Annotated in this window: 46 protein-coding genes, 4 tRNA genes and 1 pseudogene (2 of these 51 cut by a window edge); 28 read left to right on the top strand and 23 right to left on the bottom strand. The window is 46.7% G+C overall.

What is annotated here, in order from left to right; translation table 11 throughout:
• The 5 genes from rng to G517_RS0103390 form a co-directional block, all read right to left on the bottom strand.
• Positions 1-1,475: the 5' portion of a ribonuclease G gene (rng, locus tag G517_RS0103410; RefSeq protein ID WP_028303236.1), read on the bottom strand. The gene continues 1 nt to the left of window position 1, outside the view; 1,475 of the gene's 1,476 nt are visible here — the first part of the coding sequence; it begins with the start codon at positions 1,473-1,475; the stop codon is cut by the window's left edge — 2 of its three bases fall inside, at positions 1-2.
• Positions 1,476-1,536: 61 nt separating this feature from the next.
• The gene (locus G517_RS0103405; protein ID WP_036590261.1) at positions 1,537-2,136 is read right to left on the bottom strand and encodes a Maf family protein; all 600 of its coding nucleotides are present in this window, start codon (positions 2,134-2,136) and stop codon (positions 1,537-1,539) included.
• Between the two features lie 45 nt (positions 2,137-2,181).
• Complete coding sequence (mreD, locus tag G517_RS0103400; protein ID WP_036590259.1) at positions 2,182-2,646, bottom strand: rod shape-determining protein MreD; 465 nt, start codon at positions 2,644-2,646, stop codon at positions 2,182-2,184.
• A gap of 3 nt (positions 2,647-2,649) precedes the next feature.
• Positions 2,650-3,558, bottom strand: a complete 909-nt coding sequence (mreC, locus tag G517_RS17595) for a rod shape-determining protein MreC (protein ID WP_084632040.1) — start codon at positions 3,556-3,558, stop codon at positions 2,650-2,652.
• 208 nt (positions 3,559-3,766) lie between these two features.
• A complete protein-coding gene (locus G517_RS0103390) occupies positions 3,767-4,807 on the bottom strand; it encodes a rod shape-determining protein (RefSeq protein WP_028303233.1) in 1,041 nt (346 codons plus the stop codon).
• A 302-nt stretch (positions 4,808-5,109) separates the two neighbouring features.
• Here G517_RS0103390 and gatC point away from each other — a divergent pair, with 302 nt between their 5' ends.
• From gatC to proX, 6 genes are all read left to right on the top strand, one after another.
• The gene (gatC, locus tag G517_RS0103380) at positions 5,110-5,397 is read left to right on the top strand and encodes an Asp-tRNA(Asn)/Glu-tRNA(Gln) amidotransferase subunit GatC (protein ID WP_028303232.1); all 288 of its coding nucleotides are present in this window, start codon (positions 5,110-5,112) and stop codon (positions 5,395-5,397) included.
• A 119-nt stretch (positions 5,398-5,516) separates the two neighbouring features.
• Positions 5,517-6,971: an Asp-tRNA(Asn)/Glu-tRNA(Gln) amidotransferase subunit GatA gene (gatA, locus tag G517_RS0103375; RefSeq protein ID WP_028303231.1), complete on the top strand. Its 1,455-nt coding sequence runs from the start codon at positions 5,517-5,519 to the stop codon at positions 6,969-6,971.
• 43 nt (positions 6,972-7,014) lie between these two features.
• On the top strand, positions 7,015-8,475 hold the full coding sequence (gatB, locus tag G517_RS0103370; protein ID WP_028303230.1) for an Asp-tRNA(Asn)/Glu-tRNA(Gln) amidotransferase subunit GatB: 1,461 nt from the start codon (positions 7,015-7,017) through the stop codon (positions 8,473-8,475).
• 478 nt (positions 8,476-8,953) lie between these two features.
• Entirely contained in the window at positions 8,954-10,144 is a 1,191-nt protein-coding gene (proV, locus tag G517_RS0103365; protein WP_028303229.1) for a glycine betaine/L-proline ABC transporter ATP-binding protein ProV, read from the top strand.
• 2 nt (positions 10,145-10,146) lie between these two features.
• Complete coding sequence (gene proW, locus G517_RS0103360; RefSeq protein ID WP_028303228.1) at positions 10,147-11,244, top strand: glycine betaine/L-proline ABC transporter permease ProW; 1,098 nt, start codon at positions 10,147-10,149, stop codon at positions 11,242-11,244.
• A gap of 73 nt (positions 11,245-11,317) precedes the next feature.
• Positions 11,318-12,340, top strand: a complete 1,023-nt coding sequence (gene proX, locus G517_RS0103355) for a glycine betaine/L-proline ABC transporter substrate-binding protein ProX (RefSeq protein ID WP_051205973.1) — start codon at positions 11,318-11,320, stop codon at positions 12,338-12,340.
• Between the two features lie 120 nt (positions 12,341-12,460).
• Here the strand turns inward: proX and G517_RS0103350 are convergent, their stop codons facing one another.
• Together G517_RS0103350 and G517_RS0103345 are read right to left on the bottom strand one after the other, a co-directional pair.
• On the bottom strand, positions 12,461-13,114 hold the full coding sequence (locus G517_RS0103350; protein ID WP_028303226.1) for a peroxiredoxin: 654 nt from the start codon (positions 13,112-13,114) through the stop codon (positions 12,461-12,463).
• A gap of 261 nt (positions 13,115-13,375) precedes the next feature.
• Positions 13,376-14,377: a cytochrome-c peroxidase gene (locus G517_RS0103345; RefSeq protein WP_028303225.1), complete on the bottom strand. Its 1,002-nt coding sequence runs from the start codon at positions 14,375-14,377 to the stop codon at positions 13,376-13,378.
• Between the two features lie 356 nt (positions 14,378-14,733).
• Between G517_RS0103345 and G517_RS0103340 the strand changes: the two genes are divergently transcribed.
• Together G517_RS0103340 and G517_RS0103335 are read left to right on the top strand one after the other, a co-directional pair.
• Positions 14,734-16,083 carry an RsmB/NOP family class I SAM-dependent RNA methyltransferase gene (locus G517_RS0103340; RefSeq protein ID WP_084632039.1) on the top strand — a complete coding sequence of 450 codons (1,350 nt, stop codon included), beginning with the start codon at positions 14,734-14,736 and terminating at the stop codon, positions 16,081-16,083.
• Between the two features lie 25 nt (positions 16,084-16,108).
• Entirely contained in the window at positions 16,109-16,792 is a 684-nt protein-coding gene (locus tag G517_RS0103335) for a DNA-3-methyladenine glycosylase I (protein WP_036590257.1), read from the top strand.
• A gap of 84 nt (positions 16,793-16,876) precedes the next feature.
• Here the strand turns inward: G517_RS0103335 and G517_RS0103330 are convergent, their stop codons facing one another.
• A complete protein-coding gene (locus tag G517_RS0103330) occupies positions 16,877-17,500 on the bottom strand; it encodes a LysE family translocator (protein WP_051205971.1) in 624 nt (207 codons plus the stop codon).
• A 194-nt stretch (positions 17,501-17,694) separates the two neighbouring features.
• Between G517_RS0103330 and ehuR the strand changes: the two genes are divergently transcribed.
• Complete coding sequence (gene ehuR / locus G517_RS0103325) at positions 17,695-19,080, top strand: MocR-like ectoine utilization transcription factor EhuR (RefSeq protein ID WP_028303221.1); 1,386 nt, start codon at positions 17,695-17,697, stop codon at positions 19,078-19,080.
• A gap of 11 nt (positions 19,081-19,091) precedes the next feature.
• Here ehuR and G517_RS0103320 read toward each other — a convergent pair whose 3' ends face one another.
• The 5 genes and pseudogenes from G517_RS0103320 to hemA all read right to left on the bottom strand — a co-directional run bounded on the left by G517_RS0103320 (position 19,092) and on the right by hemA (position 23,894).
• Positions 19,092-19,850: a HesA/MoeB/ThiF family protein gene (locus G517_RS0103320; protein WP_028303220.1), complete on the bottom strand. Its 759-nt coding sequence runs from the start codon at positions 19,848-19,850 to the stop codon at positions 19,092-19,094.
• Positions 19,851-19,865: 15 nt separating this feature from the next.
• A pseudogene (locus G517_RS17590) lies at positions 19,866-20,377 on the bottom strand (winged helix-turn-helix transcriptional regulator).
• A 165-nt stretch (positions 20,378-20,542) separates the two neighbouring features.
• Positions 20,543-21,433, bottom strand: coding sequence for a peptide chain release factor N(5)-glutamine methyltransferase (prmC, locus tag G517_RS0103310; RefSeq protein ID WP_245543184.1), 891 nt, complete (start codon positions 21,431-21,433; stop codon positions 20,543-20,545).
• A 4-nt stretch (positions 21,434-21,437) separates the two neighbouring features.
• Entirely contained in the window at positions 21,438-22,520 is a 1,083-nt protein-coding gene (gene prfA / locus G517_RS0103305) for a peptide chain release factor 1 (RefSeq protein WP_028303218.1), read from the bottom strand.
• A 111-nt stretch (positions 22,521-22,631) separates the two neighbouring features.
• Positions 22,632-23,894: a glutamyl-tRNA reductase gene (gene hemA / locus G517_RS0103300; protein WP_028303217.1), complete on the bottom strand. Its 1,263-nt coding sequence runs from the start codon at positions 23,892-23,894 to the stop codon at positions 22,632-22,634.
• Positions 23,895-24,147: 253 nt separating this feature from the next.
• Between hemA and G517_RS17585 the strand changes: the two genes are divergently transcribed.
• The 13 genes from G517_RS17585 to G517_RS0103235 all read left to right on the top strand — a co-directional run bounded on the left by G517_RS17585 (position 24,148) and on the right by G517_RS0103235 (position 37,743).
• Positions 24,148-27,231, top strand: a complete 3,084-nt coding sequence (locus tag G517_RS17585; RefSeq protein WP_051205969.1) for a transporter substrate-binding domain-containing protein — start codon at positions 24,148-24,150, stop codon at positions 27,229-27,231.
• A gap of 241 nt (positions 27,232-27,472) precedes the next feature.
• Positions 27,473-29,284 carry a tetratricopeptide repeat protein gene (locus G517_RS0103290; protein WP_028303216.1) on the top strand — a complete coding sequence of 604 codons (1,812 nt, stop codon included), beginning with the start codon at positions 27,473-27,475 and terminating at the stop codon, positions 29,282-29,284.
• Between the two features lie 8 nt (positions 29,285-29,292).
• Positions 29,293-29,976, top strand: coding sequence for a lipoprotein insertase outer membrane protein LolB (lolB, locus tag G517_RS0103285; RefSeq protein ID WP_157833139.1), 684 nt, complete (start codon positions 29,293-29,295; stop codon positions 29,974-29,976).
• Positions 29,977-30,059: 83 nt separating this feature from the next.
• A complete protein-coding gene (gene ispE / locus G517_RS0103280) occupies positions 30,060-30,980 on the top strand; it encodes a 4-(cytidine 5'-diphospho)-2-C-methyl-D-erythritol kinase (protein WP_028303214.1) in 921 nt (306 codons plus the stop codon).
• Between the two features lie 13 nt (positions 30,981-30,993).
• Positions 30,994-31,068 (top strand) — tRNA-Gln (locus G517_RS0103275).
• A 98-nt stretch (positions 31,069-31,166) separates the two neighbouring features.
• Positions 31,167-32,111, top strand: coding sequence for a ribose-phosphate pyrophosphokinase (locus G517_RS0103270; RefSeq protein WP_028303213.1), 945 nt, complete (start codon positions 31,167-31,169; stop codon positions 32,109-32,111).
• Between the two features lie 104 nt (positions 32,112-32,215).
• A complete protein-coding gene (locus tag G517_RS0103265) occupies positions 32,216-32,833 on the top strand; it encodes a 50S ribosomal protein L25/general stress protein Ctc (RefSeq protein ID WP_028303212.1) in 618 nt (205 codons plus the stop codon).
• Positions 32,834-32,865: 32 nt separating this feature from the next.
• A complete protein-coding gene (gene pth, locus G517_RS0103260; RefSeq protein WP_028303211.1) occupies positions 32,866-33,456 on the top strand; it encodes an aminoacyl-tRNA hydrolase in 591 nt (196 codons plus the stop codon).
• Between the two features lie 51 nt (positions 33,457-33,507).
• Positions 33,508-34,599: a redox-regulated ATPase YchF gene (ychF, locus tag G517_RS0103255; RefSeq protein WP_028303210.1), complete on the top strand. Its 1,092-nt coding sequence runs from the start codon at positions 33,508-33,510 to the stop codon at positions 34,597-34,599.
• A gap of 71 nt (positions 34,600-34,670) precedes the next feature.
• Positions 34,671-34,747 (top strand) — tRNA-Met (locus tag G517_RS0103250).
• Positions 34,748-34,890: 143 nt separating this feature from the next.
• A tRNA-Met gene (locus tag G517_RS0103245) sits at positions 34,891-34,967 on the top strand.
• Positions 34,968-35,395: 428 nt separating this feature from the next.
• Complete coding sequence (locus tag G517_RS0103240) at positions 35,396-37,549, top strand: CHASE2 domain-containing protein (RefSeq protein WP_211224231.1); 2,154 nt, start codon at positions 35,396-35,398, stop codon at positions 37,547-37,549.
• A gap of 118 nt (positions 37,550-37,667) precedes the next feature.
• Positions 37,668-37,743: transfer RNA gene (locus G517_RS0103235), tRNA-Asn, on the top strand.
• Positions 37,744-37,990: 247 nt separating this feature from the next.
• Here the strand turns inward: G517_RS0103235 and G517_RS0103230 are convergent.
• Positions 37,991-39,289, bottom strand: coding sequence for a M18 family aminopeptidase (locus G517_RS0103230; RefSeq protein ID WP_211224230.1), 1,299 nt, complete (start codon positions 39,287-39,289; stop codon positions 37,991-37,993).
• Positions 39,290-39,740: 451 nt separating this feature from the next.
• On the opposite strand from G517_RS0103230, the gene G517_RS0103225 reads away from it, so the two are divergent.
• Positions 39,741-41,798, top strand: coding sequence for a carboxy terminal-processing peptidase (locus G517_RS0103225; RefSeq protein ID WP_028303207.1), 2,058 nt, complete (start codon positions 39,741-39,743; stop codon positions 41,796-41,798).
• Positions 41,799-41,912: 114 nt separating this feature from the next.
• On the opposite strand, the gene tmpT is transcribed toward G517_RS0103225, so the two are convergent.
• Both tmpT and G517_RS0103215 read right to left on the bottom strand, forming a co-directional pair.
• On the bottom strand, positions 41,913-42,581 hold the full coding sequence (gene tmpT / locus G517_RS17580; protein ID WP_036590250.1) for a thiopurine S-methyltransferase: 669 nt from the start codon (positions 42,579-42,581) through the stop codon (positions 41,913-41,915).
• Positions 42,582-42,696: 115 nt separating this feature from the next.
• On the bottom strand, positions 42,697-43,032 hold the full coding sequence (locus tag G517_RS0103215) for a DUF1820 family protein (protein WP_028303206.1): 336 nt from the start codon (positions 43,030-43,032) through the stop codon (positions 42,697-42,699).
• Positions 43,033-43,251: 219 nt separating this feature from the next.
• Between G517_RS0103215 and miaB the strand changes: the two genes are divergently transcribed.
• From miaB to lnt, 5 genes are all read left to right on the top strand, one after another.
• Positions 43,252-44,595: a tRNA (N6-isopentenyl adenosine(37)-C2)-methylthiotransferase MiaB gene (miaB, locus tag G517_RS0103210; protein WP_028303205.1), complete on the top strand. Its 1,344-nt coding sequence runs from the start codon at positions 43,252-43,254 to the stop codon at positions 44,593-44,595.
• Between the two features lie 129 nt (positions 44,596-44,724).
• The gene (locus G517_RS0103205) at positions 44,725-45,822 is read left to right on the top strand and encodes a PhoH family protein (RefSeq protein ID WP_051205965.1); all 1,098 of its coding nucleotides are present in this window, start codon (positions 44,725-44,727) and stop codon (positions 45,820-45,822) included.
• Positions 45,823-45,825: 3 nt separating this feature from the next.
• Positions 45,826-46,332: an rRNA maturation RNase YbeY gene (gene ybeY, locus G517_RS0103200; protein ID WP_028303203.1), complete on the top strand. Its 507-nt coding sequence runs from the start codon at positions 45,826-45,828 to the stop codon at positions 46,330-46,332.
• Between the two features lie 49 nt (positions 46,333-46,381).
• On the top strand, positions 46,382-47,230 hold the full coding sequence (locus tag G517_RS0103195) for a CorC family transporter (RefSeq protein ID WP_028303202.1): 849 nt from the start codon (positions 46,382-46,384) through the stop codon (positions 47,228-47,230).
• A 229-nt stretch (positions 47,231-47,459) separates the two neighbouring features.
• A complete protein-coding gene (gene lnt, locus G517_RS0103190) occupies positions 47,460-49,052 on the top strand; it encodes an apolipoprotein N-acyltransferase (RefSeq protein WP_051205963.1) in 1,593 nt (530 codons plus the stop codon).
• Positions 49,053-49,431: 379 nt separating this feature from the next.
• On the opposite strand, the gene G517_RS20685 is transcribed toward lnt, so the two are convergent.
• The 7 genes from G517_RS20685 to G517_RS0103155 all read right to left on the bottom strand — a co-directional run.
• On the bottom strand, positions 49,432-49,593 hold the full coding sequence (locus G517_RS20685; protein WP_157833138.1) for a hypothetical protein: 162 nt from the start codon (positions 49,591-49,593) through the stop codon (positions 49,432-49,434).
• Between the two features lie 262 nt (positions 49,594-49,855).
• Positions 49,856-50,635, bottom strand: a complete 780-nt coding sequence (locus G517_RS0103180; protein WP_211224229.1) for an MBL fold metallo-hydrolase — start codon at positions 50,633-50,635, stop codon at positions 49,856-49,858.
• Positions 50,636-50,724: 89 nt separating this feature from the next.
• A complete protein-coding gene (locus G517_RS0103175; protein WP_028303199.1) occupies positions 50,725-51,738 on the bottom strand; it encodes a hypothetical protein in 1,014 nt (337 codons plus the stop codon).
• A 20-nt stretch (positions 51,739-51,758) separates the two neighbouring features.
• Positions 51,759-52,640 (bottom strand): 4-hydroxy-tetrahydrodipicolinate synthase, encoded by an 882-nt coding sequence (gene dapA, locus G517_RS0103170; RefSeq protein ID WP_028303198.1) that lies wholly within the window; start codon positions 52,638-52,640, stop codon positions 51,759-51,761.
• 214 nt (positions 52,641-52,854) lie between these two features.
• The gene (locus tag G517_RS17575) at positions 52,855-53,631 is read right to left on the bottom strand and encodes a M48 family metallopeptidase (RefSeq protein ID WP_036590245.1); all 777 of its coding nucleotides are present in this window, start codon (positions 53,629-53,631) and stop codon (positions 52,855-52,857) included.
• A 29-nt stretch (positions 53,632-53,660) separates the two neighbouring features.
• Positions 53,661-57,017 carry a type I restriction endonuclease subunit R gene (locus G517_RS0103160; protein WP_028303197.1) on the bottom strand — a complete coding sequence of 1,119 codons (3,357 nt, stop codon included), beginning with the start codon at positions 57,015-57,017 and terminating at the stop codon, positions 53,661-53,663.
• 89 nt (positions 57,018-57,106) lie between these two features.
• Positions 57,107-57,671, bottom strand: the 3' portion of a protein-coding gene (locus G517_RS0103155) for a GIY-YIG nuclease family protein (RefSeq protein ID WP_028303196.1). It continues 329 nt past the right edge of the window; 565 of the gene's 894 nt are visible here — the last part of the coding sequence; its start codon lies off the right edge, out of view; it ends in the stop codon at positions 57,107-57,109.

The following is a 57,671-nucleotide window of genomic DNA, read 5'->3' as shown; positions in this document are numbered from 1 at the left end:
TAGAGTAGAACAATGTCGAACTGCTCCTGACCATAGAAGGTTTCCACCTGAAACTTAATCGTTTTCTTGATGAAAAGCTCTAAATCGGCAACACCGGCAGACTCTTCATCCAATAAGCGGTCAACAACCGGTTGAGCCGCTAAGACCAAGTAAGTATCCGAGCCATAAGCTCGCTCTTCACGCAGAATCTCACGGAAAATCTCATAACAAACCGTTTCTGGTGTTTTTAGTGTTCCCCGTGCATCACAGGTTGGACAGGGTTCGCACATTACCTGCTCAAGGCTTTCGCGGGTTCTTTTTCGCGTCATCTGAACCAATCCCAGCTCCGTAACACCAGAAAGCTTAGTCTTGGCGTGATCTCGCTCTAGATTTTTTTCTAACAAACGCAATACTTGACGTTGATGCTCTGGGTCTTCCATATCAATAAAGTCGAGAATAATAATGCCACCCAGATTTCTCAATCGCAGCTGTCGCACAATGGCGGTGGCCGCTTCAAGGTTGGTCTTAAAAATTGTCTCTTCTAAATTGCGATGCCCAACAAAAGCCCCTGTGTTGACATCAATGGTGGTCATCGCCTCCGTTTGATCAACTACTAAATAACCGCCAGACTTCAATTGCACTTTGCGGCCTAGGGCTTTTTGGATCTCATCTTCAACACCGTAAAGATCAAAAATAGGTCGTTCGCCTGGGTAGTACTCAACCTTGCTTTCAAGACTCGGCACGAACTCTTGAACAAACTCTTTCAGCTTGGTGAAATTTTCCCGGGAATCAATTCGGATTTTCTCAATTTCTGGACGAACAAAATCACGCATGGTGCGCATAAAGAGCGGTAGATCTTCATAGATAATGCTTTTGTTCTTCGCGCCCTTACAACGGCGTTCCACCGCTCGCCAGAGACGCAGTAAGAAATGCGTATCGGCTAAGATTTCATCTTCACCAAAGCCCTCAGCGGCGGTACGAATAATAAAGCCACCCTTTCGTTCACTGGCAGACTCTTCATCATCAAGCACGGTGTTTTCTACGATATTACGCAACCGCTCGCGCTCCACGTCATCTTCAATACGCTGAGAGACGCCGGTGTGAGGCGTGTGCGGCATATAAACAAGGTAACGAGAGGGGATAGAAAGATGCGTTGTTAAACGAGCACCTTTTGTACCAATCGGTTCTTTGGTGACTTGGACAATCAGAGACTGGCCTTCGTGCAACAGAGCACTAATACTTTCAACCTCTGTACCGCTTTGCCGATTAGGTGGGGCAACATCAGCGGCATGAATAAAAGCCGCACGCTCTAAACCAATATCAACAAATGCCGCCTGCATACCGGGCAGAACTCGAACCACTTTGCCTTTATAGATATTGCCAACAATACCCCTGCGGCGGGTGCGCTCGATATAAACCTCTTGCAGAACACCATTTTCAACCACAGCGACACGCGTTTCCATCGGTGTGATATTAATTAAAATCTCTTCACTCATCGCTACTCCCTCCCTGCGATAGGAATTGCTATAAATCAGCTCTTTTCACGGTTGACGCTTTTTATGAACGCTCAAGAAGCCGAATTCCAAATTGTTTTAATAGGTCTGCCGTCTCAAATAAAGGCAAACCCACAACATTGCTATAACTACCTGAAACAGAACGCACAAAAACAGCGGCTAATCCCTGAATACCGTAACCGCCAGCCTTATCAAAAGGCTCCCCAGTATCGCAGTAGGCAAAACACTCTGCTTCAGTTAATGATCGAAAAGATACATCCGTCACACTAATAATGGACTGCACACGATCATGCTGACAAACCGCAACCCCGGTCATCACTTGATGAGTCTGGCCAGATAACGCCATCAGCATATCTACAGCATGGCGGGTATTTTTCGGTTTACCTAATATTTTTCCCTTCAGCACGACAGAAGTATCAGAGCCCAGCACAGGTAAATGAGTTCCTGAGCGCTTTTGACCGGCTGCTGCTTTCTGCTCAGCTAAGCGCAACACGTAAGACGGTGCCGACTCTCCCGGCATCACGGTCTCATCCAAATCAACGGGATACAGCAAACAGCTCAAGCCTATTTGCTCCAACAGCGCCCGACGGCGAGGGGAGGCCGAAGCCAGGCATAGATCATAGGAGATATCGTTATTTTGCATCGTGTTAGACACTTTTTTGTAATAGTAATAGTCTTGTGACAGGTATCACTTAATCTGGAATCGGCGGCGTATGGTACGCATAGCAATAAAGAACCACGGCCAAAGTAACGTACTGGCCACCGCAGGCAATAAAAATGCAACGGTATCAGCGGAGACACTGGTCAAATTCTGCACCCATTGAGAAATCATCAAACTGATGCCAATTAAAATCCCCACCATCATCGCTTGCTGCCAAGCCCCATAGTTCCTCAAACGCTGAAACAGCAACAGAGACAAATAAGCCACAACCGACATAGATAAAGCATTCTGCCCTAAAAGAGAACCGTCTAACAAATCCATACACAGGCCTAAAAAAAAGCCAGCAAGTACGCCAATACGATGCGGAAGGGCGATACACCAATAGATCAGAACCATCGTCGCCCATTCTGGCTGAAACCATAAAATACTATCCGGCAGTGGCATAGCCGCTAACAATAAAGCAAAAACAAAAGTAAAAAGAATAATAGGCATGATCTACGGCTGCTCCTTCTTGCTAGGTTTCAGAGGAGTCTCAGGAGGTGCTTTAGTCGTCTTCGTTGTTTCATCAGAAGCCTCCGGCGCAAGCTCAGTATCTTTCGGATTCAACATAAGCACATAACGGCTGCGTTCAAGCTGAGCCAATGGACGTGCAGTAACTCTGGCAAAAGGCTTACCTGGTTCATGTCGTACTTCACTCACCTCAGCAACGGGGTAGCCTTTAGGAAAGCGCTCACCTAAACCCGACGTGACTAACAGATCACCCTTTCGAATATCTGAAGTATCCGGTACATGACTTAAAGTAATCTCATCAATATTACCAGAGCCAATGGCAATGCCTCTAAAACCGTTACGATTCACCAAAACCGGCACCGCATGAGCCGTATCCGCAGCCAATAGAATACGACTGGTGTACGCACTCACCGCAATCACCTGCCCCATCAAGCCCAAAGCATCAACAACAGCCTGTCCTTGATAGACACCATCTTGCCGGCCTCTGTTAACCAATACTTGGTGAGTAAAAGCATCCGCATCAAGGCCGATAACTTCTCCCAATAGGAAGTTATCTTCAAAGAGTTTCTCGGCATTCAATAGTTCTCGAAGACGAAGGTTTTCGGCAATGAGATAAGCCATGAGCTGATTTTTACTCGACAGCTGCAATGTTTGCTCTTTCAAATGTGCATTTTCTTCTAACAGCTCACTGCGATCAGAAAATGTTGCCGCGCCCCAACTCCAGAGACGGTTAGGTAGGTCAACAGCCCATTGAAGAGGAGTTACCGCGACGGTCATGATCGAGCGCACCTGATCCATATGCTGATAGCGATAATCAGAGATCATCAGCGTTAACGATAGGACAAGGCAAACCAATAATCGCAGCCCCCACGATGGGCCTTTATTAACAAACAACGGGTTAATTGCAGTCTCCTTAAGCCTGTTCTTTGCTCAATTCACTCTTTTGTTTAAGTACAAGGCCAATAAATAGAGGCCAAAAAGAGTGGTTACGATCAGGTCGTCAATAAATGGCGGGAAGAAATTTTTAGGAAGAGTAAACAAAAAAATGGCGGTATTCAAACCGCCATTTCGTTTAGCTGTGATTTAGGTCACTCGCTAACGTTTAACCTTCTGTAGAGAGTAGGTCAAACGTGTGCTGATCGATCATTTCCAGAGCACGACCACCGCCACGAGCAACACAGGTAAGAGGCTCTTCGGCGATAATAACGGGCAAGCCGGTTTCATCAGCGATCAATTTATCAATATCACGTAGCAAGGCACCACCACCAGTTAGAACCAGACCGCGCTCGGCGATATCAGAAGCTAGCTCAGGTGGCGATTGTTCCAGCGCACTTTTAACCGCTTGAACGATAGACGACAGAGGCTCTTGCAGAGCTTCTAGAATTTCATTCGAGTTCAGCGTAAAGCTACGTGGAATACCTTCAGCAAGGTTACGGCCGCGCACATCAATCTCACGTAGCTCGCTCCCTGGATAGGCACAACCAATCTCTTCTTTAATACGCTCTGCTGTAGCTTCACCAATCAAGCTACCGTAATGACGGCGCACGTAAGAGACAATAGCTTCATCAAAGCGATCCCCACCTACACGCACAGACTGTGCATATACCACCCCGTTTAGGGAGATAATCGCAATTTCAGTCGTACCACCACCGATATCAACCACCATAGAACCGTTGGCTTCATCGACGGGCAGTCCCGCACCGATTGCAGCAGCCATAGGCTCTTCAATCAAGAATACTTCACGAGCGCCTGCACCCATCGCAGATTCACGAATCGCGCGACGCTCAACCTGAGTTGACATGCAAGGTACACAAACCAAAACACGGGGACTTGGAGTTAGAAAACTGTTCTCGTGCACTTTATTAATAAAGTGCTGCAGCATTTTCTCAGTTACATGAAAATCTGCAATAACACCATCTTTCATTGGGCGGATGGCGGTGATATTGCCGGGTGTACGACCCAGCATACGTTTGGCGTCCAAGCCTACAGCTGCAACAGTGCGCTGATTTCCATGATGACGGATAGCCACAACTGAAGGCTCATCCAAAACTACGCCGCGACCGCGGACATAGATCAAAGTGTTCGCTGTACCCAAGTCGATGGACAAATCGCTTGAAAACAGTCCTCTGAGTCGTTTAAACATGTGGTTTTTTTCACCTAAATCCAATTTACCCTGTGCTGGCAGAACTCTATCAACCGCAGCCCCCCACGGCAAGATACAAATGTGCTAGCGGCGCGGAAATATGTTAAATTACGCGTCTATTTTGTTATTTAACCCGATCTTTATGATTTAATCCGATAAATGCCACGCCACCGCGCCTTCGCACCTGTCATTAACCGAATGGGCACTTCTCATTAACATGAGCACCGCTCATTAACGTTAGTGACTGCGGTAAGTAAAGGCCTTTGGCCATTAGTGGCTCAATCAGGGCAGGAAGAGACATCATGGCTCTAGAACGATCCGATGTTGAAAAAGTCGCTCACTTAGCGCGACTCAAAATCGAAGACAATGACATCCCAGAATACACCCGCAATCTATCCAGTATTTTAGAACTGGTTAATCAGATGCAATCGGTGGATATCGAAGGTACGGACCCACTGGCTCATCCTCTGGATGCAACTCAGCGCTTACGTCATGACGAAGTGACTGAGAGCAATCAGCGCGAGCATTTCCAGCAAAACGCTCCAGCCACTGAAGCTGGTTTGTTTCTGGTACCTAAGGTTATTGAGTGATCTCAGTAAGATCCCGCAATCCCTGAACAAGACTCTATCCTAACGTAGTTATTAACCGTAGTTATTAACATTAACGTAGGAACGGTATCCAAAAACCGTAGCAAAGGATTTAATCCCCCATGCACAACAAGACTATCGCTGAACTTGCCAAAGGTCTTGCCGACGGTGACTTCTCAAGCGTCGAACTGACCCGCCATTTTCTAGGGCGCATTGACGCACTAGACAGCCAGTACAACAGCTTTATCACCGTAACGCCTGAGCAAGCTTTGGCTCAAGCAAAAGCCGCTGATGAAACTCGTGCAAGCGGTCATGCTAAAGCGCTGACCGGCGTGCCAATGGCTCACAAAGACATTTTCTGCACCAATGGTGTACTGACAACATGTGCCTCTAAAATGCTAGCCAACTTTGTTGCACCTTACGATGCAACGGTTGTTAGTAATTTTAACCATGCAGGCATGGTGTCCTTGGGTAAAACCAATATGGATGAGTTCGCCATGGGCTCTTCCAACGAGAATAGCTATTTTGGCGCGGTAAAAAACCCGTGGGATCTTAAAGCCGTTCCCGGCGGTTCCTCTGGAGGCTCTGCGGCGGCTGTAGCGGCTCGTTTAGCCCCAGGCGCAACGGGTACAGACACCGGTGGCTCTATTCGCCAGCCGGCAGCATTCTGCGGTATCACCGGCCTTAAACCGACCTATGGTCGCGTTTCTCGCTGGGGTATGGTGGCCTACGCATCCAGTCTTGATCAGGGCGGCCCAATGGCACGCACCGCTGAAGACTGTGCGCTGATGCTCAATGAGATGGCGGGCTTTGATCCTAAAGACTCTACCTCACTGAAAAAATCTGTACCGGATTATACCGAAGGATTGGATCAACCTCTTAGCGGCCTACGTATCGGCTTGCCAAAAGAGTACTTTGGTAAAGAACTGTCGGCAGAGATGTCTGATGCCATCATGGCTTCGGTTAAAGAGTTTGAAAAGCTTGGCGCAACGATCCAAGAGATCAGTCTGCCGAACACCATGCTGGCTATTCCGTCTTATTACATTATTGCCCCTGCAGAAGCTTCTTCAAATCTATCCCGTTTTGACGGTGTTCGTTACGGCTACCGCTGTGAGAACCCTGAAAACTTAGAAGATCTCTACAAACGTTCTCGCGGAGAGGGTTTCGGCAAAGAAGTACAACGCCGTATTCTTGTGGGTACTTATGCGCTATCAGAAGGCTATTACGACGCTTACTACCGTAAAGCCCAACGTATCCGCCGCCTGATCCAGCAAGATTTCCTGAATGCATTTAACGAAGTCGATCTAATCATGGGGCCAACAACACCAACCCCAGCTTTTGATCTAGGTAGCAACAGCGACGACCCCGTTCAAATGTATATGGAAGATATTTACACGTTAGCCGTAAACCTAGCGGGTCTACCCGGTATTTCTGTACCGGCAGGCCAGATTAATGGCCGCCCAGTTGGCTTGCAGATTTTGGCAGGACACTTTAAAGAGTCTCAACTGCTCAATGCTGCGCACCAGTTCCAGAAGGCAACCAACTGGCACCAACTGGCCCCAAGTTCGGGTGAGTAGTTACAACGAACCCCGTTTAAGACCCGTTTAAGAGGATAGCACTATGGAATGGGAAGCAGTGATCGGGCTGGAGATTCATGTTCAGCTCGCCACCCAGTCTAAAATTTTCTCCGGCGCCAGCATTGCCTTTGGCTCGGAACCAAACACCCAAGCCTGCGCCATTGATTTAGGCCTACCGGGCATTTTACCGGTACTGAATGAAAGCGCCGTTGAAATGGCCGTTAAGTTTGGTTTAGGTGTTGAAGCCGAAATTGGCATGAAGTCTGTTTTTGAGCGTAAAAACTACTTCTACCCTGATCTACCTAAAGGCTACCAAACCACTCAAAACGATCTACCTATCGTAGGTACCGGTATTATTGAAGTGGAACCGGAAGAAGGCAAGATTCGCCAGATTCGCATTCACCACGCCCACCTAGAAGAAGATGCAGGTAAGTCTCTACATGAGACCTATACCGATGATCATGGCCGTGGCATGACCGGTATCGATCTTAACCGCGCCGGTACTCCTCTGCTAGAGATCGTATCCGAGCCGGATATTCGCTCAGCAAAAGAAGCCATTGCCTATATCAAAGCGATCCACAGCATTGTCACCTATCTGGGTATTTCAGATGGCAATATGGCTGAAGGCTCCATGCGCTGCGATGCTAACGTTTCTGTACGTCCGAAAGGGCAGGAAGAATACGGCACCCGTGCTGAAGTTAAAAACATCAACTCCTTTAAGTTCATCGAAAAAGCGATCAACCACGAAATTGAGCGCCAGATTGAACTAATTGAAGATGGTGGCCGGGTCAAACAGGAAACCCGTCTGTACGATTCTGAAAAGAACGAAACACGCCCGATGCGCAGCAAAGAAGAAGCCAACGATTACCGTTACTTCCCCTGCCCAGATCTACTGCCGGTTGAGCTGGACGAAGCTTATATCGAGCATATTCGTTCTGAAATGCCTGAGCTGCCTAAGCAGAAAAAACAGCGCTTTATTGATGAGCTAGGTCTTTCTTCCTATGACGCCGGTGTGCTATCAGCCACCCGCCCAATGGCAGAATACTTTGAGCAAGTTAAAGATCGTTGCAACGATGCAAAACTGGCTGCGAACTGGGTGATGGGTGAACTGGCTGGACAGCTGAACAAAGAGGGTCTGGATATTGAAAACAGCCCTGTTTCAGCACAACAGCTAGGCGATCTTGTTGCCCGCGTTATGGATAACACCATTAACGGTAAAGCCGCTAAACAAGTCTTTGCCGCGCTATGGGCAGGGGAAGGTGCAACCGCCGATGACATTATCGATGCAAAAGGCCTAAAACAAGTCACCGACACCGGCGCAATTGCTGCTGTCGTCGATGAAGTTTTAGCCAGCAACCCGCAACAGGTTGAGCAGTATCAAGCCGCACCGGAAGATAAACGCGGCAAAATGGTCGGCTTCTTTGTCGGTCAGGTCATGAAAGCCTCTAAAGGCACGGCTAATCCGCAAATGGTTAACCAGCTGCTAAAAGAAAAACTGGGCTAGCCCTTATCTCGCTATCCCCCAAACCGCCTCTATTGAGATCATTTATTGAAATCAATAGGCGCGGTTTTTTTTTGGCCTATCTTATGAGGCCTGCCAACCCACAAGAACCAACCCACAAAAACAATAGACCACAAACCTTTTGTAATCGTTACTTATACAACAATACTTAAGGGACCACCTCAATCATCCCTCACCATTTCCCATGCACTTATTTAGAGCATCTTACTATTTAAAGCTATTTGGAACAGATGAAGTCTATAAAGATACTTTTATTTAGGTTTTTTAACTAAATTAGATTTTAAAATCCCAATACCGTTGAACGTTTACCAATTAACATAAAACCTGTATGGTAATAATAAACATACACCTATAACTAAAAACAGGGTTATTAGCGCTATAACGGGGTTGCCACCCACTATTTTCATTAGCCCACTAATCAACCTTTCTTGTTCACGACTCAGGAATCTTACCCAGATCTATGTCGGTTAAACTCGAAATCAAAAACCTCTATAAAATCTTTGGTGAAAATCCAGCCAAAGCCCTTTCCTTGCTTGATCAAGGCATCAATAAAGACGAAATATTCTCCCAAACCGGTCAAACCGTTGGGGTTAAAGATGCCAGTCTATCCATTAATGAAGGCGAAATTTTCGTCATAATGGGTTTATCAGGCTCTGGTAAATCAACGCTAGTACGCTTGCTTAATCGCTTAATTGAGCCGACGAGAGGCCATGTACTCATTGACGGCGAAGATATTGCCGCCATGAACGATGAGCAGCTCAGACAAGTGCGCCGTAAAAAAATCAGTATGGTCTTCCAGTCCTTTGCCTTGATGCCGCACATGAGCGTACTGGATAACACAGCCTTTGGCTTAGAGCTGGCAGGCGAATCTGTAGAAGCGCGTCACGCCAAAGCTTTAGATGCCCTTGACCAAGTTGGCCTTGCGGCCCACGCGGAATCTTACCCCGATGAATTATCCGGCGGGATGCAGCAAAGGGTTGGCCTAGCCCGTGCATTAGCAAACAACCCTGACGTTATGTTGATGGATGAGGCCTTTTCTGCCCTTGATCCTTTAATCCGCACAGAGATGCAAGATGAGCTGCTGAAGTTACAGGCAGATCACCAGCGCACCATCGTCTTTATCTCCCATGACTTAGACGAAGCAATGCGTATCGGTGATCGCATCGCCATTATGCAGGGCGGAGAAGTAGTACAAACAGGCACTCCCGATGAAATCTTGCACAACCCAGCCAATGATTACGTGCGCTCATTCTTCAAAGGCGTAGACGTATCCAATGTCTTTAGCGCCAAAGATATCGCCCGTAAAACTCAAGTCACCATTGTTCGCAAAGATTCCAGCGAAGGACTTAGAGCCAGCCTTAAGCTACTGCAAGATAACGATCGAGATTATGGTTACGTCGTCGATAAACGCGGCACTTTCATCGGCGTTGTCTCTGTCGACTCACTAAAAGAAGTCATTCATACCGACCTAACTTTAGAGAAAGCACTACTGACCGAGCCAAAACCTGTGTCTGCCGAAACATCCATTGGTGATCTGATCGGGATAGTCGCCAAAACCAGTTATGCCGTACCTGTTATTGATGAACACCAGAAATACCTAGGAAACATTAGTAAAGGTCGTCTACTGGAAACCTTGGATAGGGAGATATAACCATGAGCACCGAAAACAATCCCTTTGCTGAAAATACGCAAAACACCGAAACAGATAACCCCTTCGCTACCGAGCCAGCCCACGCAGATAATCCTTGGGGTAATGCAGAGCGTTCCTCTGAAGAAGTGACCCAGAGTGAAGATTGGCTGAATGGTGATGTCGCTCCCGTTATTGAAGATGTGCGATCTTTTGCAGACCCATTCGCGGAATCATGGATTCCCTTAGAAGGCTGGGTTGAAGATGGCCTCTCTTGGGTTGTGGGTAACTTCCGTCCTTTCTTTAGCGCCATAAAAACACCTATTGATGCCACGTTAACCTCTATTGATACATTACTAAATGCAACACATCCGTTTGTAATGATCATTATTTTTGGTTTATTGGCGTGGCAACTGGCGAATAAACGCCTCGCAATTGGCACTATTATTAGCTTGTTTATTCTAGGCGGTATTGGCGCTTGGAGCGAGGCGATGACCACCCTCTCTCTGGTGCTTACCTCTGTATTCTTCTGCGCACTGATCGGTCTTCCATTTGGTATTTTGATGGCACGCAGCGACAAAATAAACCATATCCTGCGACCCACATTAGATGCGATGCAAACCACCCCTGCGTTTGTTTATCTCGTACCGATTGTGATGCTATTTGGTATCGGTAATGTACCTGGTGTGGTGGTGACCATTATCTTCGCCATGCCGCCGATTATTCGTCTGACCAACTTAGGCATTCGCCAAGTACCTTCTGACCTTATTGAAGCGGCCCACTCCTTTGGTGCAAACCCTCGCCAGATGCTCTTCAAAGTTCAGCTACCGCTTGCCATGCCAACCATTATGGCTGGCGTTAACCAAACCCTGATGCTTTGCCTGTCGATGGTTGTTATCGCTTCAATGATCTCTGTAGGCGGCTTGGGTCTTATGGTTTTACGAGGTATTGGTCGTCTTGATATCGGTCTTGCCACTGTTGGTGGTGTGGGTATCGTTATTCTAGCCATCATCCTAGATCGCATGACTCAGGCTCTTGGTCAAGATGCTCGCAGCCGAGGTGTTCGCCACTGGTACGAAGTCGGCCCTGTAGGTCTCACTCGCCGTCTAATTGGCCGCGCTTAAACCCACTTATTATTTTTTGCTTGATGGTTACCAGAAAAAAACTTTTCTATAAAAAGAGTCTACGGAGAACCGCATGAAAACACCGACCAATAAAGACAAAACAAAGATCACCGTTTCATCAATCGCAACTGCTATCGCCTTAAGCGCCAGCTTAAGCACCGCAGCTTTTGCGGCATCACTGCCTGGTGAAGGTGTCAGCGTTCAGGCTATTCAAAGCCCTATCGCTGAAGAGAAATTCCAAACGGTTATTGTTAACAAAGCACTAGAAAAGCTGGGTTACGATGTCAAACCCATCAAAGAAGTTGATTACAGTGCAGGCTATACCGCAATCGCCAGCGGTGATATCACCTATATGGCGGTTAACTGGTTCCCTCTGCATAACAACATGTATGACAATGCCGGTGGCGACAAGGTGTTCTACCGCGAAGGCACCTATGTAACAGGGGCTGCACAGGGCTACCTGATTGACAAAAAAACCGCCGATAAATACGGTATTACCAAAATCACCGATCTGAAAGACCCTAAACTGGCGAAGCTATTTGATACCAATGGCGATGGCAAAGCAGATTTAACGGGCTGCCAAGCAGGCTGGGGTTGTGAAGGCGTGATCGAACACCAACTAACTGAGTTTGGTTTGCGGGATCATATCACCCACAAACAAGGTCAATATGCTGCGATTATTTCTGACACCATCGCCCGTTACAACGATGGCGAATCGATTCTATACTACACTTGGACACCTTACTGGGTATCGGGAAAACTGGTTCCAGGAAAAGATGTCGTATGGTTAGAAGTACCTTACTCCGCCAATCCAAACGGCACCGATACCAAGCTACCTAACGGTAAAAACTACGGCTTTGATATCAACTCAGAGCGTATCGTTGCGAATAAAGCATGGGCCAAAGAAAATCCAGCAGCCGCTAAACTGTTCCAAATCATGAAACTGCCTATCAATGCGATCAGCGGTGAAAACATGATGATCAGCAACGGCCAAGATTCTGTAAAAGATATTGAGCGCCATGCTGACCTTTGGATCAAAGCAAACCAGAAAACCTTTGATCAGTGGATTGAAACCGCAATGAAAGCCGCTAAATAAGCGCTTACAGCTAATGCGTTAAATTCACAGATACAAAAAAGAACCCCCGTTAGCCTAGGCTAACGGGGGTTTCTTTTTATACAAAAAGCGCGTTATAACTTTTGTTATAACCAGTATTAGCTACAACTGTTTAGTACAGTAATAGAAATCAACACAGTCATAATCACCGGAGTTCATTCTCTCTTCAGCCGCTTCCGCTGTTGCCGCAGGCGGTACAATAACTTTGTCCCCCGGCATCCAGCCTTCAGGTGTTGCCACACCATGCTCATCACTGGTTTGCAGAGCATCTAACAGGCGCAAGAACTCTGGAATTGAACGACCATTACTCATCGGATAGTAAACCATCGCCCGAAGAATACCGTTTGGATCAATCATAAAGGTCGCTCGAACCGCAGAAGTATCAGCCGCACCAGGGTGGATCATACCGTAGGCTTGAGCCACTTCCATTTTTAGATCAGCGATAATCGGAAATGGAATTTCAACACCAAATTTTTCTTTGATATTACGCATCCAAGCAATATGTGAATGATGGCTATCAATAGATAAACCCAGCAGCTCACAATTACGCTTATTAAACTCAGGTGCCATTTTGGCAAATGCCATAAACTCAGTCGTACACACTGGAGTAAAGTCAGCGGGGTGTGAAAACAATACCAACCATTTACCTTTGTAATCTTCCAATGTTTTAACGCCATCAGTGGTTGGGGCATTAAAAGCTGGGGCTGGCTCGTTTAAGCGTGGCATACCGATCACTTGTTTTTCTGTATTTTCCATGATGTAACTCCTGCTTTTTTAGTCTAGCGGGCTTAAAAACTATACCCCTAATTTAACAGCAGCTTATTAATAATAGCTATAAGGTTATTCCAATAAGCTTTATCGGTAAAACCTATCTATCTACACATATATCTATCCACATATCTACCTGTCTAGGCGTCTCGCTATCTTAAGAAAAAGCCCTGAAGGATATTTATCTCAAGCTTTCTCAAGATCCTTCAAGGCTTAAATTGACTCTTTCAGCGTACAATCATTAATCCATTAATCGAATGGGCGTGGCTCCGGTGTCCCATCCACTGATGGCGGCAAAATCGGCATCAAAAACTGCGGTTGATCTCCAGTTAGCGTCTTCAGAAAAGCAACAATTTTAGCATTCTCGTCGGTAGAGAATTTTCGTCCTAACTGCAAGCGCCCCATAACATCAACCGATTCAGTCAAGGTTTTTGCTTCACCATCATGGAAGTAGGGATACGTTAGCTCAACATTGCGCAAGGTTGGAACCTTAAAGGTAAAACGATCAACATCTTGACCAGTAACCGCAGCACGACCCTCAACGTTGTTACTGGTTTGGTACGGCTCCACAACGCCCATTTTCTGATACGAGTTTCCGCCAACGGCTTCACCGTTATGACAAGCCACACAGCCGCTGTCTTTAAACAGCTTATAGCCTTGCTTCTCATAATCATTAATGGCCATTTCATCACCTAGAAGCCATTTATCAAAACGTGAGTTCGGTGTAACCAGTGTCTTTTCAAATTCAGCGATAGCATCAGTAATACGGTCAATATTAACCGTGCCACTATCATTAAATACCAGCTTAAACTCCTGAACATAACGAGGAATAGAAGCCACAACATCAACGGCCAAAGTATGGGTTGAAGCCATCTCACCTGGATTAGCAATAGGCCCTCCAGCTTGCTCTTTTAAGTCACCAGCGCGACCGTCCCAGAACTGAGCCAAACTCAGGCTAGAGTTAAGTACCGTTGGCGAGTTAATAGGCCCCTGCTGCCACTTGTGGCCAATCGATGTTTTCAGGTTATCAGTGCCGCCCATACTCAGGTTATGGCAGGAGTTACAGGAAATAAAACCAGATGCTGAAAGCCGTGGATCAAAGTATAATTTTTTACCCAGCTCCGAGAGCGCCAGATTAATCTCTTTAACCGGTTGTACCGGAGAGATTGGCTCATTCGAATGATCATTAGCCATTGCAGATGCCGCTAGGGCGGTTAGAACGCCACCTAAAAATACGTTTTTAATTATCATAAAGACCTCATCAAGTATCATTCCTCGCACCAAGCCTAAACGTATAACAGCTACTAACAATCAATATCGGCCGCAAGCATGACCTAAGCCAATTTAGGCGACTTTGCTTTACCTATTTACAGCATTTCTTTTACTTATTCACAGCACTCTATTTTATTTACCGGCTTACTTTAATTCGACTTAAACGCCAAGCGGTATAAAAGACGCTGATAGATAAAAATACCGACCATTAAAACCATTGCGGGCAGGCGGTCAAATACTTATGATGCCAGCCCTGATTGGTTTGGCAGGCGTGCTTTTTTGTGCGCTAAAGCCCGCCGGATCTGCCTCCTGTTTCTGAATGAGTTTGTTATCCCATGTCCTCAAAAAAGCCGTCACGATCCCCTAAGAAGCCCTCTGCAAAAAATGCGGGAAGACATTCAGCACGCTCATCGGGGCAATCTGCACGCCCAACAAGGCCACCGGGTCGCTCTTCTACCGCTGGACGAGGCTCAAAGGCCATTGCCCCATCAACCTTTAATGATGTTGTCACCGCACTACTGATTGATGTTCTGCAATATAAAAAGCCTCTGGATCGTTGCTACGCGCACCATTTCTCTCGCCATGAGATGACCGCTATTGAACAGGGCAGAATTGTTACGGCAACAGGCGACATCATGCGTCGCTTAAACTTCTATCTGTATATTGCAGAATTAGACGATGCCGCGGATATTAAAGCACCAGAACGTTTGCTTCTGGCATGGTTAACAGAGCAGGGGCGCGCACCGGCTATTAAAAAAACCAAAGGGAAAAAACCGAGCTTCAGTATTGATTTCCGTCGTATTCGTCAGGCACAGGAAGACCCTCAGTTAAATGATGGCTGCCCAGAGTGGCTGGATAATATGGGGCGGGCACAGTTAGGCCCTCGCTGGGCAACGGAACGGGCGGCACTGGCTCAGGCACCGCTGCGCTATGTACGCGTTAACCTCCTGAAAGGCTCCCGAGAACAGTTACAGCAACAGCTTAAAGCAGAGCAGATTCCCAGTGAATTAGTCCCTAATCAACCTGATGCGTTAATTATTCGTGGTGATGTACCGCTGTTTCGTAGCAAATGCTTTCAAGATGGTTGGTTTGAGCAACAGGACTTAGGCTCCCAGCATATTGCACGACTGCTAGCGCCGTTACCGGGCATGTTAACCGTTGATGCCTGCGCAGGAACCGGTGGTAAAACCTTGCATATCGCAGCTTTAATGCAAAATAAAGGTCGCATTATTGCGATGGATATTGAGCAAAGAAAACTGGATCAGCTGCGTAAACGCGCCAAACGTACCGGTATCAATAACCTAGAAACCCGCTTGATCGAATCATCGACGCAAATTAAACGCCTGCGTGCTAGTGCTGATCGTGTATTACTGGATGTTCCCTGTACAGGTCTGGGTGTTCTTCGTCGCAATCCTGAGGCGAAATGGAACCCGATGTTTACCGATCTCGACCAGCTTTGCGCCACACAGCAAGATATTCTGCAGCGCTACAGTAAGATGGCAAAAGTGGGTGGCGAAGTGGTTTATGCAACTTGCAGTATTCTTCCCCAAGAAAATGAGGAGCAAGTTGCACACTTTCTGAAAAATTGCAGCGGAGCCTTCGAGCTTGTAGAGCAAGTAACACTTTACCCCTCTATGTTTAATAGCGACGGCTTTTACATGGCTAAATTAAAACGCACCGCTTAAGCCATTTTTGACGGTAAGGAACATCATGGAACATTTTGACCAGATCTATCAGCGCGCGGCGGAACGAAAAGGGGGCGAAGCAGCCCTTGAAGCTCTACTGCCAACAACACTGACAACGGCTGAATTACTCGCAAAAGATGACAGCCGCTATCTGGCTCAATTAACCAAATCAGTGTTTCAGTCAGGGTTTGTTTGGCGAGTTGTGGAACAAAAATGGCCAGATTTTGAGGAACACTTCTTCAACTTTGAGCCAGATACGCTGTTACTGCTCAGCGACGAACAGTGGGAACAGAAGGCCAAAGACCCCAAAATCATCCGCAACCTGAGTAAGGTGATGACCATCAAGCACAACGCCCAGATGATCTACGATCTACAGTTTGAGCACAAAAGCTTTGCTAACTTTATCGCCAACTGGCCAAAAGACGATATTGTTGGCCTATGGCAACACCTGAAAAAGCACGGCAAACGCCTAGGGGGTAATACCGGCCCTTACGCCCTGCGCCAGCTGGGTGTCGATACCTTTATCTTCTCTAACGATGTATGGGCTTACCTAAAAGCTCATAACGTCGTAACAGCCACTAGCCCAACCAGTAAAAAGTCGATGCAGGAAGCTCAAGATGCCTTTAACCAATGGCGACAGGAATCTGGCCGCTCCTTTGCTGCTATCAGCCGGACAATAGCCATGGGTGTTGGTGAGAATTATTTGTAACAAAAAGGGGTACAATCAAAGATTGTATCCCTTTTTTTATAATCCTATTATCAATGCTGGTCTGTTGATTAGCTGCCAGCTTAATTATCGCAAAACAAAATAAACCGAGAGCGTCGTTAGTGTCGCCATTAACATATTGAACCGCATCCGGTTTTTGTCAGACGTTAATAAGTGACCAATCATGCTTCCGAAACCCGCCCAAGCGTTTTGAGTCATATTCATCACCACAAAAGCCACTAGAATAATCATCAATACTGACGACCAATAAGCCTCCCCAGCAATAGAAAATGCGGAGACCATCGACAGGGTCATAACCCAAGCTTTTGGATTTAAATATTGAAAAAGAGCCATTTGGATAAAACTAATGGGCTGCTCATCTTCTACGGCTGTTTGCTGATGTGCAGGGCTGCGAAGAATCTTGATCGCAAGCCAGATCAAATAAGCGCCACCGATAAATTTTAGTATCGTATGTAGCACCGGCCATTGCTGAAAGATTAACCCTAAACCTGCAGCCACCATCAACAGTTGAGACGCCATTCCCACAATAACGCCATACACCACGGGAAGCGTTTTCCAATAACCAAACTGCGCACCTGTCGCCGTTAAAATAATATTATTCGGCCCCGGTGTACCGGCGGTCGATAGCACAAACAGTGCGACAGGAAGGTAAAAACCTTCTATCGAAAAAAACATACTACCCATATCCATCTGCCCACCCCTTTATCTGTATCGTTATGCTGATTTTTAGCGTCGTGATAAAAGTGGTTATTGTCCTAATACAGATACCCGCCTAAAATGTATCAATACAAAGCTAACCACTCGCTGATTGTCACTATATTTTAATAGATACAATTTAATCAAACATTTTATTGTCACCATGACAATAATCAGGTAGATGCCTAATGTGGATTCCAAAACTTGAGCACTATTCAGGGCCGCGCTATATGGCGATTGCCGATGCCATAGCCGATGCCATTAAGCAGGGTGATTTAAACCATGGCGACCGCCTTCCCACTCATCGCGCCCTTGCCGATACGCTAAAAGTGACGGTCGGTACAATTACCCGCGCTTATGCAGAAGCAGAACGCCGTAGCTTAGTGAATGCCCGTGTTGGGCGAGGTACTTTTATCGCCACCCAACATGCCCAAGGCCACCGCTTTAAGATTACCGGTGAAAGTGAGCCAGATAGCGTTGATCTACGTCTTAATCTGCCTATAGCTAAAGATCGCGCCAAAGAGTTGAGCCAAACGATGGCTCAGCTAGCCACAGAGCCAGAACAGATGAACCGTCTGCTGGGCTATCAACCGGATGTGGGGATGCTCTCTCATCGGGAAGCTGCGGTTGAGTGGCTCAAGCTGACAGGACTTAATACCTCCGCTGACAACCTGATCATTACCGGCGGTGGGCAAAATGCGATTATGCTCAGCTTATTGGCTTTAACACGGCCTGGGGATAGCATTCTTTCGGAGGCGATCACTTACCCCGGTTTTATGGCGGTCACTCACCAACTCAATCTACGGGCGCAGCCAGTGGCGATGGATGAAGAGGGCGTTATCCCTGAGGCTTTTGAGGATGCCTGTAAGCAGTTCGCGCCTAGAGTGCTTTACTGTACGCCATCGTTACAAAATCCAACCAATGCCATTATGTCAAACAGCCGCCGAGAAGCGTTGGTAGATGTTGCCCGCCGCTACCATGTTTGGATTATTGAAGATTCGGTGAACTCTAACCTGCTAACGAACGCCCCTGCGCCATTAGCAGAAATAGCGCCGGACCAAGTGATCTATATTAATAGTGCGTCTAAAACACTTGCCGCAGGATTAAGGGTCGGCTGGATTGTCGCACCGGACGAAGTACGTACCCAGATATCTAATGCGCTGCGAGCCTCTAACTGGATGACAAGTCCACTACTGGCAGAAATTTGCAGCCGTTGGATTACCAGTGGTTTAGCGAAGCGGTTATTGGAGGAGCAGAAACAGGAGCTTAGCCATCGTAACCAGCTGATTGAACAGTATCTAGGCCATTATAAAAGCCGTATAAACCCCCATAGTTTACATGCATGGCTAGAGCTGCCCGTGCAGTGGCGCAGTTCGGAGTTTATTCAACAGGCCGATAAGCAAGGCGTCAAGGTGATTGGAGAGGATAGTTTTGTGGTCGCCCAATATAGAGCACCTCAAGCGATTCGTTTATCCTCCAGCAGTGCCTGGTCGGCCAACCATCTTGAGCGAGGTCTAAAGATTCTGGCCGAACTTTTACAGCAGGAACCAGAACCTTCATTGTCTGTATTCTAAAAGACAGTGCTCTAAAAGCCTGTGTTCTCAAAACCACACACAGGGCAGGCAGGGTCTTGGCTTAGCGTCATACTACGCCATTGGGTGTTAAGGGCATCGAACACCAATAAACGACCCACCGCCGCCTTACCAGCACCAGAAATCAGCTTGATCGCTTCTAACGCCTGCATCGTGCCGATCACGCCAACTAAAGGCGCAATCACACCGTTTTCGGCACAACGCAGGGCTTCATCATCGCTGTCATCGTACAAGCAGCGATAGCAAGGGCTGTTGGCTTCTCGGGAATCAAAAACCGAAAGCTGACCACCAAACTGAATCGCCGCACCGGAAACCAAAGGGGTTTTAGCTGTGACACAGGCTTGGTTAATCGCAAAGCGAGTGGAAAAGCGATCACTACAATCCAGTACCACATCTGCTAAACGGACTTGCTCCAATAAGGCGGCACCCGTGAGCTTTTCCGGTAAGGTAATAATTTGGCATTCAGGGTTCAGACCATTTAAAGTGACTTTGGCTGAGTCCACTTTTAACTGCCCAATACTTGCCTGACGATGCACAATCTGGCGCTGTAAGTTGGACAGATCAACCTCATCAAAATCACTAATAGCCAAAGTACCAACACCCGCCGCCGCACAATACAGTGCCGCTGGAGACCCTAAGCCTCCCATGCCGATAATAAGAACACGAGCATCCAACAACGCTTGCTGACCGGCAATGTCAACGGCGGGCAACATAATTTGACGGCTATAGCGTAACAGCTGTTGATCGTGCATAGGCTTCCTATAAAGCTAGGTGAGTTGGTGCTCATCAAATTCATTGAGTTCGGGTACATAGATAGAAGCATCTTCTTTAACTTCTTCCATAACCACGTAACTTTTTGATTCTTTTACACCCGGCAGGGTCAGCACCACATCTTCTAATAACTGACGGTAGGCGGACATTTCAGGGATACGACATTTTAGAATGTAATCAAATTGGCCGGAAACCAAATGACATTCCTGAATTTGCGGCTGCTTAGAAACAGCTCGACGAAACTCATCAAATACCGCGGATGATTGGGTTTCTAACTAATCTCAACAAAGACTAAAAGATTAGCTCGTAGGTACTTAGGGTTGAGTAAAGCCTTGTAGCCTTTAATAACGCCATTTCTCTCTAAGCGCTTAACACGTTCAAGGCAAGGGGTTGTGGAAAGGCCAACCTGATTGGCTAAGTCAACATAGGAAATTCGAGCGTTTTCTTGCAAACAGGCCAATATTTTTAGGTCGATACGGTCTAATGCGCGCGGTTTAGAAGCTTTCATAGGGGCAACTATATCTCAATAATCAGAAGGTTTTGCTAGTTATTATCGGTCTTCCAGCAATTATTGCTGATTAGAGCTTATCGCCAAGAGGCCACACAATTCAAGACCCTAGTACGACAAATGACTTAGACTTTATCCCTATAGGTATGGGGTAAGACCAGTCTTTTATACTGAATTGCCTTTATTTAACGAAAAACAACCCAGCGTTATGCGGTCAATACCGGCAAGATCAGGATAGGTTTTCACCTCAGTATAACCGGCATCACTCATCACACGCCTTACCGCATCACCTTGATTATAACCGTGCTCAAAAAGAAGCCATGCCCCTGTTTTTTTTAAGCAACGCTTGGCTTGCTCGGTAATCAAACGAATGTCATCTAAGCCGTCTTGGCCTGATGTGAGAGCGCTTAAAGGTTCAAAGCGAACGTCCCCTTGAGTTAGGTGAGGGTCATTCTCTTCAATATAAGGGGGATTGCTGACGATCAGATCATAATAATCCGCTTCAAGGGCCTGACACCAATCAGATGGTATCACCCGTACATGATCAAAGCCGAGCAACTGCCGATTTTCCTCTGCTAAGGCTACAGCGCCAGCGTTAAAGTCACAGGCGGTAACCTGCCAATTAGACCGTTCAGAGGCCAACGCCAAGGCAATAGCGCCGGTTCCTGTACCAAGATCCGCCACGGTCGCCGGTTGATCCGGTAACAGGGCTAGAGCCTTGGCGACAAGATCTTCCGTATCGGGTCGAGGAATTAACGTGTCAGGGCTAACCTTTAGGTTTAAGCCCCAAAACTCACGATACCCCAGAAGATAAGCCACAGGCTCACCTTTTCTACGCCGTGCGACCACAGTTTGAAAAGCCTGCCACTGCTCTGCTGTTAACATATGATCCGGCCAAGTAAACAGCCAGGTTCGGTTTTTATCCAGCAAATCAGCCAGCAAGCAATCCGCATCCAATCGCCCAGTGGCACTACTGTCTTTAAGCTGTTCTATTGCCCAGCCTAAAGCGGCTTGTACGCTTTGATCATTTTTTTTATCTGGAGCATCCGGCATCATTAATCTAGTCGCTCAACGCGGCCAATTGATCTGCTTGATGTTCAGAAACCAACGGAGCAATAATCTCAGCTAGAGCACCTTCCATCACTTCATCCAGCTTGTACAAGGTTAGGTTGATACGGTGGTCAGTCACACGGCCCTGCGGATAGTTATAAGTGCGGATACGCTCCGAGCGATCACCACTACCCACCAAACTACGACGGGCATCAGATTGCTCTTTGGCGGCTTTATCATCGGCGGCTTGTTGGATACGGGATACCAGCAGTGACATCGCCTTAGCTTTGTTTTTATGCTGCGAACGCTCATCCTGACACTCCACGACAGTGCCGGTTGGTAAGTGAGTAATACGGATAGCAGAGTCCGTGGTGTTAACGTGCTGACCACCGGCACCGGATGAACGGAAGGTATCAATACGTAGATCTGAAGGGTTAATATCAATATCACCCACCGCATCGGCTTCAGCCATTACCGCAACTGTACAGGCTGAAGTATGGATGCGGCCTTGGGATTCTGTGGCAGGTACCCGTTGTACACGGTGAGCACCGGATTCAAACTTCAGCTGGGAATAAACACGATCACCAGAGATACGGGTAATAATCTCTTTATAGCCGCCGTGTTCACCTTCGTTTTCGCTGATCACTTCCACTTTCCAGCGCTGCTTCTCAGCAAAGCGTGAGTACATGCGGAATAGATCACCGGCAAAAATAGCGGCTTCATCGCCGCCTGTGCCTGCGCGAACTTCTAAGAAAACGTTGCGCTCATCGTTAGGATCTTTCGGTAATAGCTGCTTTTGCAGTTCAAGCTCTAGGCGCTCTAATTCATCTTTACCGGCTTCAATCTCTTCCCGAGCCATCTCGCGCATATCAAGATCACCATCGTGTAACATGGCTTCAGCTTCTGACATATCGCTTTGCACTTGCTCATACTCACTGAACGTTTCAACAACGCCTTCAAGCTCAGAGTATTCTTGCGAGTAGCTACGGAATTTTTTCTGATCGGAGATCACTTCAGCATCACTTAATAGAGCCTGCAGCTCTTCAAAGCGATCTTTCAGCAGATCGAGTTTCGCATGGATGGATGGTTTCATTTTTCTCTTCCCAGCAGGGGGTATGATAAGCAATTCGTTTACGTTTAGGAGCGCCTAGCCTTTTTAGGGCTAACGAGAAGCGGTTGAGAGCCTAGAAGCGGATGAGCGTCGCTAATCCAAAGCAAACAGGGTTCGGGCAGAGTTGAGTAAATCATGACGGTTATCCGCAGACGCTTGGCGTAATTGAACCATGGGTTCATGCAGCACTTTATTCGTCAATGATTGCGAGAAGCGCTTAAGTACTTCTTCAGGGTTTTGGCCTTTTTGCAGCTGTTGCAGTGCTTTTTCTAGCTCGCTTGCCCGAACACATTCAACTTGTTGACGCAAATGACCAATTAACTGGCCTGCGCCCCGTTCTCGACGGGATTGCATAAAGTGGCCAACACCGGTTAGCACTATCTGTTCCGCTTGCTCTGCCGCTTCTTGGCGGCTGCGCATATTCTCTTCGATAACTTCTTTTAAGTCATCGACACTGTAAAGATACACATCATCAAGCTCACCTACTTGCGGCTCAATATCCCGGGGTACCGCAATATCGACCATAAATATCGGCTTGTGTTTGCGCACTTTTAACGCCCGCTCAACGGCACCTTTACCTAAAATAGGCAGCTGACTGGCGGTTGACGCGATAACGATATCCGATTTTTCTAACTGATGAGGTATCTCACTTAATACTACCGCTTCACCATTAAACTCTTCGGCCAGTGCCTGGGCACGGCTTAATGTCCGATTGGCAACGACCATATTCGTCACGCCCGCATTACGCAGATGGCGGGCAACCAATTCGATCGTTTCACCAGCACCAATCAAGAGAGCACGGCTTTTACTCAAATCGGTAAAAATACGCTGAGCCATACTAACGGCTGCATAAGCAACAGAGACGGGGTTTTCACCAATAGCGGTTTGAGTACGAACTTGTTTCGCCACGGCAAAGGTTTGCTGAAATAGTTGGTTTAGCTCTCGGCCCACAAGGCCTTGATCTTGAGCATTCAGGTAGGCATCTTTAATTTGGCCTAGGATCTGAGGTTCGCCCAATACCATGGAGTCTAAACCACAGGAAACACGCATTAGGTGTCGAGCGGCGTCTTCGTTGGCATATTGATAGCTGTAACGGGCTAAATCGGACAAGCTTAAGCTGTGAAACTGGCTTATCCATTCAAGAACGGGGGTTTGTTCCTGATCGTGCTCCTCACCTTCAACAACACAATACAGCTCAGTGCGGTTACAGGTTGAAACCACCGTCACTTCGCTAATCAGCGGGTGCTGCTTTAATTGCTGGAATGCTCCATCCAGTTGTTCAGGAGTAAAAGCTACCCGTTCACGGATTTCCACGGGGGCAGTTTTGTGATTGATTCCAAAGGCAAGCAGGCTCATAAGATATAATCTGTAACCATTCCAGCATTTCTGAGGCTGGGCATAATAGCACAAGAGTATTCGCGGTGGCACTCCAACCACATGGAAGGTAAGGCGTTTTTAAGCATTAAGACTATTATCTTAGATTATCGTCGTTTAAAGTTTACTTGTACTGGCCCAAAAGCCATTGCACTATGCCTGTTCAATTTCAATTCACTCCAAATCTATTTTAGCGTTTAACAACAATAGCCAACACGCTTGATGCAGGTGCTTTATGGCAAGATGCAGTTTTATTCAACAGTTTTTTTTCTGGCAACAACGTGCTAATTTTCTGCTATTTTTCTATATCACGCTCGGCATCATCCTCGGCTCTATTTTTAGCACCGCCTCTGCGGCGACGGCTTCAGCAGCATCTTTATCGACACCTTTGAGTATCACTATTGGCGTGGTTTCTGATAATGAGCCCTACTCAACGGCCAATGGCCGTATCGCTAAAGGTTTTTCGATTGATGTGCTTAACAAGCTAAGTGAAACCCTCGATATCCGTTTTGACTATCGTGTGGGTAGCTGGCCGGATATTTACTCTGCTTTTTTACGGGGTGAGCTAGACGCCATTGATGAGATCTCTTGGCGGGAAGATCGCGCGGAGAAAATCCTGTTCACCCAGCCCTACCATTTGCGCCAAACCGTTATTATGCACAACAGCAGCAATCCATTGCCCAAAATAGAACAACTTGATGAGTTAAAACCCTATCGAGTCGGTATTATGCGCGATATCTACTACCGTGATTATCTCGTTGCCCGAGGGGTTAATGTTACCGAGTACGACCTACTTCCTAATCTTGTTCAAGCGTTGGCGTTTGGCTGGGTCGATGGGATTATTGGGCCTGAGATCACCCTTAACTATATGGCGCAGCGGGATGGCTTTTTCCAGCTGGAAACGAACACAGCGGCCCCGTTAAACGGCCTAGAGATTGAAGACTTCCGCATTGGAACACTTAAAAGCCGACCAGAGTTGTTTAACCTACTCAACAACGGCCTAAAGGCATTACCTAAGCCGTGGCTTGAGCAGCTTAATGAACGCTGGATGAAACATGGCGGGCAATTCCCGATTCACGCTGAAAGCTTAAAATTGAGTCAAAAGCAGAGTACCTATCTTAAGCAACTGCCACCGCTAAGAGTCGGCTTGATGCGCGACTATGCGCCTTTTAGCTTTTCTGAAGCCGGAAAAGTGCAGGGGTTAAGCGTGGATATTCTCTATCGCTTACAGGATATAACCGATGTGGAATTTGTACCGGTTAGCGGCCAATGGACCAATCTCTTTCAGCTCTTTAAGCAGGGTGATATTGATATTATTGCCAATATCTCTGATCTTCCAGAGCGCCGAGCATTCACGTTATTTACTCAGGCTTACCATCGAATCCCCAATGTTGCGTTTACCCATGATGCCAGCTTCCGACTGAACAAGCCCTCAGACCTATCGGGCTTACGCATCGCCGTGGGTAAAGGGGTGTTTTATGAGAAAACACTTAAAAAACTCTTTGGCGATCAAATTATCAGCTTTACCGATCAGGCATCTTTATTTAAAGCGCTTGCTCACAATCAGGTCGATGTGGTTTTAGCAGCGCTGCCTAATGGTAATCATTGGGTTCGAGAGCTGGGGCTAACGGATATCTGGGTTGCCGGTGAATTAGAGTTACCGGGGTTAATTGGTGAGGATTTACGCCTTGGCTTACAACCTGAATTAGCACCTCTACGTGATATTTTGAATCAAGCCTTACAAAGCATATCCATGACCGAAAAACGCTTGATAGAAAACCGCTGGCTAGGGGCTAAAGCTAGCTCAGAAGAACAGCCTAGCCTCAACCTAAGCCCTAAAGAAAAAAGCTACCTACTGACTAAGAACAACACCCTGCGCTACTGTATTCATCCTTCGCGCTTTCCTTTAGAGCAACTTGATTGGCAAAACAATCATGAAGGCATGTCCGCAAGCTTTTTAACTCGATTGCAAAAACAGCAAGATATCCAGTTTCAGCTTTACCCTACCTCCAGCTGGGCTGAAAGTTTATCCGCCCTAAAAGAGGGTCAATGCGATCTCATTCCAATGGCGATAGAAACACACAAAAATCAAGATAAACTACAGTTCACTACCCCGTGGCATAACGCGGCCAATGTTATTATTGGAGCCATTGACGCTCCGTTTATCGACCATATTAATGAGCTTAGCCAAAGGTCGATCGGTATAAGCCAAGACAGCGCTCTGATTGAGTTACTAGAACAGCGCTACCCCGACCTCAACCTAGTACCCGTACCGGATGCATTATCAGGTATACAACAGGTACGCCAACGCAAGCTTTATGGCTTTATTGGCGGCTTGGCGACCACCAGTCACCTGCTACAAAAAGAAGGGATGGGAGATGTCCGAGTACTAGGCCGTCTGCCTATGGATAGCAACTATTCTATTGCTATTGCACCTAATGCTTCTAATACGGCGAACACATCTGATACCTCGCCTAATACCCACGACATTGCTAATACCTACGACATTGCTAATGCCTCTAACATTACCGATGCCTCCGATACACTTATATTTTTAAGCCTTATGCAGAAGCTACAGGACAATTTAAACAAAGATGATTTAAAAGCGATTGAAAATGATTGGACAGCGGTAAAATTGGAACAAAGTGTCGACTATAGTCGTCTATGGCAGTTGGCTATTGCCGCAACACTCTTGCTTGCCGCGCTGATGTATTGGAATCGAAAACTAGGTTCGTTAAATAATCAGCTAAAACAGGCAAACGAGCGCCTAGCCCATATCAGTATTACCGATGAACTAACGGGTTTGGGTAATCGTAATTACTTAAACCAAGTGTTTAGCGATTACCGCCAAGAGTGCTACCAGCAGCATCGACTCTTTGCCGTTGCCTTGGTTGATGCGGATCACTTTAAGCTGGTTAACGATCACCACGGCCATCATACGGGAGACCAGTGCTTAAAAGCTCTAGCGGATATGATGCAAAAGCAGTTTAACCACCCAGAAGACCATCTCGTTCGCTTTGGCGGTGAAGAATTTATTGTGCTGACCTCAGGTCAAGATTATCAGCAGCTTTGTCAGAGGCTTGACCTATTGCGTCAAGTCGTTTCAAAGCACCCTGTTCAAGGGGTTCATGGTACGTTGCATTTTACAATTAGTATTGGTGCACTCATTCGCCACGTAAAACCAGAGGACAGCCTTGATTTTTGGCTACATAAAGCAGATAGCGCGCTGTATCAGGCTAAAAAAAGCGGCAGAAACCGTCTAACACTGCATAGCGACAGCTGTGAATCGCAAAATGGCGCTAAACAAAATAGCCCTTAACAGCCACCGTTATTCACTTAGAAAAACCGCCTGATTAAAAAAGGCGGTTTTTTCTATCAGAGCAACGGGTTAAGCTTTCCGCTGTAGATCTAAGCTTTCCGTTATAGATCGTATAGATCAATAGTATCGACAAGACTTAAATAGTATCGACACTTAAAAGGCATTCCCTTTATGCCAACTTAATTTGTGCGTTTGCCAACTTTTCGCACCGTCTTATTATTACCCGTTTCAGGATGACTCAATGCGTGGCATGTCCGTTTTTCAACAATCAAAAAGACTATTAGGGTGCGGCCTTATTTTACCTGCGTTCTTGTTGTCAGGCTGCCAAACTGTCAGTCAATCTGATCAACAACCCTCCGTGTCACCGTCTCAAAATTTTCAACAAGGGGCAGTATCAACACACCCTCGTATTTATACGCCATTAAGCGGCCTTGATGGTGAAGCGGTTAGCGAGCTTTTAGCTGCAGAAATAGCAGGACAACGTAACCAAGTAGACCTTGCATTACAGCTGTATCTTGAACAATCTGCCCGTCTTAGCAATCCTGAGCTGGCCCGCCGCGCCACCTATATCGCACAATACGCAGGCGATAATCAAGCCACGCTAGATGCCGCCGCCATCTGGAGTGATGCGGACCCTGACAACATTGAATCCCGTCGAATCAGCAGTACGATTTTGATCCAGCAAGGTGATTTTCTAGAAGCATTTGAATACCAAAAAGAGCTGCTGGCAATGGGTGAAGAAACACACTTTAGCTACCTAGCCGCCCAGAGTATTCAAAGCGATGAGTATACCCGAGACGAACTACTCATCGCCTTGAACGAACTTCGCGCAGCACAGCCCAATAAGCCAGATTTGCTAACGGCCTCGGCTCAGCTACTTTATTTTGGCAATCAGCTAACAGACGCTCAGGAAGCCGTTGAAACCTCACTGTCTATTGCACCATTAAATGTGCGCAGTATCTTACTTAAAGCCGATCTAGCCATTAGCCAAGATGGGCCTAGCGCTGGGGTTGCCGTTTTGAAAACAGCCGTTAAACAACAACCAGACAACCTTAGACTACAACTCGCATTAGCTCGCACCTTGGTCAAAGAAGGCGATATTGATCAAGCACAAACCGTATTTGCACAAATGGCAAGTAGCCACCCAGAGAACGGCCAGCTGACGCTCTCCCTTGCGCTTATCTTGATGGAAAATGGCCTAACACAACAGGCAGAGCAAGAGTTGCAAAAGCTTATAACCCAAGGCCAAGAAAAAGATACCGCCCATTATTATCTGGGTCGCTTAGAAGAACAGGAAGGGAATATCGACCTTGCCATTGAGCATTATCAAGCGGTTAAAGGAAGCAAGGACTTCATTCAATCCCATGCTAGAGCGGCAAAACTTCTTATCGAACAAGGTGATGTTTTAGGCGCAAGAACACATCTTGCAACAATGCGCCTTACTTTACCGGAGTATCGCGTCAGGCTGTTCTTAATTGAAAGTGAGCTACTGCAGTCTTTAGGCCAAACCAATAAAGCCTATCAGGTGCTTAGCGATGCCATTCAGTCTGAAGGCAGTGATTACGAGCTACTGTACAGCCGTGCCATGCTATCCCTATTACAGGGCGATATCGCCAGCATGGAGCAAGACCTGCAAGAGATTCTCAGCCGTGAACCCAACAATGCCATGGTGTTAAACACCTTAGGCTATACCTTAACGGAATTTAGCGATCGCTATTCAGAGGCGTTATTGCTGATCCGTAAGGCCGCGGCATTAAAACCAGGTGACCCCGCCATTATCGACAGCCTAGGCTGGGTTTACTTTAAGTTAGGGCAGTATAATGAGTCTCTTCTATTTCTTCGCCAAGCCTATGAGCAACTGCAAGACCCTGAAGTAGCCGCTCACTTAGCAGAAGTATATTGGGTCTCGAATCAAAAAGAAGAAGCAAGTGCCCTGCTTCTTGAAGCACGCCAACTCTTCCCTGACCATAAACTGTTGAACCAGCTCGAACAGCGATATCCAGAACTTAAAATAAAAGCCGACAGCGATAATCGTAAAGTAGGCACGCAATGAGGTTAGCTTTGAATATTTATCATCTAAAAAAATGGGGTTTTACCGGCTTTCGCCCTCGATTACCGTTAGCTTTTTTTATTGCACTGGTATTTCTCTCAGGCTGCGCATCAGATCAACAGCTACATCAGGCTAGCGCTCCCTATATGGATAAGCACACCCGCATCCTATCCCAGATGACCCATTGGCAACTTTTCGGAAAAATTCGACTAAAAACCACTGAAAGCTCTGATAGCGCCAATATTCAATGGCAGCAAAATGGTGACAACTACACACTGACCTTAAGCGGCCCCTTTGGGCAAACCGGCGCGAGCCTTGAGGGAACCCCCTATCAGGTGGTGCTAACACTACCAGACAGAGGCAGCTTTGTGGACAGTTCCCCAGAAAGCTTACTTCATAATCACTTTGGCTGGGATCTACCCTTAAGCCGCCTGCTTTACTGGGTGCGTACACTACCGGCACCCGATAGCAGCTATACCTCGGCATTAAACCCAGAACAACAGTTGGCTCGACTGCAACAGGATGGCTGGGATATCCATTACGACCGTTACGCGCCTCAAAAAATAGCTGAGAGCCACTTAGAAGAGGATAACCAGCAAGCAATCATTAATCAGCTACCAGGGCGTATGAAGGTTAAAAAAGGCTCGTTAGAGCTCACTCTTATCATTAATCAATGGCAGCTATTAACGCCTTAACAAGCGGTTGCTCAACTAGCGCTATCAATTAAGCCCAACAATCAAGTTCATTAACGCAGTCCATCCAGATAATAAAATACGCTATGCTAAAATTACCGGCTCCCGCAAAACTTAATCTTATGCTACACATCGTTGGCCAGCGGCCAGATGGCTATCATCTGCTGCAAACTCAGTTTCAGTTTCTAGATTTTTGCGATCAATTGAGTTTTCAAATGGGCAACACAACAAGCACAACGCCACAGCTCACGTTATCGTCACAGATTGCAGGGGTTGATCAAGCGGATAACTTGATTATTAAAGCAGGGAAACAGCTGTTAGCTTACCATCTTGAAAAATTAGCCCGTGATCCTAAAAAAAATCGTGCCCCTAAAAAAAATATTGAAATCGATAAGCCTTCAAATATTCAATTGGCTGATATTGAGATTACGCTAGAAAAAAATATTCCGATGGGTGGCGGCCTAGGTGGTGGTAGCTCTGATGCCGCAACAGCACTACTCGGTCTGAATTACCTATGGCAGCTGGGCTGCACATTAGATGAGCTAGCGGATTTGGGCTTAAAACTGGGCGCTGACGTGCCTGTTTTTATCCGAGGATTTGCCGCTTGGGCGGAGGGTATTGGTGAAAAACTGACCCCTATTGAGCCAGTTGAGCACTGTTATTTGGTTATTTTTCCCGATTGTCATATCAAAACTCAAGAAATTTTTTCGCATCCTGAATTGACAAGAGATACCGAAATCATGACAATTACGCGCGCACTTGATCAGGGCGGCCATAACGACTGCGAGCCAATCGCTAAAGTAGCTTATAAAGAGGTTGCTGAGGCAATCGACTGGCTCAATCAATATGGCAAAGCGCAGATGACCGGAACCGGAGCCTGTGTTTTTACAGGTTTTAACGATGAAAAATCAGCTCGCGCTGCTTTAGAAGCGTTACCGGAAAACTGGCTTGGCTTTGTAGCTTGGGGGAAGAACATTTCTCCACTACATAAAGCATTAGCCATCTAGTCGGTATAACAGTTGGGGTATAGCCAAGCGGTAAGGCACCGGTTTTTGGTATCGGCACTCCCAGGTTCGAATCCTGGTACCCCAGCCATTTCTGTTTTCTGATTCTGTTTTCTAATTATAACAACCCATGTTGTATAATTAGGCCCGCATTTACTCCCGTCAGACTGAATCCAAAGGTAGTTACACGTGTCAAAATTAATGGTGTTCACGGGGAATGCAAACCCCCAGTTAGCCCGAAAAGTTGTTGATTGTTTAGACATTCGTCTAGGCGATGCCACGGTTGGTCAATTCAGTGACGGCGAAATGGCTGTCGAAATTAACGAAAATGTTCGTGGTAAAGACGTCTTCGTTATCCAGTCTACCTGTGTACCTACTAATGATAACCTGATGGAACTTATCCTGATGGTTGATGCACTGCGTCGTGCATCTGCTCAGCGTATCACCGCTGTTATACCTTATTATGGCTATGCTCGTCAGGATCGCCGTGTTCGCTCTTCCCGTGTTCCTATTAGTGCGAAAGTAGTGGCTGATATGATCGTTGCTGTCGGTGTTGACCGCGTGTTGACTGTCGACCTGCATGCCGACCAGATCCAAGGCTTTTTTGATGTGCCTGTGGATAACGTATACGGCTCTCCTATCCTGCTGGATGATATTGAGCGCCAAAACTACGAAGACTTGGTTGTTGTTTCCCCTGATGTTGGTGGTGTTGTACGTGCCCGTGCAATCGCTAAGCAACTGAATGATGCCGACCTTGCCATTATCGACAAGCGTCGCCCTCAAGCGAACGAAGCCCAAGTTATGCATATTATCGGTGATGTACAAGACCGTACCTGCATTCTAGTCGATGATATGGTGGATACTGCCGGCACACTATGCAAAGCCGCTGAAGCCCTTAAAGCTCACGGTGCAAAACGTGTTGTTGCCTACGCCACACATCCTGTATTGTCTGGCCCAGCCATCGATAATGTTCGTAATTCTGTTCTGGATGAACTTATCATCACAGACACTATTCCTCTGACTGAAGCAGCGATAAAGTGCGGTAAAATCCGCCAATTAACGCTTTCCGGTCTGTTAGCTGAGGCAGTACGCCGTGTTAGCAATGAGGAATCGATCAGCGCCATGTTTCGCTAATTGAAACAGGTCTGACACAAGAATTTAAGATTCGTTTTTAACTGGGTACAGGTTTCTGGTCGCGGAAGCCTGTACTATCTTTATGTAAACCTGAGGAAATAATCATGACTGATTTTACGCTTAACGCTGTAGTACGCAGCGACAAGGGGAAAGGTGCGAGCCGCCGCCTGCGTCGTCTGGAAGCTAGTACTCCAGCGATTGTTTACGGCCTAGGCAAAGAGCCTGTATCTCTAAGCCTTGAAATGCGCGAGCTATTCAAGAAGCTAGAAAACGAAGGTTTCTACACGCACATCATTGAACTAAACATTGAAGGCGCAGATAACGAGAAAGTTATCCTGAAAGATCTTCAACGTCACCCGTTCAAAGACGTTATTCTACACGCTGACTTCTTGCGCGTTGACGAGTCTTGCAAAGTGAGCATTAACATTCCTGTTCATTTCGCAAACGAAGCGGCTTGTAAGGGCGTTAAAGTAGAAGGCGGCGCATTAATGCGTCTACTAACAGAAGTTGAAATCAGTGCATTGCCTAGCCAGATGCCTGAGTCAATTAACGTTGATGTAACCGACTTAGGAAAAGGTCAAACAATTCACTTGTCTGATCTGACCCTTCCTGCGGGTGTTGAGATTGTTGCTCTGTCTAAAGGTGCTGACCACAATGATGGTGTTGTATCTGTTGTTGCGCCTAAAGGCGCAGCTGCTGAAGAAGAGGCAGGCGAGGAGTAATCCTTAAGCCCTGTTTCTAACGAGGTTCTGGTATGAGTGAAGGAATTCAGCTAATAGTCGGTCTAGGTAATCCTGGTGCCGAGTACGAGCAAACCCGCCACAATGCTGGAGCCTGGTTTGTCGAAGCGTTGGCGAAACACTGCGGTGTTTCCCTTCGCTCTGATAAGAAGTACCACGGGCTATACGCCAAGGCCCGCTTTGAAGGCCGAGACCTTCATCTTTTGATTCCTACCACTTTTATGAACCGTAGCGGACAATCAACGATTGCTGTTGCGAGCTTCTTTAAAATCCCCCCTAGTGACATTCTTGTGGCACACGACGAGCTGGATATTCCTCCGGGTACAGCACGCTTTAAACAGGGCGGAGGTCATGGCGGCCATAATGGTCTTCGGGATATCATCAGCAAACTTGGCAATGAAAAAGGTTTCAACCGTTTACGGCTTGGAATCGGCCACCCGGGCAGTAGTGATCAGGTTACCGGATACGTGCTAGGTCGGGCACCCAAGTCAGAGCAACAGGCTCTGAATGACTGTATCGATGAAGCCATAAGAGCCTTACCCGATGCAGTTGCAGGCCTATGGCCCGCTGCTATGAACCGCCTACACAGCTTTAAGTCCTCCTAATCCCTCCTTCTCTGACCTGCCGGTTCGTCCACGCATATCAGGATCATCATCATGGGTTTCAACTGCGGTATTGTCGGCCTGCCAAACGTAGGTAAATCGACGCTGTTTAATGCTTTGACCAAATCCGGCATTGATGCCGAGAACTTTCCATTCTGCACCATCGAGCCCAATACTGGCATCGTGCCTATGCCCGATCCTCGTTTGGATGCTTTGTCTGAGATTGTTAATCCAGAACGAGTGCTACCAACCACGATGGAGTTTGTTGACATCGCAGGCTTGGTTGAAGGCGCGTCAAAAGGCGAAGGTCTAGGTAACAAATTCCTAGCTAATATCCGCGAAACAGACGCTATCGCTCATGTGGTTCGCTGCTTTGATAACGACAATGTTATCCACGTTGCCAACCGTATTGATCCCGCTCAAGATATTGAAATTATCAATATGGAGCTGGCACTGGCGGATATGGATTCGGTTGATAAGGCTATTCATCGCCTGACCAAGATCGCCAAAGGCGGCGACAAAGAAGCCCAAATGCAAAAAGCGGTATTGGAGAAAATTCAACCGCACCTTGCAGAAGGTAAGCCCCTGCGTAGCTTTGGTTTGAATGATGATGAGGCAAACCTACTACGCTCATACAACTTATTAACAACCAAGCCTACCATGTACATCGCCAACGTGGATGAAGATGGCTTTGAAGACAACCCTTACCTTGATATTGTCAAAGGCATTGCAGAAGAAGAAGGCGCTATTGTTGTACCTGTTTGCAACAAGCTTGAATCTGAAATAGCCGAACTGGACGACGAAGAACGCGATATGTTCCTAGCCGATCTTGGTATGGAAGAAGCAGGCCTAGACCGTGTTATTCGTGCAGGCTACGGCTTGCTAGGCCTACAAACCTACTTTACTGCCGGTGTTAAAGAAGTTCGTGCTTGGACCGTTAAAATCGGTGCCACAGCGCCAGAAGGTGCTGGCGTTATCCATACCGACTTCCAACGGGGCTTTATTCGCGCTGAAGTGATCAGTTATGAAAACTTTATCGCATTCAAAGGCGAACAAGGTGCAAAAGAAGCCGGTAAATGGCGCTTAGAAGGCAAAGACTATATCCTGCAAGATGGCGACGTTGTTCACTTCCGCTTTAATGTTTAAATATCTTTAAGCCTTTGGTCAATAAAGGCTTGCAGCGGGAGCAGATTACAGTATAATCTGCTCCCGAAATTGGCTACGTAGCTCAGTTGGTTAGAGCACAGCATTCATAATGCTGGGGTCGCAGGTTCAAGTCCCGCCGTAGCCACCATATTTTAAAAAGCCGCTTCTTAGAAAGCGGCTTTTTATTTGCTTAACAATTGATATCTTGTTGTTTTTATTTAACTTTATAAAAAAACTGCTTGACAAAAAAGTAAGAAAAAAAGATAATTCGCCCCACTTGGAAACAAGTCTGGCTACGTAGCTCAGTTGGTTAGAGCACAGCATTCATAATGCTGGGGTCGCAGGTTCAAGTCCCGCCGTAGCCACCATATTTTAAAAAACCGCTTCTTATGAGGCGGTTTTTTTTTGCTTAATATTTTGCACCCCATCTATCCAGGCTATCTATCCAGGCTATCTACCCAAGACTATCTATCCAAGCGGCCAGCCAGCCTACCCACCCAGAGCTCTACCAATCTCTTATCAGCACCTTATTAATACATTATCAAAAGTGATATAAACGGATACCTACGTCGAAAATAGATCCAAAAATAGGACTTCTTCACACTTTATCGTAGCTTTCTATAGTATTCTTTTGAAAGAAGGCGATATGCTTTAAAAAAACAAAAATATGCCCTGAAAAGCGGCAACATGCTTTTAGGGAAAAATACTCATCTTATTAAAAATCCGGTATGCCATGGACTCGATCAAGAAATTCATCCTCCCTTTGGTGCGCCCCTTAGGCAGCCTGATTATCCTTATGATATTTTTGCTCCACTCAATTGGATACTGGAATATCAGCTTATTCGATCGTCTTGAGCAGATCGCCTATGATTTTCGAGTCAATCTTACTGTAACCAACGAAGGCGACCCGCAAATTCTCATCATTGATATTGACGAGGACAGCCTACGGGAGATTGGCCAATACCCTTGGCCAAGGGAGTACGTGGCAGATCTGCTATACCTTCTCTTTGCAGAATATGGCGTTAGCGCATTAGGCTTTGATATTGTCTTTGCAGAACCAGATCGGCGAGGCGCATCCGAGGCACTGCAAAACATAGTCGATAGAAGACCTGAGTTAGCCGAGACGATTACACCACTTATTGCCGAGGTAAACGGCGATCGTCAATTAGGTGAATTACTGGCCCAAACCCCAGCGGTACTTGGCTTTTATCTTGATAGAGAACCAGAAGAAAAAACCCCATCTGTCGGACAGCTACCCAAGCCCTTGGTTATTAACAGTCCTTTACCCCCCTCACTACTTCCTATTCCCAAGGCTGCTCGTTTCTCCGGCAATCAGCCTGTTCTACAGGACAATGCACTGTCTGCTGGTTTTTTTGATAACCCGCTTATCGACCAGGATGGTGTGTTCCGGCGCGTACCTATGATCCAAGAGTACAACGGAGAATATTATCAGTCCCTTTCTCTTGCGGTGGTAAGAAGTGTTTTGGGCATGCCCCCTGTCGACTTTATTATGAGTGGCGACGAATCCAATCCTATTCTAGAAGCCTTAAATGTTGGCGGCTTTAGAATACCGGTTGATAATCAATCCGGCGTTTTAGTGCCTTATTATGGTGGGCGCGGTACTTTTGAATATATTTCAGTCATCGATGTCTTTCGCAAAACCGTTCCAAAAGAAAAGCTAGAAGGTGCCATCGTGCTCATCGGGGCCAGCGCACCCGGCTTGCTTGATCTTCGAACAACGCCTATCCAAAGTGTTTACCCAGGGGTTGAAGTACACGCGAATCTTATCGCTGGTATTCTGCATCAATCCTTCAAAGAACAACCCACTTACACCGTTGGTGGAGAAATTATAGTCCTAATACTTTTAGGCTTACTGTTAACCCTTGCACTACCCCGAATGAATCCACTGCCTATTTTGATCGGATCATCTTTAATCTTTATTAGTATCTGGTACGGCAACCTCTTTCTCTGGGTTGAGCATAAATGGGTCTTCCCTCTAGCAACGCCAATACTTTTAAGTGCGCTGATCATTGCCTACCAGCTTGCCTATGGTTATTTGATTGAGTCTCGGGGTAAACGCCATCTGACGCGGCTATTTGGCCAATATATTCCGCCAGAACTGGTCGATGAGATGAATGAAAACCCAGGCAGTATTTCTCTAGAAGGTGAAAGCCGCGAAATGACGGTCTTATTCTCTGATGTACGAGGCTTTACCACCATACCTGAGGGCTTAAACCCAGAAGAGCTTACTCGGCTAATGAACGCCTTTCTAACACCTATGACCGGTGTGATTCATGAATATAGGGGCACCATCGATAAATACATGGGGGATGCCATCATGGCGTTCTGGGGCGCGCCCCTAAGAGACCCGCTACATGCCAAACATGGTGTGGAAGCCGGTCTTAGAATGATCGAAATTATGAAAGAGCTAGGCCCAGAATTTAAAAAACGAGGCTGGCCAGAACTCAAAGTAGGCGTAGGCTTAAACACCGGCTCAATGAACGTCGGCAACATGGGATCAGAATTCCGCATGGCTTATACCGTTCTTGGTGACGCGGTCAACTTAGGCTCTCGCTTGGAAGGTTTAACAAAGCAATATGGCGTAGATCTTATGGTTAGCGAATCAACAGCGCTTGCAGCGGATGACTACCTTTACCGAGAACTTGATCTGGTTAAAGTTAAAGGTAAGCATGAGCCTGTCGCTATTTTCGAGCCGATTGCACTTAAAGGCACTATTAGTGATGCCACGATTCACTCTTTGGATCGCTATCATTTAGCCTTAAAGCACTTCAGGAATCAGGACTGGGGGTATGCGGAAAGGCTACTCACAGAGTTACTCTCTGAGGAAAAACGCATGATCTATGATATTTATCTAGACCGGATCAACCTATACAGAGAGCACTCACCGGGTAAAGACTGGGACGGCGTTTTCACCCATACATCAAAATAGCAAAAGACTGAGTAAGGCATTTTTAATCTAACTCATTAAAAAATAGTCTTTTTTTCGTAAAAGGGGTTGACCAAAATATTTTGATCTCTATAATACGATCTCGAAAGTTGAGCACCGTTCCCTGATAGCTCAGTTGGTAGAGCAGTAGACTGTTAATCTATTGGTCGCAGGTTCGAGTCCTGCTCGGGGAGCCAACTTTCCAATCCGGCTATAAGCCGGTTTTTTTATGCCTAAAATTCCTCAAGCGCTTCTCTTCTGTCTCACATCTTTCTTACGCTGTTCTCTTATCTAGAATTATTAGCTATCTAGAATTATTAGCTATCTACCATTATCAACAACCTGCATTTAGATCTCTATTTTGTCCTACAAAAATAAAACCCGAAACAAAGTTCGGGTCGTATTTAGTCATCTTATGGTTTGCTCAACACTTCTGATCGAATATTAATCAATATCAGGTAGTGCATTAAAGCACTTAAGCACCTGATAAAGATGATGAGCGTCTCGACTGCCTGCCAGCTCTCGAACAGAGTGCATTGCAAATTGTGGCACGCCAACATCAACGGTTCTCACGCCGAGTTCTGCCGATGTGATAGGGCCAATGGTACTACCGCAGGCTAGATCGCTGCGCATGATAAAGCTTTGCACTTCAACATCCGCTTGCTGGCACGCCAGTTTAAACCAAGCCGAACTTTCGCTATTAGACGCATAACGTTGATTTGCATTTAGCTTAATCACCGGCCCAGCATTTAACAACGGTGCATGATTGTTATCATGGTAGCTGGCGTAGTTTGGATGAATACCGTGGGCGTTATCGCAGGAAATCATCATCGATGCAGCCATCATCTGTTGATAGGCTTCTTCACCGCCAGCAATGCGCTTTAAAACTGACTGCAAAAACGGCCCTTGAGCACCAGAAGCACTTAAGCTACCAACCTCTTCATGATCATTACAGACCAACAGCTTCGGTATGGTTTGCGGCGCATCAAGTAAAGCTCGCAGCCCAATAAAACAGCTCAAAAGATTATCCAAACGAGCGGAAGCAATAAAGTCTCCGTTAAATCCGATCACCGCTGCTGCCTGAGTATCATAGGCGAGGCATTCATGCTCTAAAATTTCTGCCACATCGGTAACACCTTGCTCAGACATTTGCTGAAGCAGCAGTGCATTAAAATCTTGTTTATCGTCTTCAGGTTGCTGCAATAAAATAATCGGTAGCTGGGTCTGGGCATTAATTGCCACGCCATTATTAACCTCACGATTAAGATGAATCGCAAGATTAGGCACTGTGCCGATGGCCCGTTTAAAATCAACCAGCGCGTGCTTAATACTACCCGCTACGTCCCGATAGGAAACGCGACCGGCAATAGACAGATCTCGATCAAACCATGTGCTTAGAATTGCACCACCGTAGACCTCAATACCGAGCCGCATAAAACCATTACCCTTAAGGTCGGGCTTCGCTTTTACCTTAAGGCAAGGGCTATCCGTATGAGCGCCAGCCATGCGAAAACCTGTCTCAACAGGATTAGCCTTCTCGGGCAATGTAAACACGATAATAGACGATTGATTTCGAGTCACGACATAGCGACCACCGGGCTTTAACGACCAGCTATCGCGTTCTTGCAACACCTCATATCCTTGATCAACACAAAGCTCAAGCATCGTTTTAGTGGCGTGAAAAGGTGTTGGTGAACAGTCTAAAAACGTTAGAAGCTGCTGATTAAAATCGTCTTGAATCATGGTGATACCTAAAGAGATGAACGGTCAGCCGACCTGATTTTTTACTCAAAAATGAACTAAAACCAACGACGTGGTGTATTATATTGCATGTGATGCATTGCGTGGCATAAGCGATATAGAGCACCGCTCCTGAAATTTTATTCCCTGAGCCTAAAATATCTGAAGCGGTTTATCTCAGGTATGATAGATCCCTATCTTGGATAATGTAAATATCTTGGGTAATGTAAACCTGTATCGTGGAACTGTGAATTTTTATCATAGAACTGTAAACATCATCACCTTTGCCACTCTTGCGCCTTGATTATCAGGCAACAGGAACCATATCCTTTGTAGCATCATAGAGTTAGCTCGATACACTATTCGTCAAAACCCTATAAAATAAATGCCCTATTCATAAGTTGCTGTGGTTGCTCCCTTTACGCCAAAGAGACATCCAAGCTCGGAGAGTTGAATGATTGCCACGGTTACCCGTCAAATATTGACCCGTATACTTACCGCCTGCTTGGTAAGCGGCCTTATTTTTAGCACGGCATATGCTGAGCAACTTGAGCCGACTAAAGATCAAAAGCAAGCTGCCCTAGATATCGTTGAAAGACTAAGCTTCGGGCACTATCGAAAAGTCGAATTAGATGACGCGCTGTCACAGCAAATCTACCAACACTTTCTAGATCAACTCGATAGCAATAAAGCCTACTTCACTCAGAAAGAGATTCAGTCTTTCAACCGCTATCAAACAGAGTTGGATGATTACTTAAAAGAAGGCGAATTAGCGCCAGCTTTTGAAATCTACAACCTATATCAAGAAAAAATTCAAGCCCGCTTAGAGAGTCAAATCAAGCAACTGGATGCCTTCTCTGACGATCATGCCTTTGACCGTTCCGACGCTTTAATTATCGACCGAGAAAAATTTGCTTGGTCCGAGAGTGAAGCAGATCTTGATCAGTTGTGGGCTAAGCGCTTAGAAAACAGCCTGTTGAGCCTAAAGCTTTCTGGGAAAACAATACCGGAAGCCAAAAAAACGCTGAAACGTCGTTTAGAAAACCAACTGACACGAATCGCTCAAACCCGTAGTGAAGATGTGTTTCAGATTTATATGAACGCCTATACACAGCTTTATGACCCGCACACTCAATACCAATCTCCGCGGAACTCTGAAACCTTTAACATCCGCATGAAACTATCCCTAGAAGGTATCGGCGCGCTACTGCAAACGGAAGACGAATTTACTAAGGTTGTTAGCCTTGTACCCGGCGGCCCAGCGTCTCAAGCAGGCGAGCTAAAACCGGCGGATAAAATTATCGGTGTTGGTCAAGACGAAGGCGATATTATTGATGTGGTTGGTTGGCGTTTAGATGAAGTTGTTGATCTGATTCGCGGCCCTAAAGCCAGCACGGTACGCCTACAGATCATCCCCGCTAACGCAACCGACAACAGCCAAACTAAGAGGGTATCGATTGTACGAAACACCGTAAAACTTGAAGATCAGGCGGCTCAAAAATCCATTGTCACCCTTAAAGAAAACGACACAGAACGCAAAATTGGTGTGATTGATATTCCTGCTTTTTATGTCGATTTTGATGCCTGGCGACAAGGCAAAGAAGATTATCGAAGCACCACCCGTGATGTTGCTCGCTTAATCGACGAACTAAAAACAGAAGATATTGATGGACTGGTTATCGACCTTCGCAACAATGGCGGCGGCGCATTACAAGAAGCTAACTCGCTTGTTGGTTTATTTATTGAGCGCGGCGCAACGGTTCAAGTTCGTAATGCAGAAGGCCGTATTGATATTTTAGGCGACCCTGATCAGAACGTAACCTACGCAGGCCCCATTGCTGTCTTGGTTAACCGCTTAAGTGCATCGGCTTCTGAGATTTTTGCCGGCGCTATTCAAGATTATCAGCGTGGAATCGTGATTGGCAGCCAAACCTTTGGTAAAGGTACGGTTCAATCAGTTGCCCCCCTTGATCATGGTCAGCTAAAACTAACCCGTGCTAAATTCTATCGTATATCCGGTGAAAGCACTCAGCACACAGGCGTACATCCTGATATTGAATACCCAAGCCTTGTGGATACCGATCAAATTGGTGAAAGCGCCCTTGAATTTGCTCTACCGTGGGATAAAGTGCAATCCGTACAACACAAAAAATACAGCCCTATGTCTCTATGGCTACCAGAGCTACAAGCACGCCATCAGACTCGAGCAAAAGAAGATCCAGATCTTATGTTCTTAGCCTCTCAGCAAAGCCTTCTAGAAGAGATGCGCGCGGTTAAGCAGGTCAGCCTGAACGAGAAAGCCCGTCAAGAAGAGACCGATCGTATTGAAGCTAAACAGCTAGCCTTAGAAAACCAACGCCGTAAAGCAAAAGGCTTAGAAGCGTTAGAATCCCTAAGTGATGCGGAACAAGGCGAAAAAGATCCGAACAAAGATATTGAACTGGTTGAAAGTGGCCGTATCTTGCTGGATATGATTCAACTTGCGAATACCTCCATGGCGGAAGTTAATTAACGGATAAGTCTTAATAAACCAATTCTAACTCTAACAAAAAAGCCGTTGCACAACTGTTATCACTAACGGTTATGCAACGGCTTTTTTGCGATTTACAAGCCAGTCCACGAGCGATTACAAGCCAGCGCTTTTTCTCTGCCGCCCCGATATCGCTTTTAATCCTTTACGCAGCATCCTATAGACCACATCAGTCACCTGTCGATCATCTTCTTTCAATCGCGTCACCGTTTCTATCTCAAAGTTAGCACCGAACAACCATTGAACCTCATCACTGTTGACAGAAAAAGGTGGGCCAGTGGGTTTTCCGTGCTCAAGACTTACCAGCAACATTTCTACCGCCGGAGATAACATCTGCGCAAGGTGGAAAGCATAGCGATGGCGCTTTGCATCGGGCAAGGCCACTAAAGAGGCTCGATCATAAACCGCCGTCACATCAACCATATGCTGACGGTGCAGGTGAAAGATATCACCACAATACAGCTGGTAAGGCCCAGCCTGATAGCAGCTCAATTGATCCGCTATTTCAGCACGCGAAGGCACTAAACCCTGTCCTGAGAAAAACTCCAAAACAGCGGTTTCACTCAGCTCTACACCAATAACCTGCCACCCCTGCTCTGCCAGCCAAACCATATCATTTGATTTGCCGCATAAAGGAACGAAAACAACACGAGCCTGACGCTCTGGCGTATTGTTCCAGTACGCCGGTAGCGAAGGGTGTACGTCATCCTGATGAAAGCCAATTCGACCTTCTTCCCAACGTTGATGCCAGAATGCTTTATCCATGACAGAGATCCATTGTTTAGATAAGTGACGGTTATGGTGAACCAAGCCTGCTAAAAAATCATTGCGGCTTTAGGCCTGTTTTTCAACAGGCTTACTCAATTATGTATTCGGAGAACTAGGTATTCGGAGCACTAGGAATCGGTCGGCCAGGAAAGTGCGCCACGTTACTATCAGAAACCCACTCACTGACCTTAGGCACGCCTTCACGCTCAACTTCATCAATACGCACAATCGAGTTGTAAGGCACATAGCTTCGCTTCACATCAGCAAACTCTTGCTTCAGTTTATCCTCACTAGGGTCGATCAACACTTGGCTCCGCTCGCCAAAAACAAACTCTTCGATCTCAATAAAACCAAAAAGATCACTTTGGAAAATCTGACGGGCATAAACTTCATACACTTCATTTTTATTTAGAAAAATAACCCGATAGATACTACCGATATCAGCCATAAAACACCCTAATCAAACAATAACAATAAACCGCAGAGCATAGCACAGAAGCCCACTGAGCTACGGCTAAAACTCTCTACTAAAACACTCTTACAGAGATTTTCTTTACAAAGCCTATGCGCTGAACTTATCGGCTCGTATAATGGTGCGTTTTTCATCAGCATCAATTTGATCGATGCGCCCTCTTTTCTCTTTTAGAATTCAGAACAGGTGTTTTTCATGGCTAAAAAATTATTCATCAAAACCCATGGGTGTCAGATGAATGAGTATGACTCCTCGCGTATGGCTGATCTTCTAGGTGAGAGTCACGACCTAGAATTAACCGACAATGAGCAGGAAGCCGATGTTGTCCTACTAAACACCTGTTCTATCCGAGAAAAAGCTCAAGATAAAGTGTTTCACCAACTGGGCCGTTGGAAAAAATTAAAGGATAAAAATCCCAAGCTTGTGATTGGTGTAGGTGGCTGTGTTGCCAGTCAAGAAGGGGATAACATTCGTAAGCGTGCCAAGCATGTTGATATTATATTTGGCCCACAAACCCTGCACCGTGTGCCGGAAATGATCGATGCTTCACAGAAAAACAAAATAGCCGTGGTTGATGTCACCTTCCCTGAGATTGAGAAGTTTGACCGTTTACCTGCGCCCAAAGTTGAAGGTGCCTCTGCCTTTGTCTCTATTATGGAAGGCTGCAGCAAATACTGCACATTCTGCGTGGTGCCTTACACCCGTGGTGAAGAAGTCTCTCGTCCGTTTGAAGATGTTATCGCAGAGGTTGTCCATCTAGCGGAACAGGGCGTGCGTGAGGTTAATCTACTGGGCCAAAACGTGAATGCCTATCGCGGCACCAATGAAGAAGGCGATGAAATTGATCTAGCGGAACTGATTAGCTTTGTCGCAGCCATTGACGGTATTGAGCGCATCCGCTTTACAACGTCTCATCCCGTTGAGTTTAGCGATAGCCTGATTCAAGCTTACAAAGATATTCCTGAGCTGGTTAGTCATCTGCACTTACCGGTACAAAGTGGCTCAGACAATATTCTGGCAGCCATGAAACGAGGCCATACTCGGGCAGAATATATCAACAAGATGAACCGTATCCGTGCCAATCGCCCAGATATTAGTTTCTCTTCTGATTTTATTATCGGCTTCCCAAATGAAACCGATCAAGATTTTGAAGACACCATGAACCTGATTGCAGAGATCGGATTTGATCACTCCTTCAGCTTTATTTACAGCCCTCGCCCAGGAACACCAGCATCGGATATGCCTGATAGCATACCTGACGATGTAAAAAGTCAGCGTCTCAATATTTTACAAGAGCGTATTAATCAGCACTCAATGCAAATTTCTCGGCGCATGGTGGGTAAAACCGAACGTATTCTGGTCACGGGCTTTTCATTAAGAGATCCCGGAGAATTGCAGGGTCGTACCGAGAATAACCGCGTCGTTAACTTTCCTGCGGAAAACCCTATGGATCTGATTGGACGCTTTATTGATGTCACCATCACAAAAGCTTATCCCAATTCATTACGCGCGGAACGCATTGATGAACTCAGTTACTAACATATCGCTCAGTTAACGGCCGACCCGTTAATATGTCGCTGAGTTAATAAGATTTAAGCTTTTTGTCACACCCCTGTACGACACTGCCTCAGAACAATCCGAGGCAGAGATGCTCAAGGGTGAAATAAGATGTCAGCTAAAGCAGGCCATACTTTGAACAGTCAAACTCATATTTTAAAGCTCAACTTAGAACCTAATGACGCACAACGTCTGGCGAATCTATCGGGCTTGCATGATGAACATCTACGCTTAATCGAAAACCGGATGAGCATTATCATCCGCAATCGTAGCAACCAATTTCAACTGGCCGGTGAACTCAATCATGTCAAAGCGGCAGCTGCATTAATAGAGACCCTTTACCAAGATACGGCTAAAAACCAGCTCACCCCTGAAGCGATTCATCTGCACCTGCAAAGTTCGGGGATTACTGAACTGCTTAGCACAAGCAAACAAGACACTGTAGGCGCTGCAGACGAATATATTACCTTGCGCACCCCTAAAGGTACGATTAAGCCACGGGGCCCTAACCAGCAGAAATATGTTCGCACCGTACTCACCAATGATATTAATTTTGGTGTTGGCCCTGCTGGTACAGGTAAAACGTATCTGGCGGTTGCCTGTGCAGTGGAAGCGTTAACCAATGATGAAGTGCGCCGTATTCTTTTGGTTCGCCCAGCAGTAGAAGCCGGTGAGAAGCTAGGCTTTCTACCAGGTGATTTATCACAGAAGGTCGACCCTTATCTGCGCCCGCTATACGATGCGCTCTATGAAATGCTGGGCTTTGAGCAGGTCGCCAAGTTGATCGAGCGTAATATTATTGAAGTAGCGCCGCTTGCTTATATGAGGGGGCGAACCCTCAATAACGCGTTTATCATTCTGGATGAAAGCCAGAATACAACGCGGGAACAGATGAAAATGTTCCTAACCCGTATTGGTTTTGGCTCCACAGCCGTTATTACCGGCGATGTCACCCAGATTGATCTACCCAAAGGACAAAAGTCTGGCCTTGTCCATGTACTCGACGTACTAGATGGCGTAGAAGGCGTTGGCGTAACGCGCTTTGACTCAAAAGATGTGGTGCGTCACCCCATGGTGCAGCTTATTGTTGAAGCCTACGATAAGCACGAGGCAGAAGCAGAGCTTAAAGAGCAAGAGGATCGCAAAGCCCGCGAACTTGCTCGTGAAGCTGCTCTTGCGGCAAGACAATTATCGAATAAGCCGGATTAAGTGATGACCGAAGCCATTATCGATCTGCAACTTGCTTGCGATACCGTCAATACTTGCGATGGCAGCTCTCTATCGACCAGCCCGGCAACCCGTGATCTACCCACCGAGGCAGATCTGGCGCTATGGGTACAAACGGTGCTTGATGCCCATGAAGATACGGGGCACGAGCTAACCGTGCGCATTGTCACTCAAGAAGAAAGCCAACAGCTGAACCACCAATACCGTGGAAAAGATAAGCCGACGAATGTCTTATCTTTTCCTTTTGAGTCACCACCGGAGGTTGTATTACCTTTGCTGGGTGATCTTATTGTTTGTGCGGATGTCGTAGAACGGGAAGCACTAGAACAACATAAGACATTGAAAGATCATTGGACGCACATGATTATCCATGGATGCTTGCATTTATTGGGTTATGATCATATAGAGGAAGAGGAAGCCGAAGAGATGGAATCTCTAGAGATTGAACTTCTGGCTAGCCTCAACATAAAAGACCCCTACTATCTGGATTAAGGCCATCCACTCATATCCAGAATCAGGGACATAAAGGAACCGCATTAAAATGAGCGAAGACCGATCGAGCAACAGCCAAGGTCAACGATCCTGGCTAAGAAACATCATGACAACCCTAACCGGCGAGCCTAAAACTCGCCGTGAGCTTCTTGAGTTTATTCGCGATGCAGAACAGCGCCTTCAGCTGGACGCAGAGGCGATGAATATTATTGAAGGTGCTTTGCAGATCAATGAGATGCAAGTTAGAGACATCATGATTCCTCGTTCGCAGATGGTTGCTGTTAAGGATGACTGGCAGCCAGCAGATTTTTTACCATTAATTATCGAGTCAGCCCACTCCCGTTTTCCCGTCATTGGAGAAAACTCGGATGAGGTTATTGGTATTTTATTGGCTAAAGATCTGCTTCCTCTGATACTAAAAGGGCAGCCGGAGGCATTTAATCTTCGGGATATTCTACGCCCAGCAACCTTTATCCCTGAATCCAAACGCCTTAACAGCCTTCTCAGTGAATTTAGAGTTAAGCGTAACCACATGGCTATCGTGGTGGATGAATACGGCGGTGTTGCAGGTCTTGTCACCATTGAGGATGTTTTAGAGCAGATCGTTGGTGATATTGAAGACGAGCATGATACCGATGAAGATGATATGGATATCCGTGTTATCGATGACCATCAGTTTATTGTTAAAGCACTGACCCCTATCGAAGACTTTAACGAAAACTTCCGAACACATTTTAGCGATGAAGAATTCGATACCATTGGTGGTATTGTTATGCAGCGCTTTGGCCACTTACCAGACCGAAATGAAACCACCATGCTTGAAGGTTTAGAGTTTAAAGTACTAACCGCAGACAATCGCCGCATCAGGTTGCTGCAAGTGAATAAACCTTCTGCGTAAATTCAACTAAATCTCTTCTTTGAATCGACCCTAATGGACAGATCCCGCAGGTCGATTCAAAACCTTTCTTTTCCCAAGATCCCCGCCGATATTTTCAAGCTATCCTTGTGGAATAATACGAAATCATAGACCTCGCTCACAATATAAGGGTTTCCAAAATCTACATGTTTTAAGTCGTATAGGCTTTTGATAGGCTGCTAGCACGAAAAATTCATAGGCTTTATTAAGCATGGCATTAAATAATAAGTTTCGATCATCCGCTATCCAAAAACTTTCCACACAACACGGGCTGCACCGTTACTTACTAGCAACACTTGCTGGCTGGTTGCTCCCTCTCTCTTTCGCCCCCTATAACTATTGGCTTATTACTCCTGTTGCAATCACCCTGTTACTACTGGCGATACGTGGGGGCCATCAGAAAAGAACCCTTAACGGAAAAGCATCAGATGACGCACATTCATTTAAATCCAACGCCTATGTCGGCTGGTTCTTTGGCTTGGGTTTTTTTGGCAATGGGGCATCTTGGGTCTATATCAGTATTCATGACTTCGGCTATACCGGCATACCTCTTGCGTTAATACTCACAACCTTGTTTGTCATGGGACTCGCGCTTTTACCTGCCTTGCAGATTGGCCTGTTTCAACGGATGTTTTACCCTGTTTCGCCGGTATGGAGCTTTCCAGCCCTATGGGTCTTATTCGAGTGGTTACGTAGCTGGTTGCTTACAGGGTTCCCTTGGCTCTATGTCGGTAATAGTCTTGTCGACTCCCCAATCTCTGCTTGGCTACCTGTTGGCGGTGTCTATCTAGGCAGTTTCTTACTGGTTATGACTGGCAGCTTGCTCTTCCAGCTTATTCAAAAAAAGTTAAAACTACGCACCTTTATCGCTTGGTTTGTTTTTATCTTTGCCGGTGGTCATTTACTCAATAGTATTCAATGGACACTACCTTCAACCCATGGCCCTATCGATGTTGCCTTGGTTCAGGGTAATGTTGATCAGAATGAAAAATGGCAATCAAAACACCGTCAACGCTTTTTGCAGCTCTATCATAATCTGTCTTTAGATATTCAAAGCAGCGGGCTTGTGATCTGGCCTGAAACCGCAGTACCTTTACTCTATCGCTACTCAGACAGCTACTTTGATAGCGTTATGGCTGACCTACCAAAGGGTACGGCGCTAATAACGGGGATACCGCAACAGGCTAATCCTGATAGTGACCAGCAACCTCAATTTTATAACAGCATCATGGTAAAAGGTGCAGGGGAAGGCTTATACCAAAAGCAAAAATTAGTACCCTTTGGCGAATACGTTCCGCTAGAGTCGTTTTTACGGGGCGCAATCAGTTTCTTTAACTTACCGATGTCTAACTTTATTGCCGGTAGTGAAGACCAACCGCTTCTCATTGCCAAAGGTTTAAAGATAGCTCCCTTTATCTGCTATGAAGTGGTCTACCCTGAATTTGTTCGCCAACAAGCTAAAGAGAGTGACCTTATGGTGACGATCTCTAATGACAGCTGGTTTGGGCACTCAGTAGGGCCATTACAGCACCTACAAATGGCTCAGGTTCGAGCGGCAGAAAATGGGCGTTATATGCTTCGTGGCACAAATAACGGCGTGACCGCTATTATTGACCCTAAAGGTCGTATCCAAGTCAGCGCACCTCAATTTGAAGAAGCCATCGTCCGTGGTGAAGTACACGCCATGTTAGGGCATACACTCTTCACCAAACTTGGTAGTACTCCCATATTAATGTTATGTGCTTTAGTCCTTGGTATTCAGTTAATACAACGCCGCCGACAGCCTAAATTACAGCTGTTTTGAAAGGGGTTTTAAAAAGTATCCTAAAACATTCGAGCCATTAGTGCACATGCAGCATTCCACGCGCACCAAGAGAGGGCAGCTTTAAAGCATCAGAAAGAACCTAAAGAATCGTTTTATATTTGATATAACAATATAAAAACATAACCTATTGATTTATAAAGAAATAAAATTTATTGGCACAAGCAATGCAATAACTAAAGTGTCCAACGCAGGACTTGGTTGTTAGTACTTAGCTTATTATTCGAGGCTTTTTTAGCCTTTTGAATGGCGTTTATCTTGAGCTGCCCCCAGCTCGGATAAACGCTTTTTTTTGCCCAAAAAAGCCCAGTCTATGCTGGGCTAATAACGGAGCAATCATTAAGGTCTATTTCTGAACAGCTTATTTCTGAACAGCCCATTCCTGAACCACTGGATCTGATGCTATCGGATAGAAACACTCCGTATCCCCACCCTCTGTGAGCCAAACCGACTCCCAGTCAACAACATTTTCCATCGATGAAATCCAAAGATCTAGAACCTCTAACTCTTTCGAATGAAACATGGCAAACCCTCCCTCTGCTCATGATCAAATGTCTTCGCTATGTAACGAAGTCCTATTGAGTATAGGCTCTTTTAGCAGGAGGTATAGCCTTTCAGTCTTTCTGAAGCCCTTATAAATAAAGGGATTCTAGCACTATCGACAAAAACTACTGATATACCAGTTGGTTAGGATTTTCTTTAGGTCATAACTTTTTTGTGACAATCTGTGAAGCGGCAGTGCAGCAAAATAGAACCCTCATTGCCAACGTTTACTCCATGCTCATCTAGAACCTAGTTTGCAGGCTCATCCAGTGCAAACCTGTGTCTTGGTCAATAACGGGAACCTCATCGGCACAACAACCCAGCGCTTCAGCCAAGCTTTGTTGAGCCAACAGATCCGTGTTGTTCTTATCACTAATATGGGCCGCAACCACATGCTGCAGTTTATCGTGGACGAGCTCCCTTAGCAGCGATTGCGCTTGCCCATTGCTTAAGTGGCCATAGGCACCGCCGACCCGGCGTTTCAGTTTCAGAGGATACGAACCCTGTTGCAGCATAACCGGATCATGGTTCGCCTCTAATATCAGGCCGTCACAGCGAGCATAGCATTGGCGAATATGGGATGTAATACTGCCAAGATCCGTCAGTACGCCAAGACGCATAGCGCCGTCACCTACCACATATTGAATTGGCTCTTTGGCGTCATGGGGAACAGGTACCGGCTCAATTTCAAGATCACCAATGGCAAAGCGTTTATGGCTACTGATTAAGCGTAGATCAGGAACCTTACCCAAGCGCCCAGTCAGATGAGTACCATGACTGCAATAAACCGCCACACCACAGGCCCGCGCCACACGTCCAACACCACCAATATGATCACCATGCTCATGGGTTACAAGAATACCATCAAGGTCTTCCAGGGCTAGGCCCAAGCGCTCTAAACGAGCCTTGGTATCTTTCACGCCAAAGCCGCAATCAATAAGAATACGAGTGTTGCTTTTTTCAATCAGGGTGGCATTACCCCGGCTTCCACTACCAAGAGAGGCAAAGCGTATTGCAGTCACGAATGATTATTCCGAAGGGGGTGCCCCAAAAGCATCCATACTTCTGGGGGCACATATTTAACGCACGAACAGATCGCAAGAGGCGGGATCTAGTTCAACAGTTTACGAATACTGCCCAGCACTTGGCGAGCACTCTTAGGATTAACCGCCTGCCCATTCTGCTGAACCCGAATATCGACAGGACTAGAGCCTGTCAGCACCAATTGATAAGAGTGCTCAGGGCCGGGGCTTGTAGCCCAGCGAGTAAAAAAGTTGCTGCGATCAGCTTCCGGCACCCAGATAATCGTAAACTCTCGCTTAACAACATCCGCACTTACCAACTTCTGTTCGCTCTCTTGAAACTGCTCGGTCAATAGCAACTCTAAACCAATCCAAGTACGGGCAATATCAGCACCAACCTTCAAAACAGGGTCCTGACCACCAGAAGATTGAAGCACAATAGTCTTCTCTCGGCTGATATTTTGAGCCAATAAAGACACACTCTGAGAGCCTGAATCAAGATCACCTAGACCGGTATTAATCTGACTTAATAATGCTTTAGCCGTGCTATCGGTACGCACCGTTTTATCTTGATTTAAGAGTTCAAAGTCACTAGAACCGCCGCGTAAACCTTGGCGTAATTTGGCGTAAACCGGCTGGGCACTAAGCTGTGTATCCGGTACAAAGGACAAACGACCTGTTGCAGGATCTGCTGTTTTTACAATCCAATTGAGCCGTTCAAACTGCTGCTGAAGTAAAGGCCAAGCAACTGCTGGCGCATTAGAGATTGCAAGCCAAAGTCTAGGCTCAATATTACCGGCACCGGCGTATTCTTTTAATGCTGAAGGCGGTAAATCTTCATTAACCACCGGTAAAGCATCTGGGCGTGGCACAACAAAATCATCATCCAGCTTTTCTTGTCCGCCAATATCTGGCAACGGCATCGCCTGCCTAAACTGAGAGGCATTAGCTGTCGCAGGTAACGTTATCGCAGGATACTCTTTTGCATCGACATAATCGGTTTTACGATCATAGTAATAACCGGAAGAACTGCAGCCGGTGAGCAGAAAGCCGGTCAGCATAACGCTGCCGGCTGTTAGTCTTATCAAGTCCTTTTTGGACATTGGTGTTTTTTCCTGAAGGGTTATCCGATGATACCGGCGTGTTGCAGTGCTTCACGAACCGTTGCATGGTACTGGTCAGATAGAATCGTTAATGGCAAACGAATACCCGTTTCCATCATTCCCATCTCATGAACAGCCCATTTCACTGGAATAGGATTTGACTCAACAAACAAAGCACGGTGCAAAGGCATCAGTCGGGTGTTGATCTGATGTGCCGTAGACGCATCACCACTTAGTGCTGCCGCACAAAGCTCAGACATCTGGCGCGGAGCAACGTTCGCCGTTACCGAAATATTACCGTGACCGCCTTGCAGGATAAAATCAGCTGCGGTTAAATCATCGCCAGAGAACAGCAAGAAGCCAGAACCTTCTAAACGACCCATCAACTCTTTACCACGCTCAACATCACCGGTGGCATCTTTAAGAGCAACAATGTTATCCAGCTTGCTTAAGCGCACCACGGTTTCATTGTGTAGATCAACAGCGGTTCGTCCCGGCACGTTATACAGAATAACCGGCAGATCACTGGCTTCAGCAACCGCTTTAAAGTGTTGGAACAAACCTTCTTGAGTCGGCTTATTGTAGTAAGGCGTGACCGACAAGCAGTAATCTGCCCCTACTTTCTTAGCAAATTTGCTCAGCTCTACCGCTTCAGCGGTATTGTTAGCGCCTGTACCTGCAATAACCGGAATACGTCCATCAACCTGCTCAACAACCTTTCGGATAACATCAAAATGCTCGTCAAATGACATCGTGGTCGGCTCACCGGTGGTTCCCGCCGCAACAATAGCGTCGGTACCGTTTTCCAGATGGAACTCAACCAGACGATGCAGTGCTTCCCAATCGATATCGCCCGAGGTAGTCATTGGGGTTACCAATGCAACAATACTGCCCTTGATCATCTGTTGTCTCCGAAAAAAACGCGCAAAAAGCGAAAGCCCAATGGTACTTTTGCCCTTGCCTGAACACAAGCGTCTGACGAATACAAACCCGTAATTCTGTTGGTTGGTTTCAACATAAAATAAAAATACTAACTATATTGTGAAAAATCGTTTTCCCGAATCGAGATAAGAAAGACAAACCAAACGGTTAGAAAAACGGAACAAAGCTCTGTCGTTACTGCCCAAACGACTTCTGATAACCTTCTTGCAGATACCTCCCCGCCATCCCATCCAGCCGTTCTTTCGTCTTTTCCCACTGCGGCATCACCTGTTTCATCAACCGATAAAAACGCTCACTGTGGTTATGTTCCGCAATATGACAGAGCTCATGCAGGATCACGTAATCGATGCCTTCACGGGGGGCTTTAATCAAATGCAGATTCAGGGTGATACGGCCATTGGGTGAACAACTGCCCCACTGGGTTTTCATTGTCAGGATACGAAGCGGCGGTTTACCGCTAACCCACAAGGTCTGTTCCAGAAGATCATTCAGGCGCTTAGCAAAGAGCTCTTTTGCTCGGGCCTTGTACCAATCATTCAGCAATTGCTGAACCTTCTGTGGGCTTTTCTGGCGAACGGTTACTTCCAGTTTGCCGCGCAGCAGTTTTACGCCCTGGGGCTGTTCTGATGTCTCTATGACCTTGAGTAGATACTGCTTCCCCAGGTAATAATGGCTCTCTCCGCTGATATAGCGACGGGGGGTGATATGTTCCAACTGCCGGCGAAAATCACGCAGCTGCTCATAAATCCAGCGGGCACGCTTTTTCACGGCCTGTAGCACGGAAGCATCTTCTGCCGCCGCCGGTGCCGCCACAACTACCCGGCAATCTGGATGGACTTTAATCTGAACCTTACCGGTGGCTTTCGGGCGTTTCTCTCGCAAAAACGAGATACATTCGTCGCCATAGTAAAAACTCAGCCACCGGCCTTCCGGGTAGATAGGAACACTCATTCTATTTCTGATTGCCGCAACAAATGAGATCAGCGAGCATGATTAAGTCCAACACGGGTGATCTGTACTACCATTTCGACCAGTTTCTTTGCCTGATCCATTCCGGCACCTATAGCTTTGGCTTCTTTAAACATCAATGGCAGCAGCTTTTTACGGATATCCGCCTCAATGTTATCCGGATTAATGGAGTTTTCTGCAACGGCTTGCGACACATAACCATCAATATCAAACGCCAGAGCCACCCACTTGTCCTGCACCTGCTGATCGGTAATAGCAAAAACTTCCGGCAGTACCTTTTTAAAGACGCCAAAATAAGCCTGAGCATGACGATTATCCTGGAATACATCCGGGATATCCGGCAGCTTCCGCTGCTCTGCCTGTTCCGCAAACTCCTGAAATAACATGTACTGCTTTAACGGATGGTCAAACAGCTTCTCTGCCTCTTCAATCGCCTGACGCAGCAGTTTTGAGAAAGCCTCCTGAGCATAAGGGTCATCCTGCATCTCCTGCTCAATCATGCGGGTGACACGGGTTTTGATAATGTCCGTCTCGTTGCGGGTCTTTTCCTCAGTCCATTTCTCCGGCTCCTGAGACTGGCCCATTTTGCCAACTTCGTAAGCGCCTTCAGACTCCCGGATATCAACACCAACCACATGCTTATCCAGCAGCTTTTTCACCTGAGCTGCATAAGCGTCGTAATCCACCTGTTCGCCGGTATCCTGTTTCACCAACTGACGCAGGCTAGACATCTGTTTGACGGTTTCTTTGTAGTGCCGACGATCCTCATCGCTGAAGCTCTTATCTTCAAAAAAGGTGGTCGATTGCAAGGCGACCTTCAGGCAGCTGGCAAAGTTAGTCAGCGCCTCGTAGAAGTCTTCCCGTTTTTTCAGATGGGTGTCCACCAGTTCTCCGGGAATACCCGCAGCGGCATCACCGCCACGCTCTTCTATTTTCGGCACCAATACCTGACGTAACGGCTCGATATCCTGCTTGTTTTTGACGCCATCAAAAATGGCCCACAGGGTTTTGTACAGCTGAGGCAGGCGTTTATATTCTGTACTCATCGGGTCGTACAGACCTTTAATATCATCGATGTCATAGCCGCCCTGAGTGCGAGAGGCCAGGTCCTGATACTTGCCGATGGTGGTATCCAGTTCTGCCAGAATGCCCCGATAGTCGATTAAATAGCCAAACTCCTTTTTCGGGTGCAGCCGGTTCACACGGGCAATCGCCTGAATCAGGTTGTGGCTTTTTAATGGTTTGTCGATATAGAGCACCGCATTTTTGGGTTCATCGAACCCAGTGAGCAGCTTATCCACCACAATCAGTATGCGCAGCGGATCTTTGTCATCAGCGAAACGCTGCACCATACGGCGGGTATAAACCTTTTCATCTTCCGAGCCGACATTTTCTTTCCACCAACGGGTGACTTCCGGAAGCGCTGATTCATCAATGGAACTATTACCCTCCCGCGTATCCGGCGGACTCATAATAATGGTGGATTCAAAACGGCTGCTTGCTGGCAGCAGGACCAAGGCCTCATCCAGATATTTTTTGTACTTAACCGCAGAGGCTTTACTACCACAGGCCAGTTGGCCGTTAAGGTCATCATCCAGGTTATCGGCAAAGTGGCTTGCAATATCACCGGCGATCAGCTGGATGCGGTCATTAGCCTGATAAAGCTCGCCTTTTTTGGCGTATTTTCGTTTCAGATCCGCCTTCTGCTCTTCGCTCAGGTCGGTGGTGATGCGATTAAAGCCTGCATCAATCGCCCGCTCGTTAACATCCAGATCAGGGATACGCTCCTCATACAGCAGAGGAGTAACGGTTTTATCCTCAACCGCCCGCTGCATAGTGTAGGCATGAATGATTTTGCCAAACTTGTTTTCGGTTTTATCATCTTTCAGCAGTGGTGTACCGGTGAAAGCGACGAAGGCCGCATTGGGCAGCGCCTGACGCATCTGGATATTGTTTTCACCGTCTTGACTGCGGTGACCTTCATCCACCAGCACGATAATATCTGAGCTGTCATTTTTACATTCCGGCAGCTTGGTTGCGGTATTAAACTTCTGAATCAGAGAGAAGATAATACGCTCATTGCCTTTGCCGATCTGCGCAGCCAGACGACGACCGGAAGTAGCCATGGCAGCGCTTTTATCTTTCTTACTGGCCAGTTCACCGCCCGAGGCAAAAGTAGCGCTTAGCTGCGTTTCCAGATCCACTCGGTCGGTAATCACCACTATTCGGCACTGTTTAAGATCATCATGCAGGATCAGGGTTTTGCTTAAAAGCACCATGGTCAGCGACTTACCGGAGCCTGTGGTATGCCAGATCACACCACCTTCGCGGCCACCGGTCGTTTTGCGCATTTTGATACGCTCGATCAGTGCCTTAATGCCAAATACCTGCTGATAGCGGGCAACAATTTTGCCGTTTTTCTTATCAAAAAGAGTGAAGTAGCGCACCATCTCGAACAAGCGTTCAGGACTTAACAGACTAATCAGCAGCTCATCCTGCCCGGAAACTGAGAGCTCTCCGGCAGCGATCAGGCTTTCATACCAATCACGGTCTGCCGGTTTGCGGTGGCTGAACAGATTATCCAGCTGAGCGGAGGTGAGCTTGGTGTTTTTAATCACCAACTTATCCGTATCGGTCAGCTCCTCTTCACGCCAGGCCGCCCAGAACTTATCCGGGGTTGCACAAGTGCCATAACGACCGTCATAACCGTTAATGGACAGCAGCAGCTGACTGTAGGCAAACAGATGGGGGATCTCATCCGGGCGCTGGTTACGCAGACACTGGGAGATGCCCTCAACAACCGTTGGCCCGCCACCATGATGAGAGCTGCCATCTGGGCGCTTGGCTTCAATCACCACCAGCGGAATACCGTTTACAAAACAAACGATATCCGGGCGTCTTTTATCCTGATGAGAAGAACCCACACCACCAGAGCGGCTGACCGTAAACTCTTCGGTAAAGGTGAAGCTGTTATTCGTGATGTTTTGCCAGTCAATCAGAGCGATGGTCGGACTGACCTTTTTGCCATCGACAAATTCCGTAACCGAGATACCGTACAGCAGGTGGTTGTAGATCTTCTCGTTAGCATTGAGTAAGCCTTCATTCAGCGCCGGACTGCAGATCTCAGCAATCAGGTTATCGATGGATTTCTGCGACAGAGGATACTGCTGACCGGCATAGGTAAAACGGCGCTTTTGCAGCTCTGCCTGAAGGATCTCCCGCAGAACTACCTGATCGAATTTACCGCCACGGGCCGCCAACGCCTGATCCGGTGGCAAAAAAGACCAACCAAGGTTGGTTAGTAAAGCTAAAGCAGGCAGTTTAGCGCTGTATTCTTCCTGGAATTTGGGGGCCGTTAGGGTGGTCATTCCTTATCCTTGCGTTGCCTCTGTAGCTGCAAAGCTACTTAAATTCAATGTAAATTCGAAGAGTTGTTGCCGGCGGCAGTTGTAAACTTTTAGTTTACAACTGCCTGTTCGGCCCTTTCACTGACAGTCTCAAGCGTACGGCCTTGGTAATCATTCAGGGTCACCCCCTGCTCTGTTTTCCAATCAACCCAACCATTGGATGTAGCCAAAAGCAACAACATCGTAGCAGCACTAGGGGTTTGAAACAGATAATCACGTTGAAACACGAAGCGGCCACCTTCTACAGCAATCACACCTTTAGCCAGAAGACTATCCCGTTTATCGTAAAAACGCTGTTCCGTCTTGCGCTTTGTCGTCATGGGAGCTGAAGAGCCTTTCAAGACAACCATGCCTTCATTGGTATAAATACCATGCGCATCAACGCCAGTACGGCGACACTTAAAAACCCGAGTGGCAGTGTCAGAGGCTGACTCTGTTAGCGGTTCAAAAATGGGATACCCCAGAGTAGCCAATAAAAGCCTGGCGATATCATGGATTTGATCGCAGTCAGCTTTCAGTGGAATCGGTGTATGGGGCTTTTGGCCACCATTGCCATTCTGAAGGCTATAGCGCTGGCAATTTTTTGCTGTTTCAATGGACAACGATTCTAAATAG

Origin of the sequence: Oceanospirillum maris DSM 6286 (genome assembly GCF_000422865.1) — a bacterium.
GTDB lineage: Bacteria > Pseudomonadota > Gammaproteobacteria > Pseudomonadales > Halomonadaceae > Oceanospirillum > Oceanospirillum maris.
Note: the sequence above shows the minus strand (reverse complement) of the source record. Positions and strands in the feature narration are given on the sequence as shown.

Coding starts and splice junctions, on each gene's coding strand:
- G517_RS0103405 (WP_036590261.1), bottom strand. CDS start 2,136: ATGCAAAATAACGATATCTCCTATGATCTATGCCTGGCTTCGGCCTCC.
- mreD (WP_036590259.1), bottom strand. CDS start 2,646: ATGCCTATTATTCTTTTTACTTTTGTTTTTGCTTTATTGTTAGCGGCT.
- G517_RS0103390 (WP_028303233.1), bottom strand. CDS start 4,807: ATGTTTAAACGACTCAGAGGACTGTTTTCAAGCGATTTGTCCATCGAC.
- gatC (WP_028303232.1), top strand. CDS start 5,110: ATGGCTCTAGAACGATCCGATGTTGAAAAAGTCGCTCACTTAGCGCGA.
- gatA (WP_028303231.1), top strand. CDS start 5,517: ATGCACAACAAGACTATCGCTGAACTTGCCAAAGGTCTTGCCGACGGT.
- gatB (WP_028303230.1), top strand. CDS start 7,015: ATGGAATGGGAAGCAGTGATCGGGCTGGAGATTCATGTTCAGCTCGCC.
- proV (WP_028303229.1), top strand. CDS start 8,954: ATGTCGGTTAAACTCGAAATCAAAAACCTCTATAAAATCTTTGGTGAA.
- proW (WP_028303228.1), top strand. CDS start 10,147: ATGAGCACCGAAAACAATCCCTTTGCTGAAAATACGCAAAACACCGAA.
- proX (WP_051205973.1), top strand. CDS start 11,318: ATGAAAACACCGACCAATAAAGACAAAACAAAGATCACCGTTTCATCA.
- G517_RS0103350 (WP_028303226.1), bottom strand. CDS start 13,114: ATGGAAAATACAGAAAAACAAGTGATCGGTATGCCACGCTTAAACGAG.
- G517_RS0103345 (WP_028303225.1), bottom strand. CDS start 14,377: ATGATAATTAAAAACGTATTTTTAGGTGGCGTTCTAACCGCCCTAGCG.
- G517_RS0103340 (WP_084632039.1), top strand. CDS start 14,734: ATGTCCTCAAAAAAGCCGTCACGATCCCCTAAGAAGCCCTCTGCAAAA.
- G517_RS0103335 (WP_036590257.1), top strand. CDS start 16,109: ATGGAACATTTTGACCAGATCTATCAGCGCGCGGCGGAACGAAAAGGG.
- G517_RS0103330 (WP_051205971.1), bottom strand. CDS start 17,500: ATGGATATGGGTAGTATGTTTTTTTCGATAGAAGGTTTTTACCTTCCT.
- ehuR (WP_028303221.1), top strand. CDS start 17,695: ATGTGGATTCCAAAACTTGAGCACTATTCAGGGCCGCGCTATATGGCG.
- G517_RS0103320 (WP_028303220.1), bottom strand. CDS start 19,850: ATGCACGATCAACAGCTGTTACGCTATAGCCGTCAAATTATGTTGCCC.
- prmC (WP_245543184.1), bottom strand. CDS start 21,433: ATGATGCCGGATGCTCCAGATAAAAAAAATGATCAAAGCGTACAAGCC.
- prfA (WP_028303218.1), bottom strand. CDS start 22,520: ATGAAACCATCCATCCATGCGAAACTCGATCTGCTGAAAGATCGCTTT.
- hemA (WP_028303217.1), bottom strand. CDS start 23,894: ATGAGCCTGCTTGCCTTTGGAATCAATCACAAAACTGCCCCCGTGGAA.
- G517_RS17585 (WP_051205969.1), top strand. CDS start 24,148: ATGGCAAGATGCAGTTTTATTCAACAGTTTTTTTTCTGGCAACAACGT.
- G517_RS0103290 (WP_028303216.1), top strand. CDS start 27,473: ATGCGTGGCATGTCCGTTTTTCAACAATCAAAAAGACTATTAGGGTGC.
- ispE (WP_028303214.1), top strand. CDS start 30,060: ATGCTAAAATTACCGGCTCCCGCAAAACTTAATCTTATGCTACACATC.
- G517_RS0103265 (WP_028303212.1), top strand. CDS start 32,216: ATGACTGATTTTACGCTTAACGCTGTAGTACGCAGCGACAAGGGGAAA.
- pth (WP_028303211.1), top strand. CDS start 32,866: ATGAGTGAAGGAATTCAGCTAATAGTCGGTCTAGGTAATCCTGGTGCC.
- ychF (WP_028303210.1), top strand. CDS start 33,508: ATGGGTTTCAACTGCGGTATTGTCGGCCTGCCAAACGTAGGTAAATCG.
- G517_RS0103240 (WP_211224231.1), top strand. CDS start 35,396: ATGATATTTTTGCTCCACTCAATTGGATACTGGAATATCAGCTTATTC.
- G517_RS0103230 (WP_211224230.1), bottom strand. CDS start 39,289: ATGATTCAAGACGATTTTAATCAGCAGCTTCTAACGTTTTTAGACTGT.
- G517_RS0103225 (WP_028303207.1), top strand. CDS start 39,741: ATGATTGCCACGGTTACCCGTCAAATATTGACCCGTATACTTACCGCC.
- tmpT (WP_036590250.1), bottom strand. CDS start 42,581: ATGGATAAAGCATTCTGGCATCAACGTTGGGAAGAAGGTCGAATTGGC.
- G517_RS0103215 (WP_028303206.1), bottom strand. CDS start 43,032: ATGGCTGATATCGGTAGTATCTATCGGGTTATTTTTCTAAATAAAAAT.
- miaB (WP_028303205.1), top strand. CDS start 43,252: ATGGCTAAAAAATTATTCATCAAAACCCATGGGTGTCAGATGAATGAG.
- G517_RS0103205 (WP_051205965.1), top strand. CDS start 44,725: ATGTCAGCTAAAGCAGGCCATACTTTGAACAGTCAAACTCATATTTTA.
- ybeY (WP_028303203.1), top strand. CDS start 45,826: ATGACCGAAGCCATTATCGATCTGCAACTTGCTTGCGATACCGTCAAT.
- G517_RS0103195 (WP_028303202.1), top strand. CDS start 46,382: ATGAGCGAAGACCGATCGAGCAACAGCCAAGGTCAACGATCCTGGCTA.
- lnt (WP_051205963.1), top strand. CDS start 47,460: ATGGCATTAAATAATAAGTTTCGATCATCCGCTATCCAAAAACTTTCC.
- G517_RS20685 (WP_157833138.1), bottom strand. CDS start 49,593: ATGTTTCATTCGAAAGAGTTAGAGGTTCTAGATCTTTGGATTTCATCG.
- G517_RS0103175 (WP_028303199.1), bottom strand. CDS start 51,738: ATGTCCAAAAAGGACTTGATAAGACTAACAGCCGGCAGCGTTATGCTG.
- dapA (WP_028303198.1), bottom strand. CDS start 52,640: ATGATCAAGGGCAGTATTGTTGCATTGGTAACCCCAATGACTACCTCG.
- G517_RS17575 (WP_036590245.1), bottom strand. CDS start 53,631: ATGAGTGTTCCTATCTACCCGGAAGGCCGGTGGCTGAGTTTTTACTAT.
- G517_RS0103160 (WP_028303197.1), bottom strand. CDS start 57,017: ATGACCACCCTAACGGCCCCCAAATTCCAGGAAGAATACAGCGCTAAA.